We start from the raw sequence: 56,617 nt of genomic DNA, 5'->3' as shown, positions 1-56,617 counted from the left end.
GTGGGTGCCGGCGTCGGCCTGGCGATCATGCTGGGCGGGCGGTTGCACCACGGCAGCAGCGGTGCGGCCGGCGAGATCGGCTACCTGCCGGTGCCCGGCGCGCCCATCCCGCGCGACGTCTCCCGTCGCGCCAAGCCGGCGTTCCAGCAGTTGGTCGGCGCGGACTCGGTGCGCGCGGTGGCCCGCGAGCACGGCTACCCGGACGCCGACGCCGCCGAGGCGGTCCGCGCGGCCGTCGCGGCCGGTGCCGACGGCGGCCCGATGCTCGACGAACTCGCCCGTCGGCTCGCGCTCGGCGTGGCCAGCACCTGCGTGGTGCTGGACCCACCGCTGGTCGTGCTCGCCGGCGAGGTGGGCCAGGCCGGTGGCGCGGCGCTGGCCGACCGGGTGCAGCAGGAGGTGGCGGCGATCACCCTGGTCCAGCCGCGAGTCGTGCCGACCGGGTTGACCGAGGAGCCGATCCTGCACGGCGCGCTGCGCACCGCCCTGGACGCGGTGCGCGACGAGGTGTTCGGCTCCACCGTCGGCTGAGCCCGCTGCGGCGGTCATGTGAAGGAATATTTCACCGAGCGTCCGCAGGGTGCAAGCTCTTGCCGCGCGCCGTCGAGCCCCGGTCCGGCGGGCCGCCCATGACAGGACGGGCGGCCCGGTGAAGCCTCAGATCAGGTCGCGACGACGGAACATGGCGAACGCCGCCGCGGTCAACCCGCCGGTGATCGCCAGCAGCACCAACAGCGCCGGCACCCAGGTCACCGTGTAGAACCCCTCGCAGTAGGGGCCGTCGATGCTGCCCCGGCAGAGCTGGTCGTCGTAGAACCGCGCCCCGCCGTTGAGCCATGCTCCGATGTGGCTGGAGACCATGAACAGGTCCGGCTTCGGCGCGTCGACGATCTCCAGGACCAGCCGGCCGCCCAACTCCCAGACCACCCCGTACGCGGCGAGCGCCCCGAGCGCCGCCGACGTGTGCCGGCCCAGCGTGGCGATCGCGAAGCCCAACGCGGAGGACAGCAACACCAGCAGAAGCCCTCGGCCGTGCACCGCGCCGAGTGAACGCCAGAACTCGCCGTCCAGCCGGCCCGGCAACCCGGCGGTCTGACCGATCACCCAGAACGTGGCGAGGTAGGCCACCGACGCCAGCAGGGCCAGGACCAGCACCGTGCCGAGCAGGGTGCCCAACTTGGCCGAGAGCACCGTCATCCGGCGCGGTCGCCAGAGCAGCAGGTTCACCACGCCGCCCGAGGTCAGGTCCGCGCCGATGTAGGAGGCGCCGACCAGGAACCCGAACAGCACCAGGAACGCGATGAGGAAGTACAGCAGCGGCCGGGCCTGCTCGGCGAAGGTGAACACCCCGGGCAGGAAGTCGGCGGGGATCGGCAGTCGGTCCTGGCGGATCGGGTCGATCGCCGAGCAGTCGTTCGGGAAGAGCTCGTCCGTGTCGGCCGGCAAGGTGCCGTTCTGGCGGGCCAGGCACTCCTGGTGGGTGGCCTCCAGGTCGCGCCGCGCCTCGGCGGCCTCCGCCCGCGCCGAACTCAGTTCAATGGCGGTCGGCTTGTGGGAGCCGGCCATCGTGGTCGCCGCCGTGACGGCGAACGCCAACGCCAGGAGGACGACCATGAGCTGCACGAAGCGACGCGCGGACAGTCGCTCCAACTCGGCACGCACCAGGTTCACGCGTCCACTCCCCGATCGAGGTCGATCACAGCTTCGCCCTGCGGCAGCGACGAGTCGTCGACCTGCCGAGGCACTGACGGATGCTCGTACGCGCCGGTCAGCTCCAGGAAGACGCTCTCCAGATCCGGCCGGAGCGGCGTCAGCTCACCCACCCACAGCCCCTGCTCACCGAGCACCCGACTGACCACCGTCGGATCGCTCACCCCGCCCACCACCAACGCCCCGCCGTCCACGACCGCGGTCAGCTCGGCCGCGTGCAGCAGCTCCACGGCCCGCTCCGGCTCGGCCACCCGGACCAGGAACTCGTGCCGGTCATGGCCCGCCAGCACCTCGTCCACCCGGCCGGTCGCGACCCGCCGACCCCGGGAGATGATCGTGACGTGGTCGCAGATCAACTGGATCTCGCCCAGGATGTGACTGGACACCAGCACGGTCACCCCGCTGGCCGCCAGCGACCGCATCAGGTCCCGCATCTCCCGGATGCCCGCCGGGTCAAGCCCGTTCGCCGGCTCGTCCAGGATGAGCAACCGCGGGTCCTTCAGCAGCGCGGACGCCACCGCGAGGCGCTGCTTCATGCCCAGCGAGTAACCCCGCACCCGGTCATCGCCCCGCTCGTGCAGGCCCACCAGCTCCAGCACCTCATCCACCCGCGAGACCGGCACCCCACCGGCACGGGCCAACAACCGCAGCGTGCGGTAGCCGGTGAAGTTGCCGAAGAACTGCGGGCTCTCCACGATGGCGCCGACCTGGCCGGCCACCCGGGTCAGCAGCTCCGGCGACGGTTCGCCGAGCACGCTCATCCGGCCGCTGTCGGCGCGTACCAGCCCGAGCAGGGCCCGCAGGGTGGTGGTCTTGCCCGAGCCGTTGGGCCCCAGGAAACCGTGGACCTGGCCCTCCTCGACCAGCAGGTCGAACCCGTCCACCGCAACCCGTCGGCCGCTGCGCATGCTGTGGAAGGTCTTGCGCAGACCCTCGATCTCGATGACCGCGCTCATCGGCGCGGCTCCGTACGTCGACGGGGCATGGGCCGTCCTTCGGGCTTGGTGATCAACGACACGGCGCTTCACCCTATGGCCGAGGTGCCGCCCATGGGGGGCACCCCGGCGCTGCGTGGTTGGATGGTGCGGTGACTGGTGACCTGATCCCCGGCGCTGCCGGCGCCGCGCCTGCCGCCGCTCTCGTGGACCCGGATCTGGTGGTCAGCCTCGACGGCGTCGGCGTACGCCGCTCTGGCACCGCCCTCCTGCAGGACCTGACCTGGCGCGTCGAACTGGACGAGCGGTGGGTCGTGCTCGGCTCCAACGGCGCCGGTAAGACCACGCTGCTCAACCTCGCCGCCGGCCGGCTGCACCCCACCACGGGTGTCGCGCACGTGCTCGGCGAACGGATCGGCCGCACCGACGTCAACGAGCTGCGTACCCGGATCGGGCTCACCACCGCCGCGATAGCCGAGCGGCTGCCCGCCGACGAGCGGGTCAGCGATGTGGTGGTGACCGCCGCCTGGTCGGTGGTCGGCCGCTGGCGGGAGAACTACGACCGTGGCGACGAGGCACGGGCGCGGGCACTGCTGAGTCAACTCGGCGTCGGTGGCCTCGCCGAGCGCCGCTACGGGACCCTCTCCGAGGGCGAACGCAAGCGGGTGCAGATCGCCCGTGCCCTGATGACCGACCCGGAGCTGCTGCTGCTCGACGAGCCCGCCGCCGGGCTCGACCTGGGCGGTCGGGAAGACCTGGTCGCCCGACTGGCCGAGCTGGCGTACGACCCGGACGCCCCGGCGATGGTGCTGGTCACCCACCACGTCGAGGAGATCCCACCCGGGTTCACCCACGCGCTGCTGTTGCGCGAGGGTGGGGTGGTCGCCCAGGGTCTGCTCGCCGAGACGCTGACCGGTGACAACCTCTCCAAGACCTTCGGGCTGCCACTTGTGGTCGAGCGGTCGGGCGACCGCTTCACGGCTCGCGCCGCCTGAGCGCCGGAGAGACGGAGACGGCCGTGCCGCAGACCCGGGTCGCCGTGGTGGGCAGCGCCAACATGGATCTGGTCGCGATGGCACCCGCGCTGCCGCGACAGGGCGAGACCATGCTCGGCACCGATTTCGTGATGGTGCCCGGGGGCAAGGGCGCCAACCAGGCCGTGGCCGCGGTCCGAGCCGGCGCCTCCTGCGCCTTCCTCGGCGCGATCGGCTCGGACGCCTTCGGCGTCACCCTCAAGGCCCGCATCACGGCGGCCGGCGTGGACACCAGTCAGCTGCGCGTGGTCTACGGCGCGTCCGGGGTGGCGCTGGTGATGGTCAACGCCCAGGGGGAGAACGCCATCGTGGTCACCCCCGGCGCCAACGACGCCCTGGTCGGCCTCACCGAGGAGGAGTTGGCCACGGTGCGTGCGGCGGACGTCCTGGTCGCCCAACTGGAGATCCCGGTGCAGACCGTGACCGCCGCCGCGGTGGCCGCCCGCGACGCCGGCACCAGGGTCATCCTGAACGCCGCGCCGGCGCGGGACCTCCCGCCCGAGCTGCTCGCCGCCGTGGACCTGCTGGTCGTCAACGAGGGCGAGGCGCAGGCACTCGCCGGCCGAGGTCGGGAGGAGCCCCGCGCGCTGCTCGACCTGACCCCCCGGGCCGTGCTCACCCTCGGCGGTGAGGGCGCCTGGTACGTCGACCGGGACGGCACCGAGGTGCACGTGCCGGCTGTACCTGTCGACGTGGTCGACTCCACCGCCGCCGGTGACGCGTTCACCGCCGCGCTGGCCGTCGGGTGGGGTGAGGGGCGCGACGTGGTCGACGCGGTGCGCTGGGCATCGGCGGCCGGCGCTGCCTGCGTCCGCAAGCTCGGCGCGTCGGTGGCGCTACCGCGACGCGCCGAGATCGACGAGCTGTACGTACCGGCCTGAGCGCGTGCCGCGCCGGGCCGGTCTGGCTCGCGCGTGGGGCCGGCCCGAGCGCGTCGGCGGGTTACGCCCGCTGGCCCGCGCCGGTGCGGAAGGCCCGGCGGTACGCCGACGGTGAGGTCAGCATGACCCGGCCGAAGTGGTGCCGATAGGTGACCGGTGTGTCGAAGCCCACCGTGCGGGCGACCTGCTCGACCGGGGCGTCGGTCTCCTCGAGCAGCGTCAGGCTGGCGCGGATCCGCTGGTCGATCAGCCAACGGATCGGGCTGGTCCCGGTGGCCCGGGCGAAGTGCCGCAGGTAGGTGCGGGACGACATGTGCGCCCGCCCGGCGAGCTGGGCCACGCTCAGCGGCTCGGCGAGATGGGCGAGCGCCCAGTCGATGCTGCCCGCGATCCGGTCGTCGTCCGGGTCGGCGGGCACCGGCGCCTCGACGAACTGGGCCTGCCCGCCGTCGCGGTGCGGCGGGATCACCAGCCGTCGGGCCACCGCGTTGGCGATCGCCGCGCCGTGGTCACGCCGGATCACGTGCACGCAGAGGTCCAACCCGGCCGCGCTGCCGGCACTGGTCAGCAGGTCACCGTCATCGAGGTAGAGCACGTCCGGGTCCACCTCGACCCGCGGGTAGCGCCGCGCCAGCAGCTCCGCGTACCGCCAGTGGGTGGTGGCCCGTCGGCCGTCCAGCAGCCCCGCACCGGCCAGCGCGAACGCGCCCGAGCAGATCGACATGATCCGGGCGCCGCGCCGGTGCGCCCGGCGGAGCGCGGTGATCAGCTCCGGCGACGGGTCCGCGGTCACGTCCGGCACGCCGGGCACGATCACCGTCCGCGCCGCCGCCAGCTCGACCAGACCGTACGGGGTGTGCAGGCTGGCTCCGCCGACCACCGGCACCGGCCCCGGCTGCTCGGCGCAGAGCACCAGGTCGTACCAGTCGACGTCGAACTCGGGCCGGGCCAGCCCGAACACCTCGGTGACGATGCCGGTCTCGAACACCGACATCCCCGGGTACGCGAGCACGGCCACCCGGTGCGCGGCCGCCGGTCGGCGGGGCGCCGGCAGCGGGCGCGGGCCGGTGGTGGTGGCCGGTATCGGCATGGCGGGATGTTAGCGCAGGACGTCGTTCCCGCCACTCGTCCGGAAGTGGCAACCTGGCGAGGATCGGTGCATGACCTTCACCTTCGCCGTTCCGCCGGCCGATCCGGCCACCGCCGCCGCCTACTTCCGCACTCGGCTCAGCGTCGAGACCGACGTCAGTGACGTGCAGGCCGACCTGTCGGCCCGTACCCCGGGTCTGGTGGTCGTCGACTCCCGGGGCGCGGCCGCCTGGGCGCAGGGGCACCTCCCCGGCGCGGTGCACCTGCCCACCGCCGAGATCGCGACCCGGGCGGCGGACCTGATCCCGCCGGGCTCGGCGGTGGTGACCTACTGCTGGGGTCCGGGGTGCAACGGCGCGACCCGGGCCGCGCTGGAGTTCGCCCGGCTCGGTCATCCGGTGAAGGAGATGCTCGGCGGGTTCGAGTACTGGGCGCGGGAGGGGCTGCCGGTGGTGACGGAGGCCGGGTTGACCCGGCGACCGGTCGACGACCTCACCGCGCCCACCACGACGATCACCTGCGACTGCTGAGACACGACGCAGGCGGACGAGGGCTCAGCCGACGGGCTCCTCGGCGAGCTTCTCGCCGCGTCGACGCAGCATGCCCAGCCCGGGGATGCCGGCCACGGCGAGCTTGAGGTCGCGGGTCACGTCGAGCAGGTCGTGCAGGTCGGGCCCGACCCGGTCCAGCGTGGCCAGGATCGGCAGGATGTCCGCCGTCAGGTGTTCCTTGAGCTTCGGCAACTCGTCGATCAGGTGGATCGCCGCGCTGATCTCCTCGTGGCTCAACTCCTCGACGAATTTCCCGGCCATGGGAGCGGCCCGGCGCAGCGCCGGCTCGTACGCCGCCAGCAGTTCGGCCGCCGTGGCGGCGGCCTCCGTCGCGGTCCCGACGGTGGCGGCGGCGCGGCTCGCGACCCGGTCGGCCTCGGCGACCACCGTGCTCGCCGCCCGGGAGACCCGGTCGGCCTCGGCGACCACCACGGCGGCGGCGGTGGCCACCTCGGTGGCGGTGTCGATGGCGGTGGTCGCGGCGGCGCTGATGACGGCCACCTCGCGGACCGCCGTCTCGGCGTCGGCGAGCACCTGGTCGGTCCGCTCCAGGGTCGTCTCGATCCGGTCGACCACGCCGTTGATCCGGGCCAGCAGCGCCTCCACCCCGTCCAGCACGGCGAACGCGCGGGCGGGCACGGCTGCCATCGAGGCGGCCGAGCCGAGCGCCTGGTCGAGAGCGGAGCGGGTCAGGCCGACCACGGCGGTCGGGGTGGGCAGGGGAATGGCCATGGGATCAAGTGTGCGTCGGCCGTGCCACAACCGCCCGACGGCGCCGGTCAGCGTGACCGTCGACCGGCGGTGTCGGCGCGGGCGACCCGCAGCGCCCACCAGACCAGCGGCACCTGCAAGGGCACCCGTCCGTACGCGATGGCCCTCTTCGTGGGGCGCCGGTGCCGCCAGTCCACCGCCATCTTCACGTTCGCCGGCAGGACGGCGACGAAGAGTGCGGCGGCCGCCCGACCGCCGGCCGCCCGGGTGGACGGATGGGCCACCGCCGCCGCCACGGCCAGCTCGGCGAGGCCGCTGGCGTACGTCCAGAAACGGGCCGGGCCGGGCAACGCGCGCGGCACGATCGGGTCGTAGACACCGGGGCGTACCAGATGGGTGATGCCGGCCGCGGCGAGCAGCCCGGCCAGCGCGACGGCCTCGCCGCGGCGGTTGCTCATCGATGGTCCCCCTGCTGTTCGACGGCACGCTGCACGGCCCGGTAGATCTGCCCGAACCGTAGCGCGTCCGGGGTGCGCACCAGCAGATCCTCCCGGCCGTGGTGTTGCACCCACAGCTCGTGCACGTGGCTGCCACGCTCGTAGGAGCGGTCCAGCCAACCGAGCGGGATCTCCAGAAACGGTGCCAGGGCCAGCGCACCCACCGCGCAGGCGGCGAGAATGATCAGCGCCAACTGCCAGTTACCCCGGTCCTGTGCCGACCAGGCCAGTGACAGCACGCAGACCACGGCGACCAGCGGCGGCAGCGAGAGCAGCAGGACCAGGACACCGCGACCCAGCACCCGGCCGCGTACGGCGAGGGTCTTCTGCCCCCGCGCGTGCCAGACGAACGTCACGTCGGACAGGGCGATCACGTGACCGCCCGCCCGGATCGACTCGGAGGTCACCTGCACCGCGTCGTCCCGGTAATAGAGGGTCATCACTAAGCCTAACCACCGCCAGGCAACCCTCGCCTCGGCAATCTTGGACAGTTTCCGTTAGCGGCTAACGGAAACTGTCCAAGATCTGCGGCGGCTAGCGGCGCGTGACGGGGCGGGCCGGTTGGCTGTGCTCGACCGCGCGTTGCACCGCCCGGTAGATCTGCCCGAAACGCAGCGCGTCACCGGTGCGCAGTAGACGCACCGGTTGGCCGCGCCAACGGGCCCAGATCTCCAGTTGGCGGCTGCCCCGGGCGTACGAGCGGTCCAGGTGTTCGAAGAGGAAGTCGGCGACCGGCCCGACGGCCAACCCGACCAGCACCGACGCGCCGACGATCGCGATCGTCACGGTGGGTGAGCGGTGCAGCCAGACGGCCACGCCGATGCCGAGCACCGCCGCGACCAGCGGGCCCGCGAGGGCGGCGCCGATCGCACCCCGCCCCACCAGCACGCGCCAGGAACGAGTGCCCCGGCGGTGCCAGATCATGGTGATGTCGGACAGCGCGTAGCTGCGACCGTCGACACGGACGGTGGTGGAGGTGACCTGCACCGATCTGTCGTCGTAATACGTGATCATGGCTGGACTCCCGCCCATGGGGCTGACACCACACTACTTACCCAAACGAGCCGGGTCGTAAGGTTGGCACGCGACTTCGACGAGGAAGTGAGGGCAGCGTGGGCGAGTTCGTTCGGCTGGAGACCAAGGACGGCATCGGCACGATCCGGCTGGAGCGGCCGCCGATGAACGCGCTCAACACCCAGGTGCAGGAGGAGTTGCGCGCCGCCGCCACGGCGGCCACCGCCGATCCCGAGGTCCGCGCCGTCATCGTGTACGGCGGGGAGAAGGTCTTCGCCGCCGGCGCCGACATCAAGCAGATGGCCGAGATGTCCTACGTGGACATGGCCGACCGGGCCGCGAACCTGTCCAGCGCGCTCGGCGCGATCGCCCGGATCCCCAAGCCGGTGGTCGCCGCGATCACCGGGTACGCCCTCGGTGGTGGCTGTGAGTTGGCGCTGGCCTGTGACTGGCGGGTGGTCGCCGAGGACGCCAAGCTCGGTCAGCCGGAGATCAAGCTGGGCATCATCCCGGGTGCGGGCGGCACCCAGCGGCTGGCCCGCCTGGTCGGCCCGGCCCGCGCAAAGGACCTGATCATGTCGGGGCGGATGGTGGACGCGCAGGAGGCGCTGCGGATCGGCCTGGCCGACCGGGTCGCCCCGGCCGCCGAGGTGTACGACGCGGCCGTCGCGCTGATCACTCCGTACCTGACCGGGCCGGTGCAGGCGCTGCGCGCGGCGAAGCTGGCGGTCGACGGCGGCCTGGACATGGATCTGAACTCTGGTCTGGCCTGGGAGAGTCAGCTCTTCGCGGCGCTGTTCGCCACCGACGACCGGCGGGAGGGCATGGCGGCCTTCGTCGAGAAGCGCAAGCCGGGTTTCACCGGCCGTTGACCGGGTGGGGCTGGCGGTTCGCGCTGCCGGCCCCGACGGCGGGCCGAGGATTGTTCACATTGTGCCTACCGGCCAGTAGCGTGTGGCTTCGGTCATGAGCGACGAGAAGGAGCGGCGATGACGGAGCGGATCGAGGGTCACGGCGGCGAGTTGGCGCTCGCGGCACTACGCGCGCACGGCGTACGGGAGATGTTCACGCTGTCCGGCGGGCACGTCTTCCCGCTCTACGACGCCGCGTACAAGACCGACTTTCCGATCTACGACGTCCGGCACGAGCAGTCCGCGGTCTTCGCCGCCGAGGCGGTGGCCAAGCTCCAGCGCCGCCCCGGCCTCGCCGTGCTCACCGCCGGGCCCGGTGTCACCAACGGCATCTCCGGCATGACCAGCGCGTTCTTCAACGCCTCGCCGGTGCTGGTGCTCGGGGGCCGGGCGCCCGCGTTCCGCTGGGGCTCCGGCAGTCTGCAGGAGATGGACCACCTGCCGCTGGTCGCCCCGGTCACCAAGCACGCCGAGACGGTGTTCAGCACCGATGACATCCCGCGCGCGGTCGGTGCGGCGCTGCACGCCGCGCTCACCCCGCACCGTGGCCCGGCCTTCCTCGACTTTCCGCTGGAGACGGTCTTCTCGGTCGCCGAGGCCGAGCTGCCCACCGTGACCGGTGTCGACCCGATCGCACCGGACCCGGACGAGGTCGGCCGCGCCGCGCTGCTCATCGCCGGGGCCCAGCGACCGGTCATCATCGCCGGCTCCGACGTGTACGCGGGCGACGCGGTCGCCGCCCTGCGCGAGGCTGCCGAGGCGTTGCAGGTGCCGGTCTTCACCAACGGCATGGGTCGCGGCTCGCTGCCGCCGGAGCACCCGCTCGCGTTCGCCAAGGCCCGCCGGGCCGCGCTCTCCGGCGCCGACGTGGTCGTGGTGGTGGGCACCCCGTTGGACTTCCGGCTCAGCTTCGGTGACTTCGGTGACGCCAAGGTGGTGCACATCGTCGACGCCCCCAGCCAGCGGGCCACGCACGTGCAGCCGGCCGCCGCCCCCGCCGGCGACCTGCGCCTGATCCTCTCCGCGCTGGCCGACCACTCGGGTGACCGGGCCGACCACGCCGACTGGATCGCCGACCTGCGCGTGGCCGAGGACGCCGCGAAGGCTCGCGACGCCGCGGAGATGGCCGCCGAGACCGACCCGATCCGGCCGGCCCGGATCTACGGCGAGCTGCGTCGGGTGCTCGCCCCGGACGCGATCACCATCGGCGACGGCGGTGACTTCGTGTCGTACGCCGGGCGGTACCTGGAGCCGGCCCAGCCCGGCACCTGGCTGGACCCGGGCCCGTACGGCTGCCTGGGCACCGGCATGGGTTACGCGATGGGCGCCCGGGTCAGTCACCCGGACCGGCAGATCTGTGTGCTGATGGGCGACGGCGCGGCCGGCTTCTCGCTGATGGACGTCGAGTCGCTGGTCCGCCAGAAGCTGCCGGTGGTGATCGTCGTCGGAAACAACGGCATCTGGGGGCTGGAGAAGCACCCGATGCGGGCCATGTACGGCTACGACGTGGCCGCCGACCTCCAGCCGGAGCTGCGGTACGACACGGTGGTCAGCGCGCTCGGCGGTGCGGGGGAGACGGTCGCCAAGGCGGCCGACCTGGGCCCGGCGCTCCAGCGGGCGTTCGACTCCGGAGTGCCGTACCTGGTGAACGTGCTCACCGACCCGACCGACGCGTACCCCCGGTCGTCGAACCTGGCCTGAGTCGTACCCGCCGCCGCCGTCGCCCTGCGCCGGCGGCGGCGCGCTCACACCTCGGGTCGGTCACCCTCGCGCGGCGGCTCGCCGTCGCGTCGGCGCAGGTCGTCCTCGCGCCGCCGCAGGTCTTCCTCCCAGCGCCGGAAGAGCTCCTGGTCCTGCTGCTGGGCGCGTTCCCCGACGGAGCGCAGGAACTCCGGGTCGTCGTCGGGGGCCACCGGCCGGGGGCGCTGCCGCTCGCCGCCGCCGATGCCGCCCGGCCAGCCCTTGCCGGCGGCGGGGCTGGGCTCCCGGCCGACGATGAACCAGGCGATCGAGCCGACCAGCGGGAAGAACAGGATGATCAGCACCCAGGCGATCCGCGGAAGGGCACGGATCTTGCCCTCCTCGGCGGAGAGGCAGCTGATCAGCGCGCAGACGGCGAGGACAATCTGCACCAGGAAGAGGAGTACGCCAAGCCGGGCCATCCACCCATCATGGCGCACCGGCGCGCGTCACCACAGTCCGCGCAGGACCAGCAGCACTCCCAGTAGCGCCAGCACCACCGTGCCCACCGTGACCAGGGGCAGTGTCCGGCCGCCGGTGCGGGCCGGACCGGTGCCGCTGCCACGGGGCCAGCAGAGCACCAGCAGGGCACCCCACACCAGCACGGTGCCGCCGGCGAGCAGCGCACCGGACGGGTCGCCCGTCGACGCCAGCCGGACGGCGAGCACGGTCACCACGGTCACCGTGAGCAGGGTGCGCCGCCAGGCCAGCCGGGTCCGCTCCGGTTGCAGCCCCGGGTCGCGTCCGGTGCTCACCGCCCGCCGATCGCCCGCAGCAGGACGGCGACCACCAGCAGCAACGCGCCGACGCCGACGGCGAGCGCCAGGATGGCGGGGAACCGGGACGCGGGCAGCTCCTGACCGAGCCGGATGGCCCGTTCGGTACGCGCCCAGTGGTCCACCGCGCGGATCGCGACCGCCGCGCCGAGCAGCAGCAACGCCACCGCGATCACCTCACGCAGGTGGCTCATCGGCAGGGGTGGCAGGAACTGCGCGGCGGCCAACCCGCCTCCGACCAGCGCCAACCCGGTGCGCAGCCAGGCGAGGAAGGTCCGTTCGTTGGCCAGGGAGAAGCGGTAGTCCGGTGTTTCACCGACCGAGCCCCGCTCCGCCGGGTCGAACCACCGCCTGATCGCCTCCCACACAGTGGGAGATTATCCATTTCCCATCCCGCTTAGCCTGGGCCGGTGACTGATCTCGACGTACAGACTCTGCGGACCGCCTACGACAACCAACTCCGTCCGGAGATCCCCGACCCGGTTCCGGCCGGGGTCACGGTGGAGCGGGACGGGCCGTTGGTCCGGATCCTCGGGCTCGACTCCGGAGGCTTCCTCACCTACCGCGACCTGGGCAGGTTGACCGGCGACGCGCTGGACGAGCTGATCGCCCGGCAGGTGGCGCTGTTCCGCGAGCGCGGCCAGTCGGTCGAGTGGAAGCTCAACGAGCACGACGAACCGGCGGACCTGGCAGACCGCCTGCGTGCGGCCGGGTTCGTGCCGGAGGACCGGGAGACCGTCGTGGTCGGCCCGGTCGCGCCGCTGGCCGCCGCGCTGCCGGTCGCCCCCGAGGGGGTACGCCTGCGTGAGGTGACCTCCCGGGAGGACCTGGAACGGATCGCCGCCATGGAGGAGGAGGTCTGGCAGGAGGACCGCTCGCACCTGGTGTGGGGCCTGGCCAAGGAGATCGACGCCGACCCGCACTCGATCACCGTGGTGGTGGCCGAGGCGGACGGCACGGTGGTGAGCGCCGGCTGGGTGCGCTTCCCGGCGAACACCGGGTTCGCCACCCTCTGGGGTGGCTCCACCCTGCCGCAGTGGCGTCGCAAGGGCATCTACCGGGCGCTGGTCACCTACCGGGCCCGGCTGGCCGACCAGCGGGGCCGGACGCTGTTGCAGGTCGACGCGTCCGAGGACAGTCGGCCGATCCTGGAGCGACTCGGCCTCGTCCCGATCACCACCACCACCCCGTACGTCTACACTCCGTGATCATGGAGCAGCGGTTGACGGACGAGGAGCGGCTGACCCTCAAGACCGGTGCCTTCGGCGCTGTCTTCCTGGTCTCCAACGCCGACCCGGGAGTCCTGGGGGTGATCCGGGAGAGCATCGCCGCGTCCGGCGCGCTGGCCGACGCCAGTGGCACGGTCAAGGAGGCGCTGACCACCGGCCCGCTGCCGCGACTTCCCCGGGACTCGCAGCTGGAGATCGAGTCGGTGGTGCTGCCGGCGCTGGGGCGGGCGGTGCGGATCCTGCGCGAGAAGTCCCCGCGTGACGTGGACGCGTACCGGGAACTGGTGTTGGCCGCGGCGGACCAGGTGGCCCGGGCGCACGACGGGGTGGCGCCCGCCGAGGCGGCGGCCATCGACCAGATCCGGGTCGCGCTGGCCGAGCCGGCCTGACCGGCCGCGCGTCGGTGAGCTGTGTCACCCTGAGTGCTGCGGGAGCGCAACCTACTGGCAGGTAACATTGCGCCGTGGGCAACTGCACAACCGCCCGCGGTTGACCTGGCGTCGACCGACGCGCGACGCTGCGCCCCAGACCGGGCGAGCGAATCGCAACACCACACAGGAGGGTCGTCGAAGCGCGATGAACATCGTCGTACTCGTCAAGCAGGTGCCTGATTCGGGCGCGGACCGCAACCTGCGCAATGACGACAACACCGTCGACCGCGGTTCGGCGAACAACGTGATCAACGAGATGGACGAGTACGCCATCGAGGAGGCCCTGAAGATCAAGGAGGCCCACGGCGGCGAGGTCACCATCCTGACCATGGGTCCGGACCGGGCGACCGAGTCGATCCGCAAGGCGCTCTCCATGGGCCCGGACAAGGCCGTGCACGTGCTGGACGACGCCCTGCACGGCTCGTGCGCCGTCGCCACCTCGAAGGTGCTCGCCGCCGCGCTCGGTCAGCTCGGCGCCGACCTGGTCATCTGCGGTGCGGAGTCCACCGACGGCCGGGTCCAGGTCATGCCCCACATGATCGCCGAGCGACTCGGCGTCGCGGCGCTCACCGGCGCCCGCAAGCTCACCGTCGACGGCGCGACGCTGACCGTCGAGCGGCAGACCGAGGAGGGCTACGAGGTGGTCACCGCCTCCACCCCGGCCGTGGTCTCCGTCTGGGACACGATCAACGAGCCGCGCTACCCCTCCTTCAAGGGCATCATGGCCGCCAAGAAGAAGCCGGTGCAGACGCTCGCGCTGGCCGACCTCGGCGTCGCGCCCGACGAGGTGGGCTTCGACGGCGCCACCAGCGCCGTCGTCGAGCACACCAAGCGCCCCCCGCGCTCCGGCGGCGCCAAGATCACTGATGAGGGCGAGGGCGGCGTCAAGCTGGTCGAGTTCCTCGCCACCGAGAAGTTCGTGTGAGAGGGGGGTTCTGACATGTCTGAGGTTCTCGTCGTCGTCGAAGCCACCAAGGAATTCGGCGTCAAGAAGGTCACCCTGGAAATGCTCACCCTCGCGCGCGAGCTGGGCACTCCGAGCGCGGTGGTGCTCGGTGGCGCTGGCGCCGCCGAGGCGCTGAGCGGCAAGCTGGGCGAGTACGGCGCGGAGAAGATCTACGCCGCCGAGGGTGACGAGATCGACGGCTACCTGGTGGCTCCCAAGGCGACCGTGCTGGCCGAGTTGGTCAAGCGGGTGCAGCCGGCCGCCGTGCTGCTGGCGTCGGCCCAGGAGGGCAAGGAGATCGCCGCCCGGCTCGCCGTCAAGCTCGACAACGGCATCCTGACCGACGTGGTCGGCCTGGACGCCGACGGCACCGCGACCCAGGTCGCCTTCGCCGGCTCCACCATCGTCAAGTCCAAGGTCACCAAGGGCCTGCCGCTGGTCACCGTCCGGCCCAACTCGGTCACCCCCGCCCCGGCGGCGGCCACCCCGGCGATCGAGCAGCTCAGCGTGTCGGTCACCGACACCGACAAGCTGGCCAAGGTCGTCGAGCGGGTCGCCGAGCAGAAGGGCTCCCGTCCCGAGCTGACCGAGGCCGGCGTGGTCGTCTCCGGCGGCCGGGGCGTCGGCAACGCCGACAACTTCAAGCTGGTCGAGGAGCTGGCCGACCTGCTCGGCGGCGCCGTGGGCGCGTCCCGGGCGGCCGTCGACTCCGGTTTCTACCCGCACCAGTTCCAGGTGGGCCAGACCGGCAAGACGGTCTCCCCGCAGCTCTACGTCGCCCTCGGCATCTCCGGTGCCATCCAGCACCGGGCCGGTATGCAGACCTCGAAGACCATCGTCGCGGTCAACAAGGACGGCGAGGCGCCCATCTTCGAGCTGGCCGACTTCGGGGTGGTGGGCGACCTGTTCAAGATCGTCCCGCAGGCCGCCGAGGAGATCCGCAAGCGTAAGTGACCCTGCGACACGACAGTGGCCGCCCGTCTGCACGGGCGGCCACTGCCATGTGGGGAGCTGATCGGCGAGCCGGGGAGCTGAGCCGGCCCGCCGATCAGCCCGTCAGAGAGCCCCTCAACAGGCTGTCGCCGGAGTGGCGGGTGTTGTTGTCGTACCGCTCGGCGGAAACGTCAACCACCGAGTAGCTCTTGAGGTCGACATTCGGGGGCAGGGGTAGCAGGGCGTCCGGGCCGCCCCCGAGGGTGCCGACCGAGAACATCTCCATCGTCGTCGGATTGATGAGCCAGACCTCGTAGTACCCCGGGACGCGCGGGAGATTCGCCACATGCAGATGTAGTTGGCCATCCTGGAAAACTCGGGCGTTGCCCTTGGCCGCCGGCGGTGTCGCCCCGTACGCCGCCAGCGGCGCGCTCGCCACCACCACCGGCGTCGGGGTGGGCGTCGGGTCGTCCGGTCGGAGCACCGAGACGGTGCCCACCACGCCGACCGCCGCGGCGGCGGCCGCGGTCACCGCGGTGGCCACCCAGCGCGACCAGCCAGAGCCCCGACGGGACCGGCGCGCCGAATCCAACCGGGTCACCGTCGGCTCGGCCGTCACGCCGCTGACCTGCTCGTCCGTCGTGCCAGCGGGCCGCCCGGCCGTCATGCCGGCGGTCTGCTCGGCAGTGGCGGCAAGGCCCTGCCCGGGGATCTGCTGCCGCCGGGTCTCGGCCCGTGCCGGCCCGGCCTCCGCGGCCCTGACCTGGGCTTCGATGCCCTGCCAGACGTGCTCCGGGGGGTCGGGCAGGTCGGCCAGGCCCTGCGTCTCGGTGCCGAGCCCCGCCACCTGCTGGAGGGTCGCCACCTCCGCCCGGCAGAGCGCGCAGGTGCCGAGGTGGGTGCTCTCCCCGTTGTCCGCCTCGCTCTCACCGAGCGCCAGAAATACCAGCCGGTCGTGGTCCAGGTGCTGCACCGTCCACCTCCCATCTGCGTTTCAAGCTCGCCATGCCGCATCGGATGTGACTCTTCACGGTGCCCAACGGCACGCCGGTCACCGTGGCTATCTGCTGGTGTGTCAGGTCGTCGTAGAAGGCCAACTCCAGCATCCGCCGCTGATCGTCCGGGAGGCGGGCCAGCTCGTCGGCGATCACCAACCGGTCCACCACGCGGTCCGGGTCCGGGCCGGTCGGCGCCGGCTCGGGCAGCTGCCGGACCGTCTCCACCACCCGGGTCTCGCGGGCCGAGGCGCGCATCCGGTCGATCACCTTCCGCCGGCCGATGCCGAGCAGCCAACCGATCAGCGACCCCTTGGCCGGGTCGAACGTGTCGCGACCCAGCCAGGCGGCGACGAACGTGGCCTGGGTGACGTCCTCGGCGTCGCTGCGGTTCGCCAGCATGGACGTGGCCAGGTGGAGCACGGCACGACCGTAGCGGTCGTACGCCTCGCGGAGCGCCACGTCGTCGCCGTCGCGGAACCTGCGGTCGAGGTCGTCCACCGGAGGGTCCGGTTCCTGTCGTAGCGCCGTCATCGGGCGGCTCGCCTTCGATGGGGCATGCCCGACTGTAGCCGCCACAGTCTCCGCCCCACTTCCCCGGTCGATGTCATCTCACCAGCTCTTCGTTCCCCGACCCTGTTCCGGATGCGGGTGGGGCCGGAAAAGAAAACTGCCTGCGGGGCGCATCCACCCGTCCGAGAGCCGGCGTAACCCGTTCTGCAAGCCAGGCCTGACGAATCAGCACCAACTAGCAGGAGGCAGACATGCAGCTCTCGTACTTCCGTCGGGTCGCCGCGGGCGGCGCGGTCGCCGCGCTGGCCTTCGCCGGCGTCGGCGCGTTCACCGCCGGACCCGCGTACGCCGCCACGTCGAAGGTCTCCGTCGTGCACGGCATCCCGGACATCCCGGTCGACGTCTACGTCAACGGCAAGAAGACGCTGGACAACTTCAAGCCCGGCGACGTCGCCGGCCCGTTGAACCTGGAGGAGGGCGACTACGACATCGCGCTCACCAAGCCGGGCGAGCCGATCGGCAGCGCGATCCTCAAGGTCGACAACGCCGCGGTGCCGGGCGGCGCGAACATCAGCATCGCGGCCCACCTCGACGCCGCCGGCCAGCCGAAGATCACCCCGTTCGTGAACGACGTCTCGAAGGTCGACGCCGGCAAGGCCCGGCTGATCGTCCGGCACACCGCCGCCGCCCCGGCGGTCGACGTCCGCGCCGGCGGCACCCCGGTCTTCGAGGACCTCACCAACCCGAACGAGGCCAAGGGCGACGTCGACGCGGGCAACGTGAAGGCGGACGTGGTGCTGGCCGGCACCGACACCGTGGCCATCGGCCCGGCGGACCTCAACCTCAGGGAGGGCACCGCCACGATCGTCTACGCGATCGGCTCCGCCGAGGGCAAGACCCTCGACGTGGTGGCCCAGACCATCACCGGCCTGCACTCCGCCCCGGGCGGCGTGCCCAGCGGTGACGGTGGCCAGGCCGGCACGGGCGTGGACACCTGGTGGTACGTGCTCACCGGTGCCGGCGTACTCCTGCTGCTTGGTGGTGGGGTGCGGATGGCGACCGCACGGACCGGCCGCAAGTGACGGTGCGCAACCGCGGCGCGCTGGCGGCCCTGGCCGCCGGCGTTGCCGCGCTCACCGTCGCCGCCCTGGTGGCGTGCGCCAACCAGCCGGCCGGGACGGTGGGGGCCGAGGAGGCGAGCACGCTGGCCAGCCCCGCACCGACCGCCGCCGGCGCGCCGTCGGTGTCGGTGACCGCGGGTGAGCTGCCCGCCGGCCCGAAGACCATCCCACCGGTACGGCTGCTGATCCCGGAGATCGACGTCACCGCCACCGTCAACGCGGTCGGCATCAACGAGCGGACCAACGAGTTCGAGGTGCCGCCGAGCGTCGACCAGATCGGCTGGTACCGCTACGGCCCCGGCCTGGAGGCGGCTGCCGGCTCGGTGGTCATCGCCGGTCACGTGGACAGCGCCAAACAGGGCAAGGGGGCTTTTTACCGGCTGCGTGAGCTGGACCAGGGTGACACGTTGACCGCGACCGGCAGCGACGGCGAGGCTCACCGCTACCGGGTCGTCGCCCGGGAGGAGTACGCCAAGACCAAGATCCCGCTGGACCGGTACTTCGCCCGCGACGGCAAGCCGCGGCTGACCCTGATCACCTGTGGTGGGCCGTTCGACGCCAAGGCGCGCAAGTACCGCGACAACATCGTCGTCACCGCGGTGCCCGCCTGACCGGCCCGTGCGCATCGGGCCGGGGTGGAGTTCCACCCCGGCCGTTGCGTGCGGTCCCCCTCCGGCATCCGGTCCCCAAGGTGTCGGCCGTACGCTGAACGGCGATGGCTTACCTGGATCACGCGGCGACGACTCCGATGCTCGACGAGGCACTGGAGGCGTACGTCGCTACCGCCCGCGAGGTCGGCAACGCGTCCTCCCTGCACGCGGCGGGCCGCCGTGCCCGCCGCCGGGTCGAAGAGTCACGCGAGCAGGTGGCCGCGGTGCTGGGCGCCCGGCCCTCTGAGGTGATCTTCACGGGTGGTGGCACGGAGAGCGACAACCTCGCGGTCAAGGGCATCTTCTGGGCCCGCCGGGCAGCCAAGCCCGACCGCCGTCGGGTGGTCTCCAGCGCCGTCGAGCACCACGCCGTGCTGGACGCGGTCGACTGGCTGGCCCAGCACGAGGGCGCCGACGTCGGCTGGCTGCCGGTGGACGCCTGCGGTCGGCTCGACCCGCAGGCTCTGCGCGCCGAGTTGGCCGCGCACGCCGACCAGGTGGCCGTGGTCACCGCCATGTGGGCGAACAACGAGGTGGGCACCGTCCAGCCGGTGGCCGAGCTGGCCGCCGTCGCCGCCGAACACGGGGTGCCCTTCCACACCGACGCCATCCAGGCGGTCGGTCAGGTGCCCGTCGACTTCGCCGCCAGCGGGGTCGCCGCGCTGACCGTCACCGGGCACAAGTTGGGCGGCCCGACCGGGGTGGGCGCGCTGCTGCTCGCCCGGGACGTGCCGGCCACGCCGCTGCTGCACGGCGGCGGCCAGGAACGCGACGTCCGCTCCGGCACCCTGGACACCGCCGGCATCGTGGCCTTCGCGGTCGCCGTGGAGGCGGCCGTGAAGGGCCAGCAGGAGTACGCGGCCCGGGTGGCCGCGCTCCGCGACGACCTGATCGAGCGGGTTCGTCAGGCGGTGCCCGAGGTGGTCTACAACGGTGACCCGACCGACCGGTTGCCCGGCAACGCGCACTTCTCCTTCCCCGGCTGCGAGGGCGACGCGCTGCTGCTCCTGCTCGACGCGCAGGGGATCGCCTGCTCGACCGGCTCCGCCTGCTCGGCCGGCGTGGCCCAGCCCTCACACGTGCTGCTCGCGATGGGCGCCGACGACGACCGCGCCCGCTCCTCCCTGCGCTTCACCCTGGGCCACACCAGCACCCAGGCCGACATCGACGCCCTCATCGCGGCCCTCCCGGCAGCAGTCGACCGAGCCCGCCGGGCCGCCGCCCTCCGCACCCCCCGCTGACCCGGGCCCCATCCCCGCCCCGCCCCCGCCCCTCTCCGCGTCGATCATGGAGTTGTGGTGGGTGGCGAAAGGTGCTCACCGGTCGATTTCGGGCACCACAACTCCATGATCGACGCGGGTGGGCGGCTGGGGTTCGTGGGGTGGCGGGGTTTTCGGGGCTGGTGGATAGGGTTGTCGTGGGGACGGGGAAAGGGAGTGGGTCGGTGAGGGTTCTGGCGGCGATGTCGGGTGGGGTTGACTCGGCCGTGGCGGCGGCGCGGGCGGTGGCGGCCGGGCACGACGTGACCGGCGTGCACCTGGCGCTGGCCCGCAACCCACAGACCTATCGGACCGGGGCGCGCGGCTGCTGCACCCTGGAGGATTCCCGGGACGCCCGGCGGGCGGCCGACGTGATCGGCATCCCGTTCTACGTGTGGGACATGGCCGACCGCTTCCACGAGGACGTGGTCGACGACTTCGTCGCCGAGTACGCCGCCGGCCGTACGCCGAACCCCTGCCTGCGCTGCAACGAGAAGATCAAGTTTGCGGCGGTGCTGGACCGGGCGGTGGCCCTGGGCTTCGACGCGGTGGTGACCGGGCACCACGCCCGCCTCGGCGCGGACGGGCTGCTGCGGCGCAGCGTCGACCTGGCCAAGGACCAGTCGTACGTGCTGGCCGTGCTCACCCGCGAGCAGCTCGACCGGTCGATCTTCCCGCTCGGTGACTCGACCAAGGCGCAGGTCCGTGCGGAGGCCGCCGAGCGTGGCCTGGCGGTGGCCGACAAGCCGGACTCGCACGACATCTGCTTCATCGCCGACGGGGACACCCGCGGCTTCCTCGCCGGCCGGCTCGGTGAGGCGCCCGGCGACGTGGTGGACGCGTCCACCGGCGCGGTCGTCGGCAGCCACAGCGGCGCGTACGCGTACACGGTGGGGCAGCGTCGCGGGCTGCACCTGGACCGGCCGGCCCCGGACGGGCGGCCACGCTACGTGCTCTCCATCACCCCGAAGACCAACACGGTGACGGTCGGCCCGGCCGAGGCGCTGGAGGTCTCCGACGTGCACGCGCTACGTCCGGTCTGGACCGGCGGCGCCCGTCCGGACGCGCCGGTCGAGTGCGAGGTGCAGTTGCGCGCGCACGGCGACGTGGTGCCGGCGACCGTCGCCCTCGACGGTGACCGGCTGCACGCCGAGCTGCGCCGACCGGTGCGCGGTGTCGCCGCCGGTCAGGCCCTGGTGGCGTACCGGCCGGACCCGGCCGGCGACGTCGTCCTCGGCTCCGCGACCATCACCGGCTGACCGCACGGCCTGGGTGTTCGCGGGATAGCCTTCGCCCGTGACAGATCAGGCGTGGCCCTGGCCGGCCGGCGCGGCAACCGGAATTGGTTCGCTGCCCGGCACCGACATCGGTGAGGCTCAGCGGGTGGTCCTCGGTGAGCTTCCCGAGCTGCCCCACCTGCCCGAGTTGCCGGCCCGTGGCCCCGGCGCGGACATGATCGGCCGGTCCGCCGGGCTGCTCGTCGAGCTGCCCGTCGAGGTGTACGCGGGGCGGTGGCGGGTCGCCCCACGCCCGGGCCGTGACCTGCGCCGGGCCCGGGACCTGATGGAACGCGACCTGGACCAGCTCGCCGAGCAGGCCGAGGGGTACGCCGGGCCGATCAAGGTGCAGGCCGCCGGCCCGCTCACCCTGGCCGCCTCCCTGGAGTTGCCGATCGGTGGCCGGCTGTTGCGCGATCCCGGCGCGGTCCGCGACCTCACCGGCTCCCTCGCCGAGGGGCTGCGCGCGCACGTCGCGGCGGTCGCCCGTCGGCTGCCCGGGGCATCGGTGCTGCTGCAACTGGACGAACCGTCACTGCCGACCGTGCTGGCCGGGCGGGTGCCGACCGAGAGCGGGCTGGGCGCGTACCGGGCCGTCGAGTCGGTGGACGCCGCCGCCCTGCTGCGCACGGTCGTCGACGCGGTCGGCGTGCCGACTCTTGTGCACTGCTGCGCCCCGGACGTGCCGCTGGAACTGATCCGCTCCACCGGCGCCGTCGCGGTCGCCCTCGACCTGGACCTCGTCACCAAGCTCGACCCGCTGGGCGAGGCGCTCGACGCCGGCCTCGGGTTGCTGGCCGGGGCCGCGCCGACCCGGCCGCCGTCGGCCGGTGGCGCGCCGACCTCCGCACAGATCGCCGATCGGGTACGCCAGGTTTGGGACCGCCTCGGCTTTCCCCGTCGGCAACTCGCCGAGCAGGTGGTGGTCACCCCGGCCTGCGGCCTCGCCGGCGCGACCCCGGAGTACGCCCGGGCGGTGCTCGCGGCGTGCCGGGACGCCGGCCGGCGCTTCGCCGAGGACTGAGGTTTCCTGTCGTACCCGCTGGGCAGGATGACGGTCATGATTGGACAGCTGCGTTCAGTGGTGATCGACTGCCCGGACCCGCGGGCGTTGGCGGCGTTCTACGCCGAGCTGCTCGGGGTACCGCTCGCCGAGGGCGACTCCGATGACGACTGGGTGGTGCTGGGCGGCCCACCCGGTCACCAGCCGCGCCTCGCCTTCCAACAGGCGCTCAACCTGCGGCCACCGGCCTGGCCGGATCCCGAGCGCCCGCAGCAGTTCCACCTCGACGTGACGGTGGACGACATCGAGGCCGCCGAGAAGGCCGCGCTCGCGCTCGGGGCTCGGCGGCTGCCAGGTGAGGGCGAGGGCTTCCGGGTCTACGCCGATCCGGCCGGCCACCCGTTCTGCCTCTGCTGGGACTGAGATCCGCGTGGGTTGCGGCGGCCGGGCATGATGGCCGCCGTGATCCACACTGCTGCGTCGCGCGCCTCGGGTTCGCTCTTCGGCCTTGCCTACGGTGACGCGCTGGGCAAGCCGACCGAGTTCCTGACCGTCGCCGAGATCGAGCACCGGTACGGCCCGACCGGTCCGCGTGACCTGTCCGGCGAGCCGGCGCTGGTCACCGACGACACCCAGATGGCGCTGGCGGTGGGCTGGGCGCTGCGCGAGGCGCCGTCGTTCACGCCGGAGGCGGTGGAGCCACTGCTGCGGCGACGCTTCCTGGCCTGGGCCGTCAGCCCGGACAACAACCGTGCCCCGGGGATGACCTGCCTGCGCGCCTGCGCCGAGCTGAGCCGTGGGGTGCGCTGGCAGGATGCGACGGTGGTCGGCTCGAAGGGCTGCGGAGCCAACATGCGGGTCACCCCGGTCGGGTTGCTCGAGGTGGACCTCGACACGCTCGCCGGGTTGGCCCAGTTGCAGGCCGGGCTGACCCACGGTCACCCGACCGGGCTGGCGGCCAGCGAACTCACCGCGTACGCCGTCTCCGCCCTGCGCGCGGGTGTCCCGCTGTCCGAGCTCCCCGCGGTGCTCACCGACCGGGCACTGTCCCAGCGCCTGGTCTACCGGGAACGGTGGCTGGGCGACCTCTGGCAACGCGCCGGTTCCGGTTCTCCGGAGGAGTTCATCGCCCAGGGCTGGGACGAGTGCCTGGCCGTGCTGGGCCGGCTGACCAACACCCTGGCGCAGCCGGACGACGGCGGCGACCCGTGCCAGGCCACCGGGGAGGGCTGGGTGGCCGAGGAGGCGCTGGCCACCGCGGTGCTCTGCGCCGTACGGCACGCCGACGACCCGGTGGCGGCACTGGCCCGGGGCGCGACCACCGCCGGCGACTCCGACTCGATCGCCGCCCTGGCCGGCGCCTTCGTGGGCGCGGCCGTCGGCATGACCGCGTGGCCGCGCGAATGGGCCAACCGCATCGAGTACGCGGACCAGCTAGCCACCCTCGGCGCGGCCTGGGACTGACCCGGCGCGGCCCGGTGTGCCTGGTCCGGCCCGGCGGTGTGCCCGGCCCGGCCCGGTGTGCCTGGCCCGGCCCGGCGGTCTGCCCGGTCTGGCCTGCTCGCTTGACTTGCGCCGCTTGGCTGGCCGGCCGACCTGATGTGGCCCCTCGGCATGATCAACTCGGGTTTCTGTAAATCGGGGCATCCGGGGCCTCAGGACACCGCGACTTTCAGGAACGCGAGTCGATCACCGCCGGCGGCCGGCCACGAGGATGGTCAGGGGCGGTCGGCGGTCGGCGGCCGGCGGCGAGGGCGGTCAGGGGGTGGGGAGGTGACGCAGGCTGCGGACTTTGCGCCACAGGTCGGCGTCACAGCGGCCGGCGTGGTCGGCGAAGGCGGCCGAGTTGAGTCGGATCGGCTCGGTGAGGCTGAGGTAGCTGTCGTGCTCCGCGCCGGGGTCCCAGTCCCGGGTGGGAATCCGGACGTGGTCGTCCCGGTCGCTCTTGTCCTGGCTGGTGATCTTCAGGACGTCGGCGCCCCGGGAGTCGGCGCGCAGCACCAGACACGGGCGTACCTTCGACCCGCTGCCGTCGGCGTACGGCACGTCGGCCCACCAGATCTCACCGGGCGCCGGGGTGTCGGCGGCCCGTCCGCTGTCGCGCGAGCCGGGTTTGGTGGACGGCCGTTCGCCGCCGCGCGGCCGTGGCGGGGTGGGACGACGGCCGTCGGTGCTGCCCCGACCCGGCCGGGTGCCCGGACGCCGGTTGGCCACCCGGTGCCGCCAACTGTTCCACGCCCAGCCGGCGGCCACCGCCAGCAGGATCGCCACCGCCCAGAGCAGTGCCTCGGGCATCCGTACCTCCGCGTCCCGGCGACCCGCCGGTCGCACCGTCCGGCGATCCTTGCACGCTGCCGCCCGTGCCGCCCGCCAACCACACCGCAGGCTGTCCCACCGCCCCGAGCCACCCGACGGTCACCCTTGATCACTTGATGGTGAGTAGCTGAATCGGCCCGCCGACGACTACCGAGCATCAAGTGATCATCGGACGCGGCTGAGGGCGAGGTCGCTCCGGGCGCGGGCGGGCGGCGGATTGTCCCACCGGCCCGATACGGTGCCGGAGTAGCGTGATCAGGGAGGTCGCAGGCGTGTCCGAAGGTGGCGGTGTGTCCGAGGAGCAGATCGGTCAGCAGGTCAGCCCGGCGCAGGATGCGGCGGCCGGGGCTGAGCCGACGCCGCAGGCGCGGGAGCGGCATGCCGCGCTCAGTCAGGAGTTGACCGAGCACCAGTACCGCTACTACGTGCTGGACGCGCCGACCATCCCCGACGCCGACTTCGACCGGCAGTTGCGCGAGTTGGAGGCACTGGAGGAGGAGTTTCCGGCGCTGCGGACGCCCGATTCGCCGACCCAACGGGTGGGCGGCACGTTCTCCACCGACTTCACCCCGGTCACCCACGCCGAACGGATGCTCTCGCTCGACAACGCCTTCGCCGACGAGGAGTTGGCGGCCTGGGCCGAGCGGGTCGAACGCGACGCGGGCGGCCCGGTGCCCTACCTGTGCGAGCTGAAGGTCGACGGGCTGGCGATCAACCTGACCTACGAGAACGGCCGGCTGGTCCGGGCCGCCACCCGGGGCGACGGGCGCACCGGTGAGGACGTCACCGCCAACGTGCGCAGCATCCGGGACGTGCCCAGCCAGCTCGCCCCGTCCGCCGAATTCCCGGACATCCCCGAGCTGGTGGAGGTCCGGGGCGAGATCTACTTCCCGATCGCCGCGTTCGCCGATCTCAACGCGGGCCTGGTGGAGCAGGGCAAGGCGCCCTTCGCCAACCCCCGCAACGCCGCCGCCGGCAGCCTGCGACAGAAGGATCCACGGGTCACCGCCACCCGGCCGCTGCGCCTGGTGGTGCACGGCATCGGCGCCCGTCGTGGGTTCCAGCCCACAGCACAGTCCGAGTCGTACGCGGCGCTGAAGTCGTGGGGGTTGCCGACCAGTGACCGGTGGCGGGTCGTCCCGGACCTGGCCGGCGTGGCGGAGTTCATCGCCTACTACGCCGAGCACCGGCACGACGTCGAGCACGAGATCGACGGTGTGGTGGTCAAGGTCGACCCGGTCTCCATCCAGGGCCGGCTCGGGTCGACCAGTCGTGCCCCGCGATGGGCGATCGCCTTCAAGTACCCGCCGGAGGAGGTCACCACCAAGCTGCTCGACATCGACGTCAACGTGGGGCGCACCGGCCGGGTCACCCCGTTCGCCGTGCTCGAGCCGGTGCGGGTGGCCGGTTCCACCGTCGCGCTCGCCACCCTGCACAACGCCCGCGAGGTGGAGCGCAAGGGCGTGCTGATCGGTGACACGGTGGTGCTGCGCAAGGCCGGCGACGTGATTCCCGAGGTGCTCGGCCCGGTGGTCGACCTGCGGCCCGCCGATGCCCGGCCGTTCGTCATGCCGACCACCTGCCCGGCCTGCGGCACCCCGCTCGCCCCCTCGAAGGAGGGCGACGTCGACATCCGTTGCCCCAACACCCGCAGCTGCCCGGCCCAACTGCGCGAGCGGGTGTTCCACCTCGCCGGTCGCGGTGCCTTCGACATCGAGGCGCTCGGCTACAAGGGCGCGGCGGCCCTGCTGGACGCGGAGGTCATCGCGGACGAGGGCGACCTGTTCCAGCTCGATGCCGAGCAGCTCTCCCGGTCCCCGTTCTTCGTCAACAAGGACGGCAGCCTGGGCAGCAACGCCAGCAAGTTGCTCGACAATCTGGCGGTCGCCCGGGAACGGGACCTGTGGCGGGTGCTGGTGGCGCTCTCGATCCGGCACGTCGGCCCGACCGCCGCCCAGGCGCTCGCCCGGCACTTCCGCTCGATGGACGCCATCGACGCGGCCACCGAGGAGGAGCTGTCCTCGGTCGACGGGGTCGGGCCGACCATCGCGGCGAGCCTCCGGGAGTGGTTCGCGGTGGACTGGCATCGCGAGGTCGTCCGCAAGTGGGCCGAGGCCGGCGTACGGATGGCGGAGGAGGCGGGCGACGAGGGGCCGCGCCCGCTGGAGGGGTTGACAGTGGTGGTGACCGGCACGCTCGCCGGTTTCTCCCGAGACCAGGCCGCCGAGGCCGTGCAGAGCCGGGGCGGCAAGGTCAGCGGGTCGGTCTCCAAGAAGACGAGCTTCGTGGTGGTGGGGGACAACCCCGGGTCGAAGGCCGACAAGGCGGCCAGTCTCAAGGTGCCGGTGCTCGACGAGGACGGGTTCCGGCTCCTGCTGGAGGCCGGGCCGGACGCCGCCCGGGACGTCGCTCAGCCGGGCGGCTGACCCCACCGGCGGCTGGGCGCGGCGACTGGCCGCGTATACCAACTTAATTACGACTACGACCGATTCGTGACTGTCATACCGGGAAACTGGGGGCCGAGGGCGTTTCATTGGGTCACGGCGTGCGCACCGGCACGCCGACGGTCGGTCGGGAGGTGTGGTGGAGGTCGCCGACCCACGCAACTCGCTTCCTGCGGGACGGGTCGCACCGTTCGCCGCCTTCGTCGCTGGCATCCTGGCGGTCGCCGCGCTGACCGCCGCCGTTCCACTCGCGACGCTCCCCGACGACCTGTCCCGGCTGCCGGTGGCGTTCTGGACGATGGCCGCGCTCGCCGTGGTCTGCGACGCGCGCCCGTTCGTCCCACCGGGGCGCCGGCAGACGTCGGCGGTGTTCCCGTCCACCTGCTTCACCTTCGCCATCCTGCTCGGCTGGGGTCTGGGCCCGGCGGTGGTGGTGCAGGCGGTGGGGGTGGTCGTCTCGGGTTGGCGGATGCGGCACGCCGCGTGGCGCACGGCGTTCAACGTCGGCCAGTACGCGTGCGCCCTCGCCGCCGCGTACGGGGTGATCCAGCTCGGCTCGGGCACCATCTTCTCCGGCGGGCGGCTGCACTGGACCGACGTGGCCGCGGTCGGCGGCGCCGCGCTGGCCTGGTTCGTCGTCAACTACGGGTTGGTCAGCTGGGCGGTGCGGCTGCGTTTCGGAGATCGCTGGTGGCCCACCGTCCGCCAGGGCCTCGGCTTCGAGTTGCTCTCCACCGGCTCACTGCTGCTGCTCGCCCCGGTGCTGGTCGCCGCGGCGCGGGTCAGCGCCGCGCTGATCCCGCTGGTGCTGGTGCCGCTCTTCGCCGTCTACCGGATGGCGCGGTTGACCAACGAACAGCAGCACCTCGCCGCCGCCGACCCGCTGACCGGGCTGCCCAACCGCAAGGCCCTGCTGGCCGAGGTGGCGGAGCAGGTGCACCTGCATGCCGAGCGGACCGCCCGCGGTGAGCCCGACGGGCAGTTGGCGCTGCTGCTGATCGACCTGGACCGCTTCAAGAACGTCAACGACGCCCTCGGGCACGCCGTGGGCGACCGGCTGCTGGTCGAGGTCAGCGCCCGACTCACCGACATGCAACCCCGACCACAGATGATCGCCCGGCTCGGCGGTGACGAGTTCGCCATCGTGATGACCGGGCTGACCGACGTCGCCCAGGCGCGGGAGTTGGCCGACCGGGTGGTCCAGGCGCTTGCCGAGCCGGTGCCGCTCGACGGGCTGCCGTTGGACGTGGGCGGGTCGATCGGGATCGCCCTCTTCCCCGAGCACGGCGAGGACTTCGCCACCCTGATGCGTCACGCCGACGTGGCGATGTACGACGCCAAGCACCGCAACGACACGGTGGCCGTGTACGCCCCGGAGTCCGACCACAACTCCGCCGAGCGACTCGGCCTCCTCGCCGACCTGCGCCGCGTACTGGAGGCCAGCCCATCGACCGAGGCGCCGTTCGACGCCGAGCCGGCAGGTCAGGACCAGGCCGAGGGCGTGCAGCCGGACGGGAACGGCCGGCACGGTGTGCCGAGCGACGCCGAGCGGACGGCCGACGTACCCCTTGTCGCGTCGGCGGAGGTGCGCGGCGGTGACGGCGCGGCGCTGCCCACCGGGGCCCCGGCCGAGGGCGCGCTGCCCACCGCGGCGCCGGGCCGGTCCGGGCCCGCGGCGGACCCGGCGCCGGCGGTCACCACGGCACCGCCGGGAGTTGGCCGGTGGTGGGCACGCCGTCGGCGCACCGACGCCGAGCTGGTGCACTCCGACGAGCTGATCAACCGGATCGCCACCGGAGCCGACCCGATCCGGGGTCGCAACGCCCGTACCACGGTCGCCGGCACCCGTTCCGGCCCGACCCGGGAGCGGCGCGCCGGGATCGGTCGACGGTCCCCGAACGGAAGCGCGGTGGGCAAGGGTCGCACCGGGGCGCGGCGGGACGTCGGGTCGGGTAGTCCTGGGCAGCCACTCGAATCGACCGGGTGGGCACACGCGGACGACGAGCCGGCCGACGACGCCGGGGAAATCACCATGTACTACCAGCCGCAGATCGCCATCGCCACCGGCGAGGTGGTCGGCGTCGAGGCCCTGCTGCGGTGGCGGCACCCCCGGCGGGGCATGGTCGACCCGGAGGAACTCATCCGGGTCGCCGAGCAGAGCGCCGTGATGCGGCTGCTCACCCGTCGTGTCGTGGACGACGTGGTGGAGCAGCTGGCCAAGTGGTCGGCGGCCGGCATCGGCCTGCGCGCGGCGCTGAACGTGAGCGTGCGCGACCTGCACACCGGCGAGATCGCCGACCAGATCGCCGACCGGCTGGCCCGTTACGGGGTGCCCGCCGAGAGGCTGCAGGTCGAAATCACCGAGGGCGCGTTGATGGCCGACCCGCGCCGGGTGCTGGCCACCATCTCCCGGCTGCACCGGATCGGGGTGGCCATCGCGCTGGACGACTTCGGCACCGGCTACTCCTCCCTCCAGCACCTGCGCCGGCTGCCGCTGGCCGAGGTGAAGGTGGACCGATCGTTCGTCCTCGGCATGGCCGACGACGCCGACGACGCGGCGATCGTCCGGTCGATGATCGAGCTGGCCGGCGCGCTGGGGCTGCGGGTGGTCGCCGAGGGTGTCGAGGACGAACGGACCTGGCGGATGCTGCACGCCGCCGGCTGCGACGCCGCTCAGGGCTGGTTCTACGCCCGGCCGATGCCGGCCGAGGAGTTGGTCACCTGGCTGGCCCGGTACCGGCCGGTCCGCCCGACCGGCGGGCACCCGCAGCCGGATGTCGCTCGCCGACCCACCCGCTGACCCGGCACGAGGGCCGCTGGAGGGGGGAGTCGGGGACGCGGCACCGGAGCGGAACAATAGACTCGCTCCGGTCACCGCGTGTCACGCTCCACCTGTCGCGCGGCCGGCACATCGCCCGACCAGCAGGAATTCAGAAGGGGGCACGGATGGCCGCCATCTCCCGCGAGGAGGTCGCGCACCTGGCGCGCCTGTCGCGGCTCGCCGTCACCGAGGAGGAGCTGGACACGTTCGCCGGCCAGCTCGACGTGATCCTCCAGGCGGTCGCCCAGGTCGGCGAGGTCGCCGCCGCGGACATCCCGCCGACCTCGCACTCGGTGCCGCTGACCAACATCTTCCGCGAGGACGTCGTCACGCCGTGCCTGACCCCGGAGGAAGCGCTGTCGGGCGCGCCCGACGCCGAGGACCAGCGGTTCCGCGTACCGCGGATCCTGAGCGAGGATGTGGCCTCATGAGCGATCTCATCAGCATGACCGCGACGGAGATCGCGGCCCTGGTCGCTGGGGGCGAGGCCTCCGCCGTCGAGGTGACCCAGGCGCACCTGGACCGGATCGCCGCGGTCGACGACCGGGTGCACGCCTTTCTGCACGTCGACACCGACGGCGCGCTCGCCGCGGCCCGCGCGGTGGACGAGCGCCGGGCCGCCGGCGAGGAGCTGGGCCCGCTCGCCGGGGTGCCGGTCGCGGTCAAGGACGTGCTCGCCACGCGGGGTGTGCCGACCACCGTTGGGTCGAAGATCCTGGAGGGCTGGCGCCCGCCGTACGACGCGACGATCGTGCAGCGGCTGCGGGAGGCCGGCACGGTGATGCTCGGCAAGACCAACATGGATGAGTTCGCGATGGGCTCCTCCACCGAATACTCGGCGTACGGCCCGACGCACAACCCGTGGGACCTGAGCCGGATCCCCGGTGGCTCGGGTGGTGGCAGCGCCGCCGCGCTGGCCGCGTACGAGGCGCCGCTGGCGATCGGCTCGGACACCGGCGGCTCGATCCGCCAGCCCGGCGCGGTCACCGGCACGGTGGGTGCCAAGCCCACCTACGGCGGCACCTCCCGCTACGGGCTGGTGGCTTTCTCCTCGTCGCTCGACACCCCGGGCCCGTGTGCCCGTACGGTGCTCGACGCGGCCCTGCTGCACCAGGTGATCGGCGGGCACGACCCGCGTGACTCCACCTCGATTCCGCAGCCGGTGCCGGACGTGGTGGCTGCGGCGAAGCTCGGTGCGACCGGTGACCTGACCGGTGTGCGGCTCGGCATCGTCAGCGAGTTCGTCGGCGAGGGCGCCGAGCCGGGCGTGATGGCCGCGTTCCGTGAGTCGGTGGACGCGCTGACCAAGATGGGCGCCGAGGTCGTCGAGGTGTCCTGCCCGACGTTCGCGTACGCGCTGCCGGCGTACTACCTGATCGCCCCGAGCGAGTGCTCCTCCAACCTGGCCCGGTTCGACGGTGTCCGGTTCGGCCTGCGGGTCGGCGACGATGGCAACCGGTCGCTGGAGGAGGTCATGTCGCTGACCCGGGAGGCCGGCTTCGGTCCCGAGGTCAAGCGCCGCATCATGATCGGCACGTACGCGCTGTCGTCGGGTTACTACGACGCGTACTACGGGCAGGCGCAGAAGGTCCGGACGCTCATCACCCGGGACTTCACCGCCGCGTTCGAGCGCGTGGACGCGCTGATCTCGCCGACCACCCCGTCGGTGGCATTCCCGATGGGCGCGCGGACCGCCGACCCGTACCAGATGTACCTGGCCGACCTGTACACGATCCCGACCAACCTGTACGGCGGGCCGGGCATCTCGGTGCCCTGCGGCCTCTCCGAGGGGCTGCCGGTCGGTCTGCAGGTGATGGCCCCGACGATGGCCGACGACCGGATGTACCGGGTCGCCGCCGCGTTGGAGTCCGCCGTCGGCACGTTCACCCCACCGGCGCTGTGAGTCAGGAGTCCAGATGACGACGACACTGCCCGCGTACGACGAGGTCGTTGCGCGCTTCGAACCGGTGATCGGCCTGGAGACCCACGTCGAGCTGGGCACGAACACCAAGATGTTCTGTGGCTGCCCGACCGACTTCGGTGGCGAGCCGAACACCCGGGTCTGCCCGGTGTGCCTGGGCCTGCCCGGTTCGCTGCCGGTGGCCAACAAGGCGGCCATCGAGGCGATCATCCGGATCGGCCTGGCGTTGAACTGCTCGATCGCCGAGTGGTGCCGGTTCGCCCGGAAGAACTACTTCTACCCGGACATGCCGAAGAACTTCCAGATCAGCCAGTACGACGAGCCGATCTGCGTCGACGGTTACCTGGACGTCGAGGTGGGCGGCGAGACGGTGCGGATCGAGATCGAGCGGGTGCACCTGGAGGAGGACACCGGCAAGACGCTGCACGTCGGTGGCGCCACCGGCCGCATCCACGGCGCGACGGAGTCGCTCGTCGACTACAACCGGGCCGGCATCCCGCTCGTCGAGATCGTCACCAAGCCGATCACGGGCACCGGCGCGCTCGCTCCCGACGTGGCCAAGGCGTACGTCGCCGAGCTCCGCGACGTGATCCGCACCCTCGGCGTCTCCGACGTGCGGATGGAGGAGGGTTCGCTGCGCTGTGACGTGAACACCTCGCTCAACCTGCCGGGTGAGGAGTGGGGCACCCGTACCGAGACCAAGAACGTCAACTCGCTGCGCTCGGTGGAGCGGGCGGTCCGCTCGGAGATGCTGCGGCAGGCGTCGGTGCTCGACGCGGGCGGCCGGATCACCCAGGAGACCCGCCACTTCCACGAGGACACCGGCGACACCACTCCGGGTCGCTCGAAGGAGACGGCCACCGACTACCGGTACTTCCCCGAGCCGGATCTGGTGCCGATCGCCCCGGACCCGGCCTGGGTCGCCGAGCTGAAGGCCGCCCTGCCGGAGCTGCCCCGGGTGCACCGGCGTCGGCTCCAGGAGCAGTGGGGCCTGTCGGACCTGGACATGCAGTCGGTGCTGAACGCCGGCGCGGTCGAGCTGATCGAGGCCACCGTGGCCGCCGGCACGACCCCGGCCGCGGCCCGCAAGTGGTGGCTGGGTGAGCTGTCCCGCCGGGCCAACGAGAGCGGCGTGGAGCTGGCCGAGATCGGTGCCACCCCCGCCCAGGTCGCCGAGCTGCAGGGGCTTGTCGACGCCGGCAAGCTCAACGACAAGATGGCCCGTACGGTGCTGGAGGGCGTGGTCGACGGTGAGGGCTCGCCCACCGAGATCATGACCAGCCGGGGCCTGGAGGTCGTCTCGGACACCGGCGCGCTCACCGCCGCCGTGGACGAGGCGATCGCTGCGAACCCCGGCATCGCCGACAAGATCCGCAGCGGCAAGGTCGCGGCGGTCGGCGCACTGGTCGGCGCAGTCATGAAGACCACCCGGGGCCAGGCCGACGCGAAGACCCTCCGTGAGCTGATCCTGGAGCGCCTCGGCGTCCAGGGCTGACACCCACCGGAGCAGGCCGCCGCCGCGACCCGGCGGCGGCCTTCCCCCACCCCCTGTCGACTACGCGGCCACCCCGCACCCCTCGCGAGGGCGTCAACGGCGACGCCTGGATGGAGCCACCGTGACCGAGCACGACCTCGATGTCCTCGACGAGATCCAGCGGCGGGTGCTCTGGCTCGCCACCCGGATCGTGGACGCCGCCAACCACGACCGGGCCACCGGCGACGGTGTGAAGGTCGGCGGCCACCAGGCGTCCAGCGCCTCGCTGGTCACGGCGATGACCGCGCTCTGGTTCGCGCACCTGGACGCCGAGGACCGGGTCGCCGTGAAGCCGCACGCGTCCCCGGTGTTCCACGCCATCCAGTACCTGCTCGGCAACCTGGACCGCTCCTACCTGCCCCGGCTGCGCGCCCGTGGCGGCCTCCAGTCGTACCCGTCACGCACGAAGGACCCGGACGAGGTGGACTTCTCCACCGGTTCCGTCGGCCTGGGCGCGGCGGCGCCGCTCTTCGCCGCCGCCACCCGGCGGTACGTCGACGCGCACTTCGGGGCCCGCCCGCACTCCCGGTTCGTGGCGCTGATCGGCGACGCCGAGCTGGACGAGGGGAACATCTGGGAGGCGGTGGCCGACCCGGCGACCACCGGGCTGGGCAACGTCATGTGGCTCGTCGACTTCAACCGCCAGTCGCTGGATCGGGTGGTCCCCGGCATCCGGATCAACCAGTGGCGGGGCCAGTTCGAGGCGGCCGGCTGGCACGTCGTGGAGGTCAAGTACGGTCGGCGGCTCGCCGAGGCGTACGCCCGGCCGGGCGGCGAGGCGCTGCGCGACTGGATCGACGCGATGCCCAACGAGCAGTACCAGTCGCTGTTCGGGTTGGCCGGGCCGGCGCTGCGCAAGCAGTTCCTGGACGGCGCGCCGGCCGGCATCGACGAGCTGATCGTCCACGTCGACGACGAGAAGCTCGGCCCGCTCGTCACCGACCTGGGCGGGCACGACCTGGCGGCGATGCTGGACGCGTACGCCCAGTGCGACGCGGTCACCGACCGGCCCAGCGTCGTCTTCGCGTACACCGTGAAGGGTTGGGGGTTGCCCATCGCCGGCAATCCGCGCAACCATTCCGCGCTGCTCAGCTCGGAGCAGGTCGACACGCTGCGCGCCGCGCAGGGGTTGACCGCCGACACCGAGTGGGACCGCCTCGACCCGGCGTCACCCGCCGGGATCCAGGCCGGCGCCCGCCGGGAGGCGCTGTCCCGCGCGCCGCGCGAGCGTGCGTTGGGGGTCACCGTTCCGGAGAGCACGGGAGTACGCGCCAACAAGCCGATCTCCACCCAGGAGGTCTTCGGTCGGGTGCTGGTGGACCTGGCGCGGGACCGGGAGGTGGGCCGCTACCTGGTCACCACCGCCCCGGACGTGGCCACCTCCACCAACCTCGCCGGGTTCATCAACAAGACCGGGGTCTTCGCCCCCACCGAGCAGCGCTCCTGGACCGAGGACCGGATGCTGCGCTGGACGGAGAGCCCCGCTGGGCAGCACATCGAGCTGGGCATCTCGGAGATGAACCTGTTCCTGCTGCTCGGCCAGCTCGGGCTCTCCTGGGACCTGTCCGGGCAGCCGCTGCTGCCGGTGGGCACGGTCTACGACCCGTTCGTGCTGCGCGGCCTCGACGCGTTCCTGTACGGCACCTACTCCGGTTCCCGGTTCGTGGTGGCCGGCACCCCGTCCGGCATCACCCTCGCCCCGGAGGGCGGCGCCCACCAGTCCACGATCACCGCGTCGGTCGGCCTGGAGCTGCCCGGGGTGACCTTCGTCGAGCCGGCGTACGCGGCCCCCCTCGACTGGCTGCTCTGCGACGCGCTCGGGCAGATCGCCGGCGGGTCTGCCCCGGCCGCGACCGCCGCGCCCGCCGAGGACGGCGCGTACTACTTCCGGTTGAGCACCCGACCACTGGACCAGGCGCCGTTCGAGGCGGCCCGGGCGCGGCTCGGTGACGCGGTGCTGCGCCGGCAGGTCGTCGCCGGGGCGTACCGGCTGGTCGACGCGCACCAGGCGTACCCGCACCTGGTCGACGCCCCGGTGGTGCAGCTGGCCGCCTCCGGCGCGGTGCTGCCCGAGGTGCTGACCGCCGCGGCGGAGTTGGCCGACGAGGGCATCGCCGCACACGTGGTGGACGTGACCTCGCTGGACCGGCTCTACCGCGCCTGGCAGCGCACCCTGCGCCAGGGCGTACGCACGGCCACGGTGCCCAGCGTGCCGGGCGCGCTGCGGTCCGCGTTCGCGGACCGGGTGCCGGTGGTGACCGTGCACGACGCCGCGTCGCACGCGATGGCCTGGCTCGGTTCGGCGGTCGGCGCACCGGCGGTGCCGCTCGGCGTGGACGAGTTCGGCCAGTCCGGCAGCGTCGCCGAGCTGTACGAGCTGCACGACCTGCTGCCCGGCAGCATCGTCAACGCCGCACTGGCCGCCATCGCCCTCCGCTGACCCGTCGGCCGCGCCCGCCGGTCCGCTGGTGGGCGTCGGCGTCGGCTCAGTCGGTCGGCGTGGGTGTGGGTGTGGCGGGGACACCGCCGGTCGGTGTGGGTGTGGGTGTGGGTGTGGCGTTGACACCGGCGGTCGGGTTCTCCACCAGGCGTCGTTCCAGGTTGACCTGGGCCTGTCCGGTGCCGCCGACGGTGATGGTGTCGTACGCCTGGAGCATCTTCTGCTGGTCGAAGTAGAGGACGCTCATCGACAGCGGGGTGGGCTTCTCGCCCTCGAGACCGCGCAGCCCGGCGCCGCCGGTGGATCCCTCCACCATCAGCGTGGTGGGCTGCTGCCCGGGGGCCTGCGGCAGCTTGGAGACCTGCCGGGCGTGGGTGTGCCCGGCCAGCACCAGCGGGCAGGTGCCGGCGAGCGGCCCGGCCGACGCCGGGTCGTGCACGAGGGCGATGTTGACCGGTCGCGGTGAGCTGCGGACCGTCGCGGCGAGCTGGTTACCGGTGCCGATCACCTGGTCGGCCACCTGCTGGGTCAACCCGCTGCCGGCGGGGGAGGTGTTCTTGTCCGGGGTGAAGCGCGGGTCGCCGATGCCGGCGATGGTCAGCCCGGCGACCGTGGTGGTCGTGTTGTTCAACACGATGGCGTTCGGCTGACGGGCCACCGCGGCGGCGGTCTTGCCGGAGTCGTGGTTGCCCCGGATGAAGACGTACGGCTTTTTCAGCAGGCCGATCGAGGCGACGAAGGAGGCTTCCGGCTCGCTGCCCCAGTCGGTGATGTCCCCGGTGTCGATCACCACGTCGATGCCGAACTGCTCCACGACCGTCCGGATCAGCTGCCAGCCGGTCGGGTTGAGGTGCATGTCGGAGACGTGCAGCACCCGCGTGGTGCCCGGGGTCGGCTCCAACAGCGGAAGCGCCGAGACGGTGGTGTAGAGCTGGCTGACGTTGCCCACCAGGCGCTGCAGCTGCTCCGCGTACTTGGTGTAGTCGTTGGCGATCCGCCGGGCGTCACCGACGATGGCCGGCGCGTTGACCAGCAGCCCCTCGTAGCGTGGTTCCTCGATGGCCTGCGGCCGAAGGGTCGCCGCCGCCGTGCCGAGGCTGCCGGCGGTGACCAGCAGCGCCAGCCCACCCGCCCAGGCGGTGCGCCGGACGTCGCGGAAGATCAGCCCGGCCAGGATCAACGTGACCAGCACCGACGCGGCGAGGGTACGCAGGCCGAGGCGCATCACCCCGGAGCGGACGTCCTCCACGGCGCTCTGGCTGGCCCGGCTGATGCTGGCCGGGTCGTCGATCAGCGCCTCGGTGCGCCCCTGGTCGAGCGCGCCCAGCCGGACGGTGAGGTGGGTCGGCCCGTCGTGGCTGTCGAGCAGCAGCGCGCCGAGTGGCGGAATGTCGACCGTGGTGCCGCCCTCGCGGGCGGGGGAGATGCTGAGGTTGGCCCGGAACGGGCCGATGTCGGTGCTCACCTGACCGCCGGCCAGCACCCCGAGCACCGCCCCGCCGAGGGCCACGGCGAGGACGGCGACGATCAACCCGAGGCGACGTAGCGGGCCGGCGACGCCGACCCGCCAACCCGCCGGGCGCGGCCGATCGTCGCCGGTCACCGGGTCGTCCCGGTCATCGGCGTCGTCGTGCCGCTCGTCGCGTTGCCCGTCCATGCTGAAAGTCTGACCTGCCCGCCGAAAGATCTTGGCAAACCTGAACCGATGGTGACGAAGTCAGCTGCGCCCGCCGTCACCGCCCGCGAAGACCACCCGCAGGAGCCGGTCGTCGTCGCCCGCCGGGTCGCCCCGCCCGTCGTGGTTGGAGGTGCTCACCCAGAGCGACCCGTCCGGTGCCGCGGCCACCGCGCGCAGCCGACCGTAGCGGTTGGTGAGCAGCTCACTGGGCTGACCGAGCAGTGTGCCGGTGTCGGTCAACTCCATCACCCAGAGGCGCTTGCCGCGCAGGCAGCCGGTGACCAGCAGCCGGTCCGTGGCGGCCAGACCCGAGCAGGACGCGTCCGACGTCGCCCACTGCACGATCGGGTCGGTGAACCGCTTGTCGCCGGCCTGACCCTCGACCTCCGGCCAGCCGTAGTTGCCGCCCTTGGTGATCTGGTTGATCTCGTCCCAGGTGTTCTGGCCGAACTCGACGGCGTACATCCGCTTCGCGGCGTCCCAGGCGAAACCCTGCACGTTGCGGTGCCCCAGGGACCAGACCGGGGAGTTGGGGTACGGATTGCCGGCGGCGGGCTTGCCGTCCGGGGTGATCCGGAGGATCTTGCCGCCGAGGCTCTTCACGTCCTGGGAGAGGGGGCGCTGACCGGCGTCACCCGTGCTGACGTAGAGCTGCTTGTCCGGGCCGAAGCCCAGCCCACCGCCGTTGTGCACGTTGGCCTTCGGGATGCCGGTGAGGATCGGGGTGGGCTGCCCGCCGAGCTGGAGCCGGGCGACCCGGTTGTCCTCCTCGGCGGTGTAGTAGACGAACACCGTCCGGTCCCGGGCGTAGTCGGGGGAGACGGCGATGCCGAGCAGGCCACCCTCGCCCGCCGCCGCCACGTCGGGGATCGTCTGCACCGGGCGGACCCGCAGCCCGTCCGGCCCGGACTCGGGTCCGACCTGCAGGATCCGGCCGTTGTCCCGTTCGCTGACCAGCGCGCCGCCGTCCGGCAGGAAGGCGATGGCCCAGGGCACCCGCAGACCCTTGGCGAGCACGGTCGCCACCGCCTGCTGGCCGGCACCGCCCGGGCTCGCCGACGCGGACGGGGTCGGCAGGTTGGGCGGCTCGCCGGCCGGGTCGGGCTCCGGCTCGCCGAAGCTGCAACCGGCGGCGAACAGCAGCGCCGCGCAGGACGCCGCGAGGGCCACCCGGAGGCGGCGGATGCGAGGGTACGGGGGACGGGCGCTCACCCGGCCCAGGGTAGCCCGCCGCGCGCCCCGGCCGGACCCGTCGAGATCCAACGGGTGCCGCCGACCCGCCCGATGGTCCCCGGTGGACCACTCACCGCGCCCGTACGGCCAGCAGCGCGGTGTCGTCCTCGCGGTGCCGGATCGAGGCGAGCAGCAGGTCGCACAGGTCGTCGAGGGGCAGTGTGTCGGTGCCGGACAGCCGGCCCGCCAACTCGGCCAGCCCCTCGTCGATGGAGCGGTCCCGCCGTTCGATCAGCCCGTCGGTATAGAGCAGCAGGGTGTCGCCGGTGGCCAGGCTGGTCGAGTGGCTGCTCCGCGGCGACGGACGGGCCAGGCCGAGCAGCGGCTCCGGTGTGCCTTGGAGGACCTCGACCGCCCCGCCGACGCGGACCACCAGGGCCGGCGGGTGCCCGGCGTTGGACCAGGTCACCTCGTACACACCGGCGCGCTGCGGACAGATCCGGACCAGCGTCGCGGTGGCGGCGATCGGCAACCGCAGGCCACGGATGGCGCCATCCAGGTTGCTCATCAGCGACCCGACCGCGTCCGGCCGGCCGAAGGCGTTGCCCCGCACCAGGTTGCGCAGCTGACCCATTGTCGCCGCCGCCTCGATGTCATGCCCGGCCACGTCCCCGATCGCGGCGATCACGTCGCCGTCGGGCTGCACGAAGGCGTCGTACCAGTCGCCACCCACCTCCACCCGGTCGGCCGCCGGCTGGTAGCGGGCCGCCAGCTCCAGCTCGGCCACCACCGGCAGCCGGGGCAGCATGCTGTGTTGCAGGACCTCGGCGACGTGCCGCTGCTCGCCGTACATCGAGCTGTTGCCGACGGCCTGACCGGCCCGGCGGCCGATGTCGACGGCGGTGAGCAGGTCCCGGTCGTCGAACTGCTGACGCTGGCCGCCGTTGACGAGGGTGATCGCCCCCAGCACCGTGCCGCCGACGCCCCGCACCGGCACGCTCAGGTAGGAGGCGATGCCCAACCGGCTGGCGATGGAGGCCATCTCCGGGTCGGTGGTACCCCTCGTCACGTCGGCCAGGGACGCCACGCTGCCGAGCCGGGGCTGGCCGGTCCGGAGCACCGCCCGGATGCTCGACTCGGAACTCAGCCCGGTGCGCAGCAACTCGCCGAAGCGGTCGACGTCCGCCGCGCGGGCCGGGTCCCGGTGCACCGAGACCACCTCGCGGGGCAGACCGGTCGGCCCGATCAGGGTGAGCAGGCACCAGTCGGCGAGCAGCGGCACCATGGTGGCGGCGAGCCGGCGCAGCGCGGTGCTCACGTCCAGGGTGCCGGCCAGCGTCTCGCTCACCCCGGCCAGCAGCTCCAGCCGCTCGTGCGCCTGCACGACCCGCCGCCGGGCCTCCTGCGCGCCGTCGAGCGCGATCCGCAGGCGCAGCTCCGACGAGCAGGCGGCGGCCAGGTCGGCCAGGGTCCGCAGCTGCGCGGCCGTCCAGGCGCGGGGCTTGCTGTCGATGGCGCAGAGCGAGCCGAGCACCCGGCCGGAGAGGTCGGTCAGCGGCATCCCGGCGTACGCGACCACGCCGAGGTCGTCGATGGCCAGATTGTCCCGGACACGGGGGTAGAGCCGGGCGTCCGGCAGCACCATCGGCGTCTCGATGTCCACCACGTGCTGACAGAACGAGTGGCTCAGCGGGGTCTGCCGCCGCTGCGACCAGGGCTCCGGCAGCCCGACCGCGCCCGGGAAGAACTGCCGGTCGGCGGAGACCAGGGAGACCAGAGCGACCGGCACGTCGAGGAGGTCACTGACCAGCCGGGCGAACCGGTCGAACGCCTCGTCCGGGGCGGCGTCCAGCCCGGTGTCGGCGAGCGCGCGCAACCGCGCCGGATCGCCGAGCACCGAGGGTGGCGCGATCGAACGCCGGGCGGGGCCGGGGGAGCCGTCGGTCATCGAGCACCTGTCTGCCGGGGCGGAGGCCGACCGGCCCTCCGACCCTTCGTTATACCTCGTGAGGGGCGGAGTCGAACATCGGTGTGCTGAGTCTCGCCCGCCCCGACGCCGCGCGCCATCCCCCGGTACGCCGGTTCGCCGCCGCGCCTCCACCGGCCCCGACGCCGGGGACTATCGTCGGCGGACGTGAAGGTATGGATTCCGCACCAGGCCGGCCTGAACCTCCTGGGCGAGCTGCCCGCGGACGTGACAGTGGAGGTCTTCGAGCACACCGACCGGATGCCGTCCGAGCCGGTCGACGTCCGCTTCTGGGTGCCGCCGTTCCTGGGTGGCTCGGACGGTACGGCGCTGCTGCGGGAGCTGCCCGACCTGGCGGTGGTGCAGTTGCTCTCCGCCGGGGCGGACGCCTGGGCCGGCCGGACGCCGCCGGCTGTCACGCTCTGCGATGCCCGGGGCGTGCACGACCCTTCCACCGCCGAGTGGGTCGTCACCGCGATCCTTGCCCAGCTGCGGGCGTTCCCGGCGTTCGTCCGCGCGCAGGCGGAGCGGCGCTGGACGTACGCGGAGAACACCCCGACCGACGAGCTGACCGGCAAGCGGGTGCTCATCATCGGCGCCGGTTCGATCGGCGCCGCGGTGCGCGACCGGCTCGCCCCCTTCGACGTGAGCTTCACCCTGGTCGCCAGGACGGCCCGCCCGGAGCAGGGAGTGCACGCCGTCGACGAGCTGCCCCGGCTGCTGCCCGACGCGGACGTGGTGGTGGTGCTGGTGCCGCTCACCGACCAGACCCGTGGCCTGATCGACAAGGCGTTCCTGGCCGCGATGCCGGATGGGGCGCTGCTGGTCAACGCCTCCCGGGGCCCGGTGGCGCACACCGACGCGCTCGTCGCGGAGCTGGGCACCGGTCGGATCTCGGCGGCGTTGGACGTCACCGACCCCGAGCCGCTGCCCGCCGACTCCCCGCTCTGGGTCATGCCGAACGTTCTGCTCACCCCGCACGTCGGCGGGTCGGTGCGCGGGTTGTGGCCACGGGCCTACCGACTGGTGGGCGATCAGGTCCGCCGCTTCGCCGCCGGGGAACCGCTGATCAACACGGTGGTCGACGGCTACTGACCGGGCGTGTCCGCCGCAGCGCCCGGCAGTGGCTGGCCGGCCGCCGCGACCAGCCGGGGCAGATCCGCCCCACGGACGGCCGGCAGGGTGACCTGGTGGCCGTCGTCCAGCCGGGCGACCGCGCGCCCGCGCTGGTCGGTGGTCAGCTCGATGACCCGGTCCCAGTCGATCCGACGCTGCCCGGCCAGCGCCCGGATACGCAGCTCCCGCGCGTCGGCGTCGGTGCCGGCCCGCCAGGCCCACACCGCGACGGCGAGCGGGACGAGCAGCACCGGCAGCAGGTAGGCCCGGGCGTTGGCCAGCGGCAGGGCGCCGACGAAGGCGATGATCGCGGCCACCAGGATGGCTTGGTTGTACCGGAAGCGGACCGTGTCGGGCTTACTCACCCTCCGATGATCCCACTCCCGGTCGTTTCGGCTCGCGGCGGGCGGTGCCAGCAGCGTGCGGTACGCCGTACAGTGACACAGGTCGTTGTCTCACCTGAGTGACCGGCAAGTAACCAATTCGGCCGTCCATCGTTGCCAATCGTGGGTAGCGGACTCGCAGTGTCCGATGTCCCGCACCGCCGCACCGCCCCCGTGCCCCCTCACGAAGGCGACCGCCGTGCTCCTCGCGTACCCGTTCCGCGTCCTCGTCCTCCGCCGTGCGGCACCGGAGGCCGCCACGTCCATGGCGGTGGCGCTGCTGCTCCTCGCCGGTGCCGCCGACCTGGTCCCGACCTCGGTGGTGATCGCGCTGGCCGCCGGTGCCGGCGCCACGCTCGCCGGGCTGCGACTCTCCCGGCTGGCCACCCGACGCGGCACCGAGCCGACCCCGCGCGCGGCGGGCGTGCTGCTCGACGCGGCGGTGGTGGTGGCGGGTCTCACCGCCGTCGTGCTGCCCCTGGCCGACATCGGGCACACCGTCGCCGTGCCGATCGGGTCGCTGGTCGTGGCGGTCCTCTCGGCGACCGGTCTGTACCGGCTCCCCGGACGATCGCGGCTGGCGCCCTCGGTCCGGCTGCGCTGGCTGGTCGAGTCGACCGGCCCGGCCGTCGGTCTGGCCCTCGCCGGCTGGCTGCTGCTGCCCCGCGACGGCCAGCCGGGCCCGGTTCGGCTGGTCTGCGCGTTGACGCTCGGCGGGTTGGGCATGGCCGCGTTGAACGCGTTCGCGGGGCCGCGGCGGCGCTCGGGTGCGGCGCTCTGCCGGGGCGGCGTCCTGCTCACCCTGGGCGGGCTGGTGCTGCTGGCCATGTTGCCGTCCGCGCCGACCGGGCGGGTGGCCCTGCTGGCCGTACCCCCGTTGGTGTTCGGGATGTTGCTCGTCGCGGTCGGCGCCGCGGATGCGGCGGACGACGCGGAGCCCGCGGAGCCGGTCGCCGCGGCCTGGCCCCGGGCGGTGCTCCCGGCGGCGGTGCTGTTGCTGGCATCGGGTCTGCACCTGGGCGCCGGCCGCGCACCGGACCGGACGAGCGTGCTGTTGGCCCTGGCGGCGGTGCCGCCCCTGGTGCTGCGCGAGCTGCTGCGCGCGACTGACGCGCCCACGTCTGGTCGGCGGGCCGCTCATCGCCGGCCCGCCGGCCGTTCGCTGCGGCACCGCCGTGCGGCCCCGGCGCCCTGGCCGGGCACGCCGGAGTCGCCGCCCGAGCGAGACCGCCACGCAGCGGAGGCGGCCACCGCGTTGGGTGCCGGCTCGACCTGGTCGCCTGATCCCGGTCCCGCGTGGTCGGGGCTCAACCGGCGACCCGCCACGGCGGCGAGCGGCACCCCCGGCGACCGGGCCGCCCTGCTGGACGCCCTGGCCGCGATCGGCGACGTCCCCGCGCCGACCGGCGCGCTGCTGCTGGTGGACCTGCACGGCACCGAGGGGATCGGCCCGACGGCCCGGGAGGACGTGCTGGCCGAGGCGGTGCACCGGGCCCGTGCGGTCATCGCCCCCGACGATCTGGTCACCGGGTGCACGGGTACCGGCTTCGCGGTGGTCACCGCCGCCGGCCCGGTGCTGGCGTACGCGCTGGGCACCCGACTGCTGAGCGCGCTCAGCCCGCCCTACCGGCTGGCCGGCGCGACGCTGCGCGTGCAGACGAGCATCGGGTTGGCCGAGGTGAGCGGCGCCGGGCCGGCCGACGTGCTCCGGCAGGCCGAGTTGGCCCGACGACGGGCCGTGCAGCTGGGCCGGGACCGGGTGGAGTGGTACGACGCGTTCCTTGAGGAACAGTTGGTGCGCCGGCTCGACCTGGAGCGGGAGTTGCCCGGTGCGGTGGCGCGCGGCGAACTGGATCTTGTCTACCAGCCGGTGGTCGACCTGGCCGACGGGCAGCCGGTGGGCGCGGAGGCGCTGCTGCGGTGGCGCAGCCCGGTGCTCGGCACGGTGCTCCCGACCGAGTTGCTGCCGGTCGCCGAGGACCTGGACCTGGTCGGTGAGTTGGAGTGGTGGGTGCTGGACCGGGCCTGCCGGCAGTTGTCCGACTGGTCGGTGGGCGTCCGGGAGCTGTGGATGGCGGTCAACGTCACGACCCGGGAGCTGACCACTCCCGACTTCGTCCAGCGGCTCGCGGCCGTGCTGGCCGCGTACGGGGTGCCGCCGGAGCGACTGGTGGTGGAGGTCAGCGAGCCGAGGGTCGCCGGTGACCTGCCGACCGTGGTGGCTCGGCTGGCCGGGCTCCGGTCGCTGGGCGTACGCACCGCGTTGGACGACTTCCGGGCCGAGCACGCCTCACTGGCCCAGCTACGCCGACTGCCGATCGACCTGCTCAAGGTGGGCCCGGAGTTGGTCGGCGCACGGCCGGACGGGCAGCCTCCGCTGATCGACGTGGTGGTCAACGTGGGTGAGCGGTTGGGCGTCGAGATCGTCGCCGAGGAGCTGGAGTCGTCGACCCAGGTCGAGGGGGCGCGCCGGGGCGGTTGCCGGTACGGGCAGGGGTTCGCGCTGGCCCGGCCGGCTACGGCTGAGCGGGTCGAGGCGTACTTCGAGGAGTTTCCCTCCGCGTCCCGCTGAACCGGTTCATCTCCCTCGGGGCGGTGCGGTGCTGCCGCGCGGTGTGAGGTGGGGTGTCTCGTCCTGCACCCGGCCGGCGGGCTGCCCGGCGACGACGGCGAGCAGTTGCCGGGCGGCGTGCGCGCCGTACGCCGGGATGTCCCGGCCCAGCGCGGTCAGCGGCGGGTGCACCAGCCGGCACAGCGGCGAGTCGTCCCAGGCCACGATGGACAGGTCGCCGGGCACGGTCAGGCCCATCTCCTGGGCGACGGAGAGCCCGGCGATGGCCATCACGTCGTTGTCGTAGATGACCGCGGTGGGCCGGTTGGCCGAGCTGAGCAACCGGCGGGTGGCCCGGCCGCCTTCCTCCCCGGTGTAGTCGGACCAGACGGTGACCGCGTCGACCAGGTCGAGCCGCTGGCGGACCGCCGCGAAGGCGTCGGTGCGGATCTCGGTGTGCCGCAGGTCGGGCAGGCCGGCGACCCGGGCGATCCGCCGGTGCCCCAGCGCGACCAGGTACTCCACCGTCTCGGTCAGCGCGGCCGCGTCGTCGGACCAGAGACTCGCCAGCTCACCGGTGCCGCCGGGGCCGCCGATCACCACCGCCGGCAGTTGCAGCTGTTCGAGTGCGGGGATGCGACGGTCGTCGGTGCGCAGGTCGCAGACGAGCACCCCGTCCACCCGTCGTTCGCCCCACCAGCGCCGGTAGACCGCGATCTCGGCGTCGTGGTCGGCCACCACCTGCAACGTCAGCGCGTACGAACGGGCGGAGAGTTCGGCCTCGACGCCACTGATCAGCGCCATGAAGAACGGCTCGACGCCGAGGGTCCGGGCCGGTCGGCACAGGGCCAGGCCGATCGCCCCGGCGGCGGCGGCCGAGAGGGCGCGGGCGGCACTGCTCGGGCTGAACCCGATCTCGGTGGCGATGGCCAGGATGCGCTGCCGGGTGGCCTCGGAGACACCGGGTTGCCCGTTCAGGGCGTACGACACGGCGCCCTTGGACACCCCGGCGCGTTGGGCGACATCGGCGATGGTCGGCCGCTTCACCGGCGTGCTCCTTCGCTCTCTGGTCGTTGACAGCCCGGATTCCGGACCGTACCGTAGCTCAGCTTATCCGGTTCAGTACGGCATCTTTCGATGCGGGAAGGTGCGGTGAAATCGTGAGCCGACAGGCACTCTACGACGGCTGGACAGTGCGGGCGGCCCCCGGAGCGCAGGTGCCCGAGGAGGTCGCCGGCCGGTCCGTGCCGGCGACCGTGCCTGGCTGCGTGCACACCGACCTGCTCGACGCCGGGCTGATCCCCGACCCCTACCTCGACGACAACGAGCGGGCGGTGGCCTGGATCGGGCGCACGGACTGGGTCTACCAGACCAGTTTCGTCCACCGGGCGGGCGACGACGACCGAGTCGACCTGGTCTGCGCCGGCCTGGACACCGTCGCCACGCTCACCCTCAACGGTGTCGAGGTCGGCCGTACCGCGAACATGCACCGCGGCTACCGGTTCGACGTCCGACCGCTGCTGCGCGCCGGGAACAACGACCTGGTCGTCACGTTCGACTCCGCGTACCGCTACGCCGAGGCCCAGCAGGAGCGGCTCGGCGACCGGCCGAACGCCTACCCGGAGCCGTTCCACTTCATCCGCAAGATGGCCTGCAACTTCGGCTGGGACTGGGGGCCGACAGTGGTCACCGCCGGCATCTGGCAGGAGATCAGCCTGCACGCCTGGTCGACCGCCCGGCTGGCCACCGTCCGTCCACTGGTCACCATGGACGGTCGCGACGGCCGGGTCGAGGTGCACGTCGAGGTCGAGCGGGTCGCGGACGTCCCGCTGACCGTCCGCGCCGCCGTGGCCGGCGTCCGCGCCGAGGTGGTCGTCCCGGCCGGGCAACGCACGGCCGTGCTGGCCCTCACCGTCCGCGAGCCCGCACTGTGGTGGCCCCGGGGGTACGGCGACCAGGCGCGTCACCCGATCGAGGTGACCCTGCACGCACCGGACGGCGACACCCTGGACAGCTGGTCGCACCGGATCGGCTTCCGCTCGGTACGACTGGACACCACACCCGACGAGCACGGCACCCCGTTCTCGTTGTCGGTCAACGACGTCCCGGTCTTCGTCCGCGGGGTCAACTGGATCCCGGACGACGCGTTCCCCACCCGGATCACCCGGGCTCGGCTGGCCGACCGGTTCGACCAGGCGGCCGCGGCCAACGTCAACCTGCTGCGCGTCTGGGGCGGCGGCCGGTACGAGTCGGCGGACTTCTACGACCTCGCCGACGAGCGCGGTCTCCTCGTCCAGCAGGACTTCCTCTTCGCCTGCGCCGCTTACCCGGAGGAGGAGCCGTTCGGCACCGAGGTGGCCGCCGAGGCCGCCGAGCAGGTGACCCGGCTCGCGCCGTACCCGTCGCTTGTGCTGTGGACCGGCAACAACGAGAACATCTGGGGCTGGCACGACTGGGACTGGCAGGCCGCCCTCGCCGGACGCACGTGGGGGCGCGGCTACTACCTCGACGTGCTGCCCCGGATCGTCGGCGAGCTGGACCCGACCCGCCCGTACTGGCCGGGCAGCCCCTGGTCGGGCACCGAGGCGATCCACCCCAACGACCCGGCGCACGGCACCACCCACATCTGGGACGTGTGGAACACCGACGACTACACCAAATACCGGGAGTACGTCCCGCGCTTCGTCGCCGAGTTCGGCTACCAGGCCCCACCCGCGTACGCCACGCTGCGCCGGGCGTTGAGCGACGAACCCCTGGCGCACGACTCACCGGGCATGGCGCACCACCAGAAGGCGGTCGGCGGTGACAAGAAGCTCCAGCGGGGCCTCGACGCGCACCTGCCCACCCCGGTCGACTTCGACGACTGGCACTACCTGACGCAGCTCAACCAGGCCCGGGCGATCCAGCTCGGGGTGGAGCACTTCCGCTCGCACCGGGGCGTCTGCGCGGGCACCATCGTCTGGCAGCTCAACGACTGCTGGCCGGTGACCTCCTGGTCGGCCGTCGACGGCGACGGCCGCCGCAAACCCCTGTGGTACGCCCTGCGCCACGCGTACGCCGACCGGCTCCTCACCGTGCAACCCCGCGACGGCGGCCTGGCCCTGGTGGCGGTCAACGACGCTGGCACGCCCTGGCGGGCGTCGGCCTCGGTGACCCGGGTGACCCTCACCGGCGAGGCTCGGGCGAAGACGACGATGGAGCTGGACGTCCCGGCGTACTCCTCGGTGGTGCTTGCGCTGCCGGCGGACCTGGCGCGGCCGGACGAGCGCCGGTGCGAGTTGCTGGTCGCGGAGGCCGGTGGCACCGCGGAGCGTGCCCTGTGGTTCTTCGCCGAGGACCGGGAGGTGGACTGGCCGGCGGCGGCCTGGGACGCCACGGTCGAGCCGGTCGACGGCGGGCAGCGGGTCCGGGTCACGGCCCGCACGGTGCTGCGCGACCTGACGCTGTTCGCCGATCGCCTCGACGACTCCGCCACTGTGGACGCGGCCCTGGTCACCCTGCTGCCCGGCGAGTCGACGACCTTCACCGTGCAGGCGGCCGGGGTCCTGGACCCGGCGGCGCTCGTCGCCCGCCCGGTGCTGCGCTGCGTCAACGACCTGACGTCGAGCTAGCGTTCGCCGCCGTCGGGCCTGTGGCCCGATGAGCGCTATACCTCAGAGGCATAAATATGCCTCTGAGGTATAGCGCGCTCGGAGCAGACCGGGAGCCGACGTCACGTTGGCTGACCGTCAGGTCACGCCCACCTTGCAGCCTGGGGCTGAATTGACTGGCTGGTTGCTGGTCCGTTAACCAGCTAGGCAGTCGACGCCCACTTCTGTCGCCTTCTGGATAACACAGACCCTGGCGACCGGGCAGCACCGGTTCAATGACAGACATGCGGGGGATCAGCGGCACGGCCGCGGCGAAGGCACTCATCCTGGCAGCGATTCCCGTCGGTGCCGTCGGTTTCCTCGTCACGGACCGGTGGGCGATCATGGCGAGCACCCTGACCCGGGGCTGACGTCCCAAGATCGTGCTCGGTCCACGAAGTAGTGGCCTCCCACGGTGGGGAGGCCACTACTTCCATGTTCGAGCACGATCATCACGCCCGGCGGCACGATCATCACGCCTGGGGGCGCGATCAGACGGTCAGGCGCGGGCGGCGGCGAGCACCTGGCCGACCAGGGCGCCCGAGGTGCCCGAGCGCTCGTACTCGGGCCGGTTCAGGCTGCCACCCATCAGCGGTGCCGGGTTGCGGTGTACGGCCGGGCTGTCCGAGCTGACCAGGGCGGCGAAGTGGTACTCGTCGGCGCCGGTCGCCTCGACGATCCGGGCGATGTTGCGGGGGGTGATGCCACCGCCCGGCATGATGACGATCCGGCCGGCGGCCCGGCCCACCAAATCGGCGATGAGCGGAGCACCCTCCAGCACGCTGACCTCCTGACCGGAGGTGAGCACGCGGTGTACGCCCAGCTCGATGAGCTGCTCCAGCGCCGCGTACGGGTCGCGGGTCATGTCGAACGCCCGGTGGAAGGTGATGCTGGCGTCGCCGGCGGCGGCGATCAGCCGGCGGGTGGTCGGTACGTCGACGTCGCCCTCGGCGGTCAACGCGCCGATCACGATGCCGTGCGCGCCGGCGGCCACCGCGGCCCGCACGTCCCGCTCCATGGCCTCGATCTCGAACGGCGAGTAGATGAAGTCGCCGGCCCGGGGGCGGACGATCACGTGTACCCGGATCCGGCTGACGGCGCGCAGGGTCGTCTCGATGGTGCCCAGGCTGGGGGTCAGCCCGCCGTCGAAGAGCGCGGAGCACAACTCCACCCGGTCGGCGCCGGCCTCCTCTGCGGCGACCGCCCCCTCGACGCTGTCGATGCAGATCTCGAATGTGTTCATGATTCTTCCTCTTCCGTGCGAGACGTGCGAGACGTGCGAGACGATGCCGGGGTCCAGTCGATGACGGCCGTGACGGCGCCGACCGGTACGCCGCCGCCGAGCACCGGCACCTGGCGCAGCGCGTCGGCCCCACCCACCGGTACGCCCACGGCGTCGAGGGCGGCGAGGGCGATGGCGGTGGTGGCTCGGGGTGAACCGTCGATCGCCTTCACCGCCACCGCGTGACCGTCCGGTGTGGCCACCGCGAGCACGCCCTCGGCCCCGCCCTTGGCGAGGACGCCGGGCAGTGCCCGCATCAGGTCGGTGTTCGGGTGCCCGTGCCAGCCGCCGACGTACTCCGGGTGTTGGCGCATGGCCTGCGCGACCAGCGCCTCGTCGCTTCCGGCGGGCGCGGTGACCAACGCTTGGAAGGTGCGGGCCAGGCCGGTCAGCGGTAGGCCGAACAGCGGTGCGCCGCAGCCGTCGACCGCGTGGTGCGCGATCGGCGTGCCGGCCAGCCGGGCGACGGCGGCGGCGGTTTCCCGTTGCAGCGGGTGGTCGGGGTCGAGGTAGTCGTGGGTGCTCCAGGACCGGGCGACGCAGCCGACAAGCATCGCGGCGTGCTTGCCGGAGCAGTTCATCCGGATCCGGTCGCGTTGCCCGCCGGCGCGGATCAGCCGGTCGCGGGTCGGTTCGTCCTCCGGCCAGTCCACCGGGCAGCCGAGGGCGTCCTCGGTCAGGCCGGCCCCGGCCAGCATCGCCCGCACCACCTCGACGTGCCGGTCGTCGCCGGTGTGGCTGCCGGCGGCGAGGGCCAACGCCGGGCCGGTCAGCTCGTCGCCCGCCGCGATCCGGCAGGCCAGTGCCTGCACCGGCTTGAGGGTGGAGCGGGGTAGCACCGGCTCGTCGGGTACGCCGGCGGCGAGGGCGACAGCCCCGTCCGGGGCGAGCACCACGACGCTGCCGTAGTGCCGGCTCTCCACGAAGCCGTTGCGCACCACCCTTGCCAGTTCGGCGTAGCGGAAGATCGTCACCGGGGGGTGTTCCCTTCGAGAAGCGGCGGGGGCAGCTCCGCGGTCCGCCGTCCGCGTCGGCCGCCGAAGCGGCCGTTGCGAGCCTGGAGTACGCGGGCGAACTTCGACAGCGAGGCGTTGACCACCAGGTAGATCAGCGCCACCACGAGGAACGTCTGGATCAGCAGGTGGGTGTACGAGGAGAGCACCTGCCCGCTGTAGAGCAGCTCGGTGTAGCTGACCACGAAGCCGAGCGAGGTGTCCTTGAGCAGCCCGACCAGCTGGCTGACCAGGGACGGGGCGAGTTGGAGCAGCGCCTGCGGCAGGACCACCAGCGCCATCACCTGGCCACGACGCAGCCCGACCGCGAGACCGGCCTCGGTCTGCCCACGGTCGAGCGCCAGGATGCCGGACCGGAAGATCTCCGCGAACGCCGCCGAGTTGGAGACCACAAGCGGCACGACGAGCTTCCAGAACAGCGGGAAGTTCAGTCCGTACTGCGGCAGGGCGAACAGCGTCACGTAGATCAGCAGCAGGGTGGGGACGGTCCGGAAGACCTCCACGTACGCACCGGCCAGCCACCGCAGCGGTCGATGCGTCGACAGCCGGCCGAGCGCCAGGAGCAGACCGAGCGCGGAGCTGAGCACGGCGGTCGCGGCGGCGGCGCGCAGTGTGGCCCACAGGCCGTTGAGCAGGTACCGCCAGATCGGCCAGGTGGTGAAGGGCTCCCACCGGGCGGCGGCCAACTCGCCGTGGCTGGCGAACTGGTAGAAGGCCGCGACCAGGGCGCCGGCCAGGAGGATCGCGCCCAGCACGGTGGCGATCCGGATCCGCCGCTGGGCGCGGGGGCCGGGCTCGTCGAAGAGGATCTGTTGCGTCTTGTTCATCGGACGATCGCCAGCCTTCGTTCGAGCAGGCCGGTGACCTGACCGATGATCAGCGCCAGCAGCATGTAGGCGAGGCCCGCGCCGGTGAAGACGGCGATCGGTTGCGCCTCGACCAGGTTCACGTTGTTGGCCGCCTGGGTCAGCTCGACGACGCCGACGGCGGCGGCCAGCGAGGTGTTCATCAGCAGCGCGATGCAGATGTTGCCGATCGGCTGGATCACCGCCCGGAGTCCCTGCGGCAGGATTACGTGCCGCAGGGACTGGCCGAACGTGAGGCCGATGGCACGGGCTGCCTCGGCCTGGCCCACACCGACCGTGTTGATCCCGGCGCGGATCGCCTCGGCCAGGTACGCCCCCTCGTACACCGCGATGACGATCGCGGCGGAGGTGAACAGCGGGAACGTGATGCCGATGGTCGGCAGCGCGAACACGAAGAGCACCAGAAGCGCCAGCAGCGGCAGGTTCTGGAACACCTCGACGTACGCGGTGCCGATGGCGCGCAGCAGCGGGACGGGGGCGATCCGCAGGGTGGCCACGACGATGCCCAGCAGCATCGCGCCGAGGGTGGTCACGACGGTCAGTTCGACCGTCGTGACCAGGCCGTGGCCAAGCTGGCTCAGGTGGGCGGTGAGGGCTTCCATGGGTACGAGAGGCTGCTCAGGAGCCGTCGGCGGAACCGAGGGCGGGCGGGGTGGGTGCGCCACCCTCCACCACCGAGCCGAGGGTGCCCTCCCAGACCTTCGCCCACGTGCCGTCGGCCTGGATCTTCTTCAGCCAGTTGTTGACGAACTCCTTGAACTGCGCGTCCTCCCGGTTGAGGCCGATGCCGTACGCCTCGGTGGTAAACGGCTCGCCCACCACCTTCATCCCCGGGTTGGCCTTGGCGCCCGAGGCGAGCAGGGTGAAGTCCTGCACGTACGCGTCGCCGCGCTTCTGCAGCAGCGCCTGCAACGCCTGCGGGTCGGTGCCGAAGGCGATCTGCTTCGAGCCGGGCGCGGCGGAGGGCAGTGCGGTGACGGCCGGGGTGTTCGCCCCGACGATCACGGTCTTGCCGGCGAGGTCCTTGACGCTCTTGATCGAGGTGTCGTCCTTGCGGACGCCGACCGCGAGGCCGGAGGTGAGGTACGGCCCGGCGAAGGCGACCTGGGTGGCCCGCTGCGGGGTGATCGTGTACGTCTGGAAGACCGCGTCCACCGACTTGGCCTGGAGCATGGCCTCCCGGGTCTGGGTGCCGATGGTCGTCGTCTTCACCTCGGGCTTGCCGATGATGTACTTCGCCAGCAGCTTCGCCATGTCGGCGTCGAAGCCCTCGATGGTGCCGCTGACCGGGTTTTGCTGGGAGAGCAGCGGCGCGTCCAGGGACCCGCCGATGTTCAGGTAGCCGCGCTTGCGGATCGCCTCCATGGTGGAACCGGCCGGGATGTCCGCGTCGGTGGCCACCGGGGCGGCGTCGTACACCGACTGGGCGACCACGCCGTCGCCGCCCAGGCCGGGGTTGCCGGGCAGCGCCGGAGCGCTGCCGCCGCCGTCGCCGCCGCAGCCGGTGGCGGCGAGGGCCACCGCCACCGCGGTGGCGGTGAGGGCGAGCGACCGCCGCCCGGTGAAGCTCATCTTGAGGATTGACATGACACCCTCCCGTTGGGGGCTAGTGCTGGAGGATCTTGGATAGGAAGTCGCGGGCCCGCTCGGTGCGCGGAGCTGCGAAGAAGTCGTCGGGGGCGCCGGATTCGACGATCCGGCCGTCGTCCATGAAGACCACCCGGTCGGCGGCGCGACGAGCGAAACCCATCTCGTGGGTCACCACGATCATGGTCATCCCCTCGGCGGCGAGGGAGACCATCACGTCGAGCACCTCGTTGACCATTTCCGGGTCGAGGGCCGAGGTCGGCTCGTCGAAGAGCAGCACCTTCGGCTGCATCGCCAGGGCCCGGGCGATCGCGGCCCGCTGCTGCTGCCCGCCGGAGAGTTGGGCCGGATGGTGGTCCGCCTTGTCGGCGATGCCGACGCGCTCCAGCAGGGCCATCGCCTGCTGCCGCGCCTCTGGTCGAGGGATCCGGCGGACCCGGGTGGGGCCGAGGGTGATGTTGTCCAGCACCGTCTTGTGGCCGAAGAGGTTGAAGGACTGGAAGACCATGCCGACATCGGCGCGCAGCCGGGCCAGCGCCCGGCCCTCGGCGGGCAGCGGCTCACCGTCGATCTCGATGCTGCCCTGCCCGGCGGTCTCCAGCCGGTTGAGGCAGCGGCACAGGGTCGACTTGCCGGAGCCAGAGGGCCCCACCACGACGACCACCTCGCCGGCGGCCACCGTGAGGTCGATGTCCTTGAGTACGTGCAGCGGACCGAACCACTTGTTCAGGCCGCGTACCGACACCATCGGTCGGTCCGCACCCGTCGTCTCCGGTGCCACCAGGCGGCCTCACTTCCTTCGACTACAAAACTAAGTCAGCTTCATATCGAACCAACAGCGCCATCTAAAGGTAGCCAGCAAACTAAGTCAACCGGTTGCCTGAACAAACTACGGGTGCTAAGAAGCTGACGTGACGATTGACGACGCGCCACGCGATGCCCTCCGGGGCGGCCCCCGGGAGCTACTGCGCTGGGTGGCCACCGGTGCGGCCGTCAGTCGGGCCGACCTGTCCCGGCTCTCCGGGCTGTCCCCCTCGACGGTTTCCCAGCGGGTCGAGGCGCTGATCAGCCAGGGGCTGCTGGAGGAGACCGGCGCCGGGCGGTCCCGGGGTGGACGACGGCCCCGCCAACTCGCCGTGCCCACCGGCGGCGCCGTGGTCGGCGCCATCGACCTCGGCGCACACCACGCCCGCGTCGGCGCGCTGGATCTCTCCGGACGGGTGGTCCAGGCCCGCACCCTGCCGGTCCGCATCGAGGACGGCCCGGAGGCGGTGCTCGGCACGCTGCTCGCCGAGGTCGCCACGCTGGTGGGCGGCGATCGGTCGGCCTCGCCCGGCGGCGCTGCGGCAGCCGAGGGCTCGGCGGCAGGTGCGCTCCGCGGCATCGGCATCGGGATTCCCGGCCCGGTGCAGCACGCCACCGGGCGGATCGTCAGCCCGTCGCGGATGCCCGGCTGGAACGGCTTCGACGTCGCCGCGTTCTGCGCCGGCCGGGTCGACGTGCCGGTCATCGTGGACAACGACGCCAACCTGATGGCGCTCGGCGCGCACCGCACCGCGCACCCCGAGTTGGACCACGCCGTCTACATCAAGGCTGGCACCGGGATCGGCTCCGGTGTGATCTCCAGTGGACGGTTGCACCGGGGTGCCCAGGGCTCGGCCGGGGACATCAGCCACTGCCGGGTGGTGGCCGATCCCGCGCCACCGTGCACCTGTGGAAACGCCGGTTGCCTGGAGGCGGTGGCCAGCGGCGCCGCACTGGTCACCGCGCTGCGGGGTCAGGGCGTACCGGTCTCCGACCTGACCGGTGTGATCCGCCTGATCGACGACGGTGACCGGCAGGCCACGGCCCTCGCCCGGCAGGCCGGTCGCGCCGTCGGCGAGATCCTGGCCGTGGTGGTCAACTTCTTCAACCCGCAGGTGGTGGCCATCGGCGGTCGGCTCGCCGACTGTGAGCCGCTGCTGGCCAGCATGCGGGCCACCCTCTACGAGCGGTGCCTCCCGCTGGCCACCCAGACCCTGCTCATCGAACGGGTCGCCGCCGGCCAGGACGTCGGCATCACCGGCGCCGCCCACCTGGTGATCGACCACGTCGTAGCGGCCGCCTGACCTCGCATCGGTTCAGATCACATCGGTGAGAAGGTCGAACCCATGCACCGCGATGGCACCTGCGCAGTAGGCCGTGCGGCTGTCCGCTCCCGCAACGATGGTTTCGATCGGTGCGCCGATTCGGACGGTAGTGAGATGTTCGCCGCCTCGCGTATCGCAGATGCGGACGGTCCCGTCGCGTCCGCCGCTGGCGAGCCAGGATCCGTCCGGCGCCACCGCCAACGCGCCCACTTCGTCGGTGTGGCCGGTGAGGGTATGTCGTAGCGCACCGGTGGTCGCGTCCCAGATCCGCACCGTTCCCTTGTGGCCGCCGCTGGCGAGCCAAGATCCGTCGGGTGCGGCCACCAACGCTACTACCCACTCGGTGTGGCTGGTGAGGGTGTGTTGGAGGGTGCCGGTGTTCGGGTCCCAGATCCGTACGGTCCGGTCGTTTCCGGCGCTGGCGAGCCAGGATCCGTTGGGTGCCGCCACCAAGGCCACGACCCCGTCGGTGTGGTCGGTGAGGGTGTGTTGGAGGGTGCCGGTGTTCGGGTCCCAGATCTGCACCCGTTTGTCGTTTCCGGCGTTGGCGAGCCAGGATCCGTCCGGGGCTGCCACCAACGCCTTCACCCAGCCGCCCTGGATGGTGAGGGTGTGTTGGAGGGTGCCGGTGTTGGGGTCCCAGATCCGTATGGTTCGGTCGTGTCCGCCGCTGGCGAGCCAGGATCCGTCGGGTGCCGCCACCAAGGCCACCACCCAGCGAGTGTGGCCGGTGAGGGTGTGTCGGAGGGTCCCGGTGTTCGGGTCCCAGATCCGTACGGTCCGGTCCTCTCCGGCGCTGGCCAGCCAGGATCCGTCGGGTGCCGCCACCAAGGCCACTACCCAACGAGTGTGGCCGGTGAGGGTGTGTCGGAGGGTGCCAGTGGTCTGGTCCCAGATCCGCACCGTTCTGTCGTTGCCGGCGCTCGCGAGCCAGGATCCGTCGCGCGCCTCCTCCAACGCTCGCACCCGGTCGCTGTGGCCGGTGAAGCCGTACCGGAGCCTGTCGGTGTTCGGGTCCCAGATCCGTACGGTCTTGTCGTGTCCCGAGCTGGCGAGCCAGGATCCGTCGGGTGCCGCTACCAACCCCACAACCTCGTCGGTGTGGCCGGTGAGGGTGTGTTGGAGGGTGCCGGTGTTCGGGTCCCAGATCCGTACGGTCCGGTCGTCACCGCCGCTGGCGAGCCAGAATCCGTCGCCTGCTGCCACCAGTGCCCGTACCCAGCCGATGTGGTCGGTGAGGGTGTGTTGGAGGGTGCCGGTGGTGGGGTTCCAGATGCGTACGGTTCCGTCGTGTCCGGCGCTGGCGAGCCAGGATCCGTCGCGTGCTGTCACCAACGTCACTACGTCTGCGGTGTGGCCGGTGAGGGTGTGTTGGAGGGTGCCGGTGTTCGAGTCCCAGATCCGTACCCTCCGGTCGTTTCCGGCGCTGGCGAGCCAGGATCCGTCGGGTGCTGCCACCAGTGCTCGTACCCAGCCGATGTGGTCGGTGAGGGTGTGTTGGAGGGTGCCGGTGGTGGGGTTCCAGATGCGTACGGTTCCGTCGTGTCCGGCGCTGGCGAGCC

General features: G+C 72.6%; 53 protein-coding genes (1 of these 53 running past the window's edge). 28 read left to right on the top strand and 25 right to left on the bottom strand.

Features of this window, described 5'->3' with window-relative positions; all coding sequences use genetic code 11:
• A protein-coding gene (locus ACIBD9_RS07265) for an ROK family transcriptional regulator (RefSeq protein ID WP_238659066.1) crosses the window boundary here: on the top strand, positions 1-531 show its 3' portion. It extends 645 nt beyond the left edge of the window; the window shows 531 of its 1,176 coding nt (coding positions 646-1,176); its start codon lies beyond the left edge, outside the window; its stop codon occupies positions 529-531.
• A gap of 126 nt (positions 532-657) precedes the next feature.
• On the opposite strand, the gene ACIBD9_RS07260 is transcribed toward ACIBD9_RS07265, so the two are convergent.
• Both ACIBD9_RS07260 and ACIBD9_RS07255 read right to left on the bottom strand, forming a co-directional pair.
• On the bottom strand, positions 658-1,671 hold the full coding sequence (locus ACIBD9_RS07260) for an ABC transporter permease subunit (protein ID WP_396715351.1): 1,014 nt from the start codon (positions 1,669-1,671) through the stop codon (positions 658-660).
• The gene (locus ACIBD9_RS07255; protein WP_396715349.1) at positions 1,668-2,666 is read right to left on the bottom strand and encodes an ABC transporter ATP-binding protein; all 999 of its coding nucleotides are present in this window, start codon (positions 2,664-2,666) and stop codon (positions 1,668-1,670) included. The genes ACIBD9_RS07260 and ACIBD9_RS07255 overlap by 4 nt, the downstream gene beginning before the upstream one ends.
• A gap of 131 nt (positions 2,667-2,797) precedes the next feature.
• On the opposite strand from ACIBD9_RS07255, the gene ACIBD9_RS07250 reads away from it, so the two are divergent.
• Together ACIBD9_RS07250 and ACIBD9_RS07245 are read left to right on the top strand one after the other, a co-directional pair.
• Positions 2,798-3,640: an ABC transporter ATP-binding protein gene (locus ACIBD9_RS07250; protein ID WP_396715347.1), complete on the top strand. Its 843-nt coding sequence runs from the start codon at positions 2,798-2,800 to the stop codon at positions 3,638-3,640.
• A gap of 23 nt (positions 3,641-3,663) precedes the next feature.
• The gene (locus ACIBD9_RS07245) at positions 3,664-4,560 is read left to right on the top strand and encodes a ribokinase (RefSeq protein ID WP_396715345.1); all 897 of its coding nucleotides are present in this window, start codon (positions 3,664-3,666) and stop codon (positions 4,558-4,560) included.
• A 61-nt stretch (positions 4,561-4,621) separates the two neighbouring features.
• On the opposite strand, the gene ftrA is transcribed toward ACIBD9_RS07245, so the two are convergent.
• Positions 4,622-5,650 carry a transcriptional regulator FtrA gene (gene ftrA / locus ACIBD9_RS07240; protein ID WP_396715343.1) on the bottom strand — a complete coding sequence of 343 codons (1,029 nt, stop codon included), beginning with the start codon at positions 5,648-5,650 and terminating at the stop codon, positions 4,622-4,624.
• A gap of 70 nt (positions 5,651-5,720) precedes the next feature.
• Here ftrA and ACIBD9_RS07235 point away from each other — a divergent pair, with 70 nt between their 5' ends.
• Positions 5,721-6,179: a rhodanese-like domain-containing protein gene (locus tag ACIBD9_RS07235; protein ID WP_396715341.1), complete on the top strand. Its 459-nt coding sequence runs from the start codon at positions 5,721-5,723 to the stop codon at positions 6,177-6,179.
• 24 nt (positions 6,180-6,203) lie between these two features.
• Here ACIBD9_RS07235 and ACIBD9_RS07230 read toward each other — a convergent pair whose 3' ends face one another.
• The 4 genes from ACIBD9_RS07230 to ACIBD9_RS07215 all read right to left on the bottom strand — a co-directional run bounded on the left by ACIBD9_RS07230 (position 6,204) and on the right by ACIBD9_RS07215 (position 8,422).
• Positions 6,204-6,932 (bottom strand): hypothetical protein, encoded by a 729-nt coding sequence (locus tag ACIBD9_RS07230; RefSeq protein ID WP_396715339.1) that lies wholly within the window; start codon positions 6,930-6,932, stop codon positions 6,204-6,206.
• A gap of 47 nt (positions 6,933-6,979) precedes the next feature.
• On the bottom strand, positions 6,980-7,369 hold the full coding sequence (locus ACIBD9_RS07225; protein WP_396715337.1) for a hypothetical protein: 390 nt from the start codon (positions 7,367-7,369) through the stop codon (positions 6,980-6,982).
• On the bottom strand, positions 7,366-7,848 hold the full coding sequence (locus tag ACIBD9_RS07220) for a DUF6232 family protein (protein WP_088991167.1): 483 nt from the start codon (positions 7,846-7,848) through the stop codon (positions 7,366-7,368). The genes ACIBD9_RS07225 and ACIBD9_RS07220 overlap by 4 nt, the downstream gene beginning before the upstream one ends.
• A 94-nt stretch (positions 7,849-7,942) precedes the next feature.
• Positions 7,943-8,422, bottom strand: coding sequence for a DUF6232 family protein (locus ACIBD9_RS07215; RefSeq protein ID WP_387167829.1), 480 nt, complete (start codon positions 8,420-8,422; stop codon positions 7,943-7,945).
• Positions 8,423-8,520: 98 nt separating this feature from the next.
• Between ACIBD9_RS07215 and ACIBD9_RS07210 the strand changes: the two genes are divergently transcribed.
• Entirely contained in the window at positions 8,521-9,294 is a 774-nt protein-coding gene (locus ACIBD9_RS07210; RefSeq protein ID WP_396715334.1) for an enoyl-CoA hydratase/isomerase family protein, read from the top strand.
• Positions 9,295-9,411: 117 nt separating this feature from the next.
• Positions 9,412-11,034 carry an acetolactate synthase gene (locus tag ACIBD9_RS07205; RefSeq protein ID WP_238658391.1) on the top strand — a complete coding sequence of 541 codons (1,623 nt, stop codon included), beginning with the start codon at positions 9,412-9,414 and terminating at the stop codon, positions 11,032-11,034.
• 44 nt (positions 11,035-11,078) lie between these two features.
• Here ACIBD9_RS07205 and ACIBD9_RS07200 read toward each other — a convergent pair whose 3' ends face one another.
• The 3 genes from ACIBD9_RS07200 to ACIBD9_RS07190 are packed head-to-tail and all read right to left on the bottom strand — an operon-like array spanning position 11,079 to position 12,217.
• Complete coding sequence (locus tag ACIBD9_RS07200) at positions 11,079-11,495, bottom strand: PLD nuclease N-terminal domain-containing protein (protein ID WP_396715332.1); 417 nt, start codon at positions 11,493-11,495, stop codon at positions 11,079-11,081.
• Positions 11,496-11,522: 27 nt separating this feature from the next.
• Positions 11,523-11,828 carry a DUF202 domain-containing protein gene (locus ACIBD9_RS07195; protein WP_396715330.1) on the bottom strand — a complete coding sequence of 102 codons (306 nt, stop codon included), beginning with the start codon at positions 11,826-11,828 and terminating at the stop codon, positions 11,523-11,525.
• Positions 11,825-12,217 carry a YidH family protein gene (locus tag ACIBD9_RS07190; RefSeq protein ID WP_396715328.1) on the bottom strand — a complete coding sequence of 131 codons (393 nt, stop codon included), beginning with the start codon at positions 12,215-12,217 and terminating at the stop codon, positions 11,825-11,827. The genes ACIBD9_RS07195 and ACIBD9_RS07190 overlap by 4 nt, the downstream gene beginning before the upstream one ends.
• Before the next feature lie 42 nt (positions 12,218-12,259).
• Here ACIBD9_RS07190 and ACIBD9_RS07185 point away from each other — a divergent pair, with 42 nt between their 5' ends.
• The 4 genes from ACIBD9_RS07185 to ACIBD9_RS07170 all read left to right on the top strand — a co-directional run bounded on the left by ACIBD9_RS07185 (position 12,260) and on the right by ACIBD9_RS07170 (position 15,409).
• Positions 12,260-13,057, top strand: a complete 798-nt coding sequence (locus ACIBD9_RS07185; RefSeq protein ID WP_396715326.1) for a GNAT family N-acetyltransferase — start codon at positions 12,260-12,262, stop codon at positions 13,055-13,057.
• Entirely contained in the window at positions 13,054-13,467 is a 414-nt protein-coding gene (locus ACIBD9_RS07180) for a hypothetical protein (RefSeq protein WP_328650662.1), read from the top strand. Before ACIBD9_RS07185 ends, ACIBD9_RS07180 begins: the two co-directional genes overlap by 4 nt.
• Before the next feature lie 187 nt (positions 13,468-13,654).
• On the top strand, positions 13,655-14,434 hold the full coding sequence (locus ACIBD9_RS07175; RefSeq protein WP_238658385.1) for an electron transfer flavoprotein subunit beta/FixA family protein: 780 nt from the start codon (positions 13,655-13,657) through the stop codon (positions 14,432-14,434).
• Positions 14,435-14,449: 15 nt separating this feature from the next.
• On the top strand, positions 14,450-15,409 hold the full coding sequence (locus tag ACIBD9_RS07170; protein ID WP_387167849.1) for an electron transfer flavoprotein subunit alpha/FixB family protein: 960 nt from the start codon (positions 14,450-14,452) through the stop codon (positions 15,407-15,409).
• 94 nt (positions 15,410-15,503) lie between these two features.
• Here ACIBD9_RS07170 and ACIBD9_RS07165 read toward each other — a convergent pair whose 3' ends face one another.
• Together ACIBD9_RS07165 and ACIBD9_RS07160 are read right to left on the bottom strand one after the other, a co-directional pair.
• Positions 15,504-16,361, bottom strand: a complete 858-nt coding sequence (locus ACIBD9_RS07165; protein ID WP_396715323.1) for an anti-sigma factor domain-containing protein — start codon at positions 16,359-16,361, stop codon at positions 15,504-15,506.
• Positions 16,315-16,917 (bottom strand): RNA polymerase sigma factor, encoded by a 603-nt coding sequence (locus ACIBD9_RS07160; protein ID WP_396715321.1) that lies wholly within the window; start codon positions 16,915-16,917, stop codon positions 16,315-16,317. The genes ACIBD9_RS07165 and ACIBD9_RS07160 overlap by 47 nt, the downstream gene beginning before the upstream one ends.
• 230 nt (positions 16,918-17,147) lie before the next feature.
• Here ACIBD9_RS07160 and ACIBD9_RS07155 point away from each other — a divergent pair, with 230 nt between their 5' ends.
• The 7 genes from ACIBD9_RS07155 (at position 17,148) to ACIBD9_RS07125 (ending at position 23,670) form a co-directional block, all read left to right on the top strand.
• The gene (locus tag ACIBD9_RS07155) at positions 17,148-17,978 is read left to right on the top strand and encodes a DUF4397 domain-containing protein (RefSeq protein WP_396715319.1); all 831 of its coding nucleotides are present in this window, start codon (positions 17,148-17,150) and stop codon (positions 17,976-17,978) included.
• Positions 17,975-18,628, top strand: a complete 654-nt coding sequence (locus tag ACIBD9_RS07150; RefSeq protein ID WP_396715317.1) for a class F sortase — start codon at positions 17,975-17,977, stop codon at positions 18,626-18,628. The genes ACIBD9_RS07155 and ACIBD9_RS07150 overlap by 4 nt, the downstream gene beginning before the upstream one ends.
• Positions 18,629-18,732: 104 nt before the next feature.
• Entirely contained in the window at positions 18,733-19,908 is a 1,176-nt protein-coding gene (locus ACIBD9_RS07145) for a cysteine desulfurase family protein (RefSeq protein ID WP_396715315.1), read from the top strand.
• A 203-nt stretch (positions 19,909-20,111) separates the two neighbouring features.
• Positions 20,112-21,185: a tRNA 2-thiouridine(34) synthase MnmA gene (gene mnmA / locus ACIBD9_RS07140; protein WP_396715313.1), complete on the top strand. Its 1,074-nt coding sequence runs from the start codon at positions 20,112-20,114 to the stop codon at positions 21,183-21,185.
• 37 nt (positions 21,186-21,222) lie between these two features.
• The gene (locus tag ACIBD9_RS07135) at positions 21,223-22,227 is read left to right on the top strand and encodes a methionine synthase (protein WP_396715311.1); all 1,005 of its coding nucleotides are present in this window, start codon (positions 21,223-21,225) and stop codon (positions 22,225-22,227) included.
• Positions 22,228-22,263: 36 nt separating this feature from the next.
• The gene (locus tag ACIBD9_RS07130; protein WP_181539234.1) at positions 22,264-22,629 is read left to right on the top strand and encodes a VOC family protein; all 366 of its coding nucleotides are present in this window, start codon (positions 22,264-22,266) and stop codon (positions 22,627-22,629) included.
• 30 nt (positions 22,630-22,659) lie between these two features.
• Positions 22,660-23,670, top strand: a complete 1,011-nt coding sequence (locus ACIBD9_RS07125) for an ADP-ribosylglycohydrolase family protein (RefSeq protein WP_396715672.1) — start codon at positions 22,660-22,662, stop codon at positions 23,668-23,670.
• Positions 23,671-23,964: 294 nt separating this feature from the next.
• On the opposite strand, the gene ACIBD9_RS07120 is transcribed toward ACIBD9_RS07125, so the two are convergent.
• The gene (locus ACIBD9_RS07120; protein ID WP_396715308.1) at positions 23,965-24,501 is read right to left on the bottom strand and encodes a type II toxin-antitoxin system PemK/MazF family toxin; all 537 of its coding nucleotides are present in this window, start codon (positions 24,499-24,501) and stop codon (positions 23,965-23,967) included.
• Positions 24,502-24,812: 311 nt separating this feature from the next.
• Here ACIBD9_RS07120 and ligA point away from each other — a divergent pair, with 311 nt between their 5' ends.
• From ligA to ACIBD9_RS07090, 6 genes are all read left to right on the top strand, one after another.
• Positions 24,813-26,948, top strand: a complete 2,136-nt coding sequence (ligA, locus tag ACIBD9_RS07115) for an NAD-dependent DNA ligase LigA (RefSeq protein ID WP_396715306.1) — start codon at positions 24,813-24,815, stop codon at positions 26,946-26,948.
• A gap of 157 nt (positions 26,949-27,105) precedes the next feature.
• Positions 27,106-29,766, top strand: a complete 2,661-nt coding sequence (locus ACIBD9_RS07110; protein ID WP_396715304.1) for an EAL domain-containing protein — start codon at positions 27,106-27,108, stop codon at positions 29,764-29,766.
• Between the two features lie 146 nt (positions 29,767-29,912).
• Positions 29,913-30,218, top strand: coding sequence for an Asp-tRNA(Asn)/Glu-tRNA(Gln) amidotransferase subunit GatC (gatC, locus tag ACIBD9_RS07105; RefSeq protein ID WP_238657840.1), 306 nt, complete (start codon positions 29,913-29,915; stop codon positions 30,216-30,218).
• Complete coding sequence (gatA, locus tag ACIBD9_RS07100) at positions 30,215-31,690, top strand: Asp-tRNA(Asn)/Glu-tRNA(Gln) amidotransferase subunit GatA (RefSeq protein ID WP_396715302.1); 1,476 nt, start codon at positions 30,215-30,217, stop codon at positions 31,688-31,690. Before gatC ends, gatA begins: the two co-directional genes overlap by 4 nt.
• A gap of 13 nt (positions 31,691-31,703) precedes the next feature.
• Positions 31,704-33,203 (top strand): Asp-tRNA(Asn)/Glu-tRNA(Gln) amidotransferase subunit GatB, encoded by a 1,500-nt coding sequence (gene gatB, locus ACIBD9_RS07095; protein ID WP_396715300.1) that lies wholly within the window; start codon positions 31,704-31,706, stop codon positions 33,201-33,203.
• A gap of 121 nt (positions 33,204-33,324) precedes the next feature.
• Entirely contained in the window at positions 33,325-35,682 is a 2,358-nt protein-coding gene (locus ACIBD9_RS07090) for a transketolase-like TK C-terminal-containing protein (protein ID WP_396715298.1), read from the top strand.
• Positions 35,683-35,728: 46 nt separating this feature from the next.
• On the opposite strand, the gene ACIBD9_RS07085 is transcribed toward ACIBD9_RS07090, so the two are convergent.
• The 3 genes from ACIBD9_RS07085 to ACIBD9_RS07075 all read right to left on the bottom strand — a co-directional run bounded on the left by ACIBD9_RS07085 (position 35,729) and on the right by ACIBD9_RS07075 (position 40,481).
• Entirely contained in the window at positions 35,729-37,339 is a 1,611-nt protein-coding gene (locus ACIBD9_RS07085; protein ID WP_396715296.1) for a metallophosphoesterase, read from the bottom strand.
• Positions 37,340-37,399: 60 nt separating this feature from the next.
• Positions 37,400-38,572, bottom strand: a complete 1,173-nt coding sequence (locus ACIBD9_RS07080) for a PQQ-dependent sugar dehydrogenase (RefSeq protein ID WP_396715294.1) — start codon at positions 38,570-38,572, stop codon at positions 37,400-37,402.
• Between the two features lie 91 nt (positions 38,573-38,663).
• Positions 38,664-40,481 carry a SpoIIE family protein phosphatase gene (locus ACIBD9_RS07075; RefSeq protein ID WP_396715292.1) on the bottom strand — a complete coding sequence of 606 codons (1,818 nt, stop codon included), beginning with the start codon at positions 40,479-40,481 and terminating at the stop codon, positions 38,664-38,666.
• A 186-nt stretch (positions 40,482-40,667) separates the two neighbouring features.
• On the opposite strand from ACIBD9_RS07075, the gene ACIBD9_RS07070 reads away from it, so the two are divergent.
• Positions 40,668-41,594 carry a 2-hydroxyacid dehydrogenase gene (locus ACIBD9_RS07070; RefSeq protein WP_396715290.1) on the top strand — a complete coding sequence of 309 codons (927 nt, stop codon included), beginning with the start codon at positions 40,668-40,670 and terminating at the stop codon, positions 41,592-41,594.
• Here the strand turns inward: ACIBD9_RS07070 and ACIBD9_RS07065 are convergent.
• Entirely contained in the window at positions 41,588-41,980 is a 393-nt protein-coding gene (locus ACIBD9_RS07065; RefSeq protein WP_396715288.1) for a PH domain-containing protein, read from the bottom strand. The two genes, ACIBD9_RS07070 and ACIBD9_RS07065, sit on opposite strands and share 7 nt — an antisense overlap.
• 217 nt (positions 41,981-42,197) lie before the next feature.
• Between ACIBD9_RS07065 and ACIBD9_RS07060 the strand changes: the two genes are divergently transcribed.
• Positions 42,198-44,570: an EAL domain-containing protein gene (locus tag ACIBD9_RS07060; protein ID WP_396715286.1), complete on the top strand. Its 2,373-nt coding sequence runs from the start codon at positions 42,198-42,200 to the stop codon at positions 44,568-44,570.
• A gap of 6 nt (positions 44,571-44,576) precedes the next feature.
• On the opposite strand, the gene ACIBD9_RS07055 is transcribed toward ACIBD9_RS07060, so the two are convergent.
• Complete coding sequence (locus tag ACIBD9_RS07055) at positions 44,577-45,596, bottom strand: LacI family DNA-binding transcriptional regulator (protein WP_396715284.1); 1,020 nt, start codon at positions 45,594-45,596, stop codon at positions 44,577-44,579.
• 113 nt (positions 45,597-45,709) lie between these two features.
• Here ACIBD9_RS07055 and ACIBD9_RS07050 point away from each other — a divergent pair, with 113 nt between their 5' ends.
• Positions 45,710-48,160, top strand: a complete 2,451-nt coding sequence (locus ACIBD9_RS07050) for a glycoside hydrolase family 2 protein (protein ID WP_396715282.1) — start codon at positions 45,710-45,712, stop codon at positions 48,158-48,160.
• 263 nt (positions 48,161-48,423) lie between these two features.
• Complete coding sequence (locus tag ACIBD9_RS07045; protein ID WP_396715280.1) at positions 48,424-48,549, top strand: hypothetical protein; 126 nt, start codon at positions 48,424-48,426, stop codon at positions 48,547-48,549.
• A gap of 128 nt (positions 48,550-48,677) precedes the next feature.
• Here ACIBD9_RS07045 and ACIBD9_RS07040 read toward each other — a convergent pair whose 3' ends face one another.
• From ACIBD9_RS07040 to ACIBD9_RS07015, 6 genes are read right to left on the bottom strand one after another with little or no spacing between them, the layout of a single operon-like run.
• Positions 48,678-49,421: a copper homeostasis protein CutC gene (locus tag ACIBD9_RS07040; RefSeq protein ID WP_396715278.1), complete on the bottom strand. Its 744-nt coding sequence runs from the start codon at positions 49,419-49,421 to the stop codon at positions 48,678-48,680.
• Positions 49,418-50,434 (bottom strand): asparaginase, encoded by a 1,017-nt coding sequence (locus tag ACIBD9_RS07035; protein ID WP_396715276.1) that lies wholly within the window; start codon positions 50,432-50,434, stop codon positions 49,418-49,420. Before ACIBD9_RS07035 ends, ACIBD9_RS07040 begins: the two co-directional genes overlap by 4 nt.
• Positions 50,431-51,300 carry an amino acid ABC transporter permease gene (locus ACIBD9_RS07030; protein ID WP_396715274.1) on the bottom strand — a complete coding sequence of 290 codons (870 nt, stop codon included), beginning with the start codon at positions 51,298-51,300 and terminating at the stop codon, positions 50,431-50,433. The genes ACIBD9_RS07035 and ACIBD9_RS07030 overlap by 4 nt, the downstream gene beginning before the upstream one ends.
• Complete coding sequence (locus ACIBD9_RS07025; protein WP_387167925.1) at positions 51,297-51,941, bottom strand: amino acid ABC transporter permease; 645 nt, start codon at positions 51,939-51,941, stop codon at positions 51,297-51,299. Before ACIBD9_RS07025 ends, ACIBD9_RS07030 begins: the two co-directional genes overlap by 4 nt.
• A gap of 16 nt (positions 51,942-51,957) precedes the next feature.
• Positions 51,958-52,926 carry a glutamate ABC transporter substrate-binding protein gene (locus ACIBD9_RS07020; RefSeq protein WP_396715272.1) on the bottom strand — a complete coding sequence of 323 codons (969 nt, stop codon included), beginning with the start codon at positions 52,924-52,926 and terminating at the stop codon, positions 51,958-51,960.
• A 19-nt stretch (positions 52,927-52,945) separates the two neighbouring features.
• Positions 52,946-53,674, bottom strand: a complete 729-nt coding sequence (locus ACIBD9_RS07015) for an amino acid ABC transporter ATP-binding protein (RefSeq protein WP_238657928.1) — start codon at positions 53,672-53,674, stop codon at positions 52,946-52,948.
• A gap of 163 nt (positions 53,675-53,837) precedes the next feature.
• Between ACIBD9_RS07015 and ACIBD9_RS07010 the strand changes: the two genes are divergently transcribed.
• Complete coding sequence (locus tag ACIBD9_RS07010) at positions 53,838-55,034, top strand: ROK family transcriptional regulator (RefSeq protein ID WP_396715270.1); 1,197 nt, start codon at positions 53,838-53,840, stop codon at positions 55,032-55,034.
• A gap of 12 nt (positions 55,035-55,046) precedes the next feature.
• On the opposite strand, the gene ACIBD9_RS07005 is transcribed toward ACIBD9_RS07010, so the two are convergent.
• The coding region (locus tag ACIBD9_RS07005) for a WD40 repeat domain-containing protein (RefSeq protein ID WP_396715268.1) at positions 55,047-56,617 on the bottom strand (1,571 nt) is incomplete at its 5' end.

The organism is Micromonospora sp. NPDC050784, from assembly GCF_044456765.1.
Taxonomy (GTDB): domain Bacteria; phylum Actinomycetota; class Actinomycetes; order Mycobacteriales; family Micromonosporaceae; genus Micromonospora; species Micromonospora foliorum.
This window is presented reverse-complemented; position numbering and strand designations above follow the sequence as displayed.

Bases quoted from the DNA above. Each gene is read 5' to 3' on its own strand.
- ACIBD9_RS07255 (WP_396715349.1), bottom strand. From the start codon at position 2,666: ATGAGCGCGGTCATCGAGATCGAGGGTCTGCGCAAGACCTTCCACAGC.
- ftrA (WP_396715343.1), bottom strand. From the start codon at position 5,650: ATGCCGATACCGGCCACCACCACCGGCCCGCGCCCGCTGCCGGCGCCC.
- ACIBD9_RS07235 (WP_396715341.1), top strand. From the start codon at position 5,721: ATGACCTTCACCTTCGCCGTTCCGCCGGCCGATCCGGCCACCGCCGCC.
- ACIBD9_RS07230 (WP_396715339.1), bottom strand. From the start codon at position 6,932: ATGGCCATTCCCCTGCCCACCCCGACCGCCGTGGTCGGCCTGACCCGC.
- ACIBD9_RS07225 (WP_396715337.1), bottom strand. From the start codon at position 7,369: ATGAGCAACCGCCGCGGCGAGGCCGTCGCGCTGGCCGGGCTGCTCGCC.
- ACIBD9_RS07220 (WP_088991167.1), bottom strand. From the start codon at position 7,848: ATGACCCTCTATTACCGGGACGACGCGGTGCAGGTGACCTCCGAGTCG.
- ACIBD9_RS07215 (WP_387167829.1), bottom strand. From the start codon at position 8,422: ATGATCACGTATTACGACGACAGATCGGTGCAGGTCACCTCCACCACC.
- ACIBD9_RS07205 (WP_238658391.1), top strand. From the start codon at position 9,412: ATGACGGAGCGGATCGAGGGTCACGGCGGCGAGTTGGCGCTCGCGGCA.
- ACIBD9_RS07200 (WP_396715332.1), bottom strand. From the start codon at position 11,495: ATGGCCCGGCTTGGCGTACTCCTCTTCCTGGTGCAGATTGTCCTCGCC.
- ACIBD9_RS07175 (WP_238658385.1), top strand. From the start codon at position 13,655: ATGAACATCGTCGTACTCGTCAAGCAGGTGCCTGATTCGGGCGCGGAC.
- ACIBD9_RS07170 (WP_387167849.1), top strand. From the start codon at position 14,450: ATGTCTGAGGTTCTCGTCGTCGTCGAAGCCACCAAGGAATTCGGCGTC.
- ACIBD9_RS07160 (WP_396715321.1), bottom strand. From the start codon at position 16,917: ATGACGGCGCTACGACAGGAACCGGACCCTCCGGTGGACGACCTCGAC.
- ACIBD9_RS07155 (WP_396715319.1), top strand. From the start codon at position 17,148: ATGCAGCTCTCGTACTTCCGTCGGGTCGCCGCGGGCGGCGCGGTCGCC.
- ACIBD9_RS07145 (WP_396715315.1), top strand. From the start codon at position 18,733: ATGGCTTACCTGGATCACGCGGCGACGACTCCGATGCTCGACGAGGCA.
- ACIBD9_RS07130 (WP_181539234.1), top strand. From the start codon at position 22,264: ATGATTGGACAGCTGCGTTCAGTGGTGATCGACTGCCCGGACCCGCGG.
- ACIBD9_RS07125 (WP_396715672.1), top strand. From the start codon at position 22,660: ATGGCCGCCGTGATCCACACTGCTGCGTCGCGCGCCTCGGGTTCGCTC.
- ACIBD9_RS07120 (WP_396715308.1), bottom strand. From the start codon at position 24,501: ATGCCCGAGGCACTGCTCTGGGCGGTGGCGATCCTGCTGGCGGTGGCC.
- gatC (WP_238657840.1), top strand. From the start codon at position 29,913: ATGGCCGCCATCTCCCGCGAGGAGGTCGCGCACCTGGCGCGCCTGTCG.
- gatA (WP_396715302.1), top strand. From the start codon at position 30,215: ATGAGCGATCTCATCAGCATGACCGCGACGGAGATCGCGGCCCTGGTC.
- gatB (WP_396715300.1), top strand. From the start codon at position 31,704: ATGACGACGACACTGCCCGCGTACGACGAGGTCGTTGCGCGCTTCGAA.
- ACIBD9_RS07085 (WP_396715296.1), bottom strand. From the start codon at position 37,339: ATGGACGGGCAACGCGACGAGCGGCACGACGACGCCGATGACCGGGAC.
- ACIBD9_RS07075 (WP_396715292.1), bottom strand. From the start codon at position 40,481: ATGACCGACGGCTCCCCCGGCCCCGCCCGGCGTTCGATCGCGCCACCC.
- ACIBD9_RS07045 (WP_396715280.1), top strand. From the start codon at position 48,424: ATGCGGGGGATCAGCGGCACGGCCGCGGCGAAGGCACTCATCCTGGCA.
- ACIBD9_RS07040 (WP_396715278.1), bottom strand. From the start codon at position 49,421: ATGAACACATTCGAGATCTGCATCGACAGCGTCGAGGGGGCGGTCGCC.
- ACIBD9_RS07030 (WP_396715274.1), bottom strand. From the start codon at position 51,300: ATGAACAAGACGCAACAGATCCTCTTCGACGAGCCCGGCCCCCGCGCC.
- ACIBD9_RS07025 (WP_387167925.1), bottom strand. From the start codon at position 51,941: ATGGAAGCCCTCACCGCCCACCTGAGCCAGCTTGGCCACGGCCTGGTC.
- ACIBD9_RS07020 (WP_396715272.1), bottom strand. From the start codon at position 52,926: ATGTCAATCCTCAAGATGAGCTTCACCGGGCGGCGGTCGCTCGCCCTC.
- ACIBD9_RS07015 (WP_238657928.1), bottom strand. From the start codon at position 53,674: ATGGTGTCGGTACGCGGCCTGAACAAGTGGTTCGGTCCGCTGCACGTA.